Here is a 55301-nt window from a genome sequence, read left to right on the forward strand (position 1 = left end):
CGTGCCCTCGATCCACCCCTGGGCGCGCAGTTGCCCCCTGATCGACTCGCGGCTCGACACCCATTGCAACGTGAGCGGTTCCTTGTGATCGCCGCCCATATCCGAGCGGTAGCATGGCAGTTTCTTCCACAGCGACACCGTCCACTGCGCCTGCGTGACCAGCACGGGCGGCGGGCGCATTGCGTTGTCCGGTGGCGGCGCCGGTGGATTGACGCTCAGTTGCACGCCCACGCTTACGAGCATTACCAGCAGAATCACGACCGGCATGAAGCCGCGTGCGGGCGGCACTTCCGGATGCCGCAACATCGCCGTCAGCGCGACGATCGCCACCCAGATGTACGCGAGCGCGGCGCCACCGATCGCGTCCGAGACCCAGTACCGGCCGAAGTAAAGTCCCGCCAGCGCGACCACGATCACGACGACCGTACTCGCGGTCGCCACGAGCAAACCCCCCAGGGTGCCGACCCGTCGCGCGAGCAGAAACGCGAGGAAGCCGTAGACGATCACCGTCGCGGCGACGTGATCGCTCGGAAACACGTAGGCATCGGCCATGAGTTCATTGGGCGGCGCGCGGTGCATCGCGAACTGCAGGGCGAAGATCAGCAACTGGGAAAACACGACCGCGGCGAGCCAGTAGCCGATGGTGCGCCAACGCCGTTCCAGCAGCATCCACACGACCACCGTCATGACCAGCGCGGTCAGCGTGAAGACGCTGCCGAGCGTCGCCAGTCCTGCGAGGACCGTGTCGCTCCAGGGGGTGCGCACCGATTGCAGGAAGTGATAGACGGACAGGTCAACGCTGACCAGCGGATCGCCGCTGATCACGTCGCCGAGAACCCCGAAGAAGAGCGCGCCCGACACCAGCACAATCAGCGACGTCACCACGATGCTGGTGGCATCCGGCTGTTCGGGGTCCAGCAGCCGCCGCGCGAGGCGGCCGAACGGCCCTGGGTGGCGGCAAGCCCAGTTCCCCAGGTAGCGGCCCGCTGCGCTCGACCACGCACTGGCGTGCGAGAGCAGGAAACGCATCGCGCGAAAGCTGAGCCAGACGATGCCCGCCAGCAACGCGATGATGACAACGAGGCGAAACGACACCGCGCCCGCCAGCAGCACCGAGGCGCCGAATACCACACCTGGCAGGATATGCGCGGGCGCCCATAGCAGCGCCGACAGGACGTTCATCCCGTAGAAGCGCAACGGCGTCATGCCCAGCATGCCCGCCACCACCGGCACGATGGCCCGCAGTGGTCCGATGAAACGGGCGAACACGACGCTCTTCGCGCCTTGTTTCTGAAAGAAGCGGTGGCCGGCGTCGAGTACCTGCGGATGGGTGCTGAATGGCCAGAGCTGGACGATTTTGTCCTTGTAGCGCTTGCCGCTCCAGAAGCTTATGCCGTCCCCGGCGATGGCGCCTGCCACCGCCCACAGGAGCGCCCAGCCGAGGCTCAGTGAGCCCGTGCCGACCAGCGCACCGGCGAGAAACATGGCCGTGCTGCCTGGAATGAACGTGCCGATGACGGCGATGGATTCCAGGAACGCAGCAAGGAAGACGACCGTGAGCGTCCATGCCGAATGGCCGGCAAGGAGGTGCAAAAGGTGGATGTAGGCGTGCTCCATCGTGCTCGATCAGCCGTTCTGGCGTAACGGTTGATCATAACGCGCACGGCGGCGCCCCACATGCTTGCAAACCGGCATCCGGTGAAGGGCCGGCGCAGAACCTCACGAAGCCGTCAGCGAATCGCCTGATACGTGGACCCGCTCGCCAATCTGGACGTCGGGCTGGGTCGGGTAGCTGAAGTTCCGATAGCTGCCGTCCTGCATGCGCACCTGAACCTGATAGGTGGTCTGCTTGCGCACGGCGTGTTCGATCCCATTGCCGGCAAGCCCGCCGCCGACAACGCCCGCGATAGTGGTGAGAATTTTGCCGCGTCCGCCGCCAATCTGATTGCCGACGAGGCCACCGGCGACGGCGCCACCTAGCGCGCCGAGCCCGGTGGTCGGCTCAGACGCCTGCACCGTGTTGATCGCGACGACTTCGCCCGCATAAGGATCGGCGACCGGCCGTGCCGGCGCGGATTCATACGGTGCCTGGTAGACCTGATTGTTTGTGTACCTCGGCGCGTCCGCGGCGGGCGCACTGTGCGTGTGATGGACGCGCGGCCGTGCCGGTGCGGTTTGCTGGACCGTTTGCTGAACCGGGGCCGATTGGGGCGCGGCGACTGGCGCGCTCGCGATCTGCGCCGCGATTGGGGTGGCCGGCTGCGCGGGCTCCGTAATGGCGTGCGAGGTCGGCAGAAGCCCTGTCATCGCCGCGATGCCGGTGGCGCTCGCCAGGATGACGGCCACGGCCGCGCCGGCGACCAGAGGATGAATACGGCTGCGTTGCGGATTGCTGGAAGTGAGGTTCGTGTTCATTGCGGGCTCCGCGGGTAGATGCCTGCAATAACGCCGCAGCAGCGCGGGCCGTGTACGTCAGACGTATGCTGCTTTGTAAGCATTTGTACAACTTGCTGAAGGAGAGCGGCCCGCTCAGATTTCCAACGCTGAACAAACGTGGCCGGCGGCCAGTCTTACTCTGTGACCGGCTTCCTTCCCGAGCGTTGTTTGCTCGATGTCGAGACGATGTGCTGGGAGCATCGGGAGATGCAATTTGACGGCATGACGGAGTGGGCTATGGACATCCTGACAAAGGCTCTGTTGACTGCGGTGCTGGTGACAGGCCTGACGAGCGTGGCTTATGCGCAGTCGGCAAACCTGGGCGCCAATAGTATGGGCGGATTGCAGGCTGGTGGGGCAAATAAATGGAGCGGGCGCGGGGCAGGGAATGAGTGTGGGCACGGGAGCAGCAGGTTCAAGCCCATCGCCGGGCGTGGGTGCGGTGGGCCGCGCCACTGCGAGCGGTGGAACCGGCAGCATTGGATCGGGCCCGGTGCTCAATAACATGCGCGCGAACGGCACCAGCGTGAATATGAACCCGGACCCGCGCGCACCGAACGTCGCGGGAAAAGCGTTCGGACAGCAGTAGTCAGTCGCCCCGAACGAGTTGCAGAACGATGCGCTTCGCCGACGCGAGATGTTCCACCGTCATCGATCGCGCGAGGCGTGCGTTTCCGGCCTTGCAAGCTTCGAGAATCTTGAGGTGCTCGTCCTGGAAGGCCGGTGTGTCGGCGAGCAACGTGCTTTGCAATCGTTCGTAGCGCTCGACCTGAGCGCGCAGCTCGCGGATCGCCTTCAATTGCCGGCCGTTCGCACATGGGCGGTGTAGCAGCTCATGAAACTCGCGATTCAGCTCGCCCTGTTTTTGCGCGGTATCGGCGTCTCCCAGCAGCCGATGAACGAGTTCGGCGCGCGATAACGTCTCACTGTCCATGCGTTTGACCGCGTGGAAGATGGCGTCCCCTTCGAGCAACATGCGCAGGCTGTAAATCTCGTCCAGGTCGGACTCCGTGAGGGTGCGCACGACGGCGCCGCGATTACGCATGAGCTCGACCAGTCCTTCACCCTCCAGCTTCTGGATGGCCTCTCTCATCGGCACCCGGCTCACGCCGAATCGATCGGCGAGTTCGCGCTCGACCAGCCGCGCGCCGTCTTCCAGTTCGCCCGCTGCGATCAGCTCGCGTAGTGAGACGGCGATGGCGTCGGCCGTCGAATCCAGTTTATGGTCCATGTGCTTCTATCGGTTGTCGTTTGGAATAATGGTATACCAAATCCACTGCGTGCATATAGAATGCATGCGTTGCGAATTCTATTCCGGGTCAACAGCAAAGGAGATTGGCATGGCGTACGGCGAGCACAAATACGCGGTATCGGTGCAATGGACAGGAAACCGCGGCAGCGGCACCTCGGGGTACCGTGAATACGGTCGGGATCACATCATCACTGCGGGAAGCAAGCCGGATATCCCCGGGTCATCGGACCCGGCGTTTCTCGGCGATGCGAACCGGTGGAATCCGGAAGATCTGCTGGTCGCCTCGGCGAGCGCCTGCCACAAGCTCTGGTATCTGCATCTTTGTTCGGACGTGGGCATCGTTGTTCTGAGCTATCGCGACAACGCCGAAGGCACGATGCTCGATACCCCGGAGCAGGGCCGCTTTTCGCAGATCGTTCTACGTCCGCATGTTGTCATTCGGGCTGGCGGCGATCTCGATCTGGCCGAGCGTTTGCATCACGTGGCGCATGAGAAGTGCTATGTCGCGAACTCGGTCAACTTTCCGATTCTGTGCGAACCGGCGATCGAGACGGAAGGGGCGTGACAGATGCGTGGCCGTCACCGGCATTCGCTAGAGGGATAGCCACGTAACTGATCTGGTGAAGTAGTGTGGAGCGTGCAGAGCGGAGTTGGTCGTTTGGCCGCTGTTCACCGATCAATACGCAACTAACGGTCAAGTCCGGCTGGCCCCTCCAAATAACGCGGCGACCGCCTCAATGGAAACTGAAGACGGCCGCCGCTCGCGTACTACGCAGCGGCTATGCAGTGAAGAGACCGGCTATGCCACTCAACGATTGCCGTCAAGCAGATCGCCGAGTAATTCGTCGAATGCGGCCTGGGCGTCTTCGAGTTCCTGCAACGCAGCGTCGAAAGTCTGCAGCGCGAACTGCGAAGGCTGGCCGCTGCCGGCCGGCGGGAATTGCGATTGCAGCGACGCGAAGGCCGCCTGTACCCGCTTGGTCGCGGTCAGTACGCGCTCCATCGCGGCTGTTTCTTCGGCTCTTGCCTTTTCGTGATCCATGAAAACTCCGTGCTCGTCTGGTCGGCTCGCGCCGTTTCAAAGGCGTGACTATGCCACGTCCGCATTCAGAACAGCGGCAGCCCGCCGTTGGCCTTGACTTCCCGCAGCGACAACGCCGATTCCACCGACGTCACGCCCGGCAGGCTGCGCATCTCGTCGCGCATGAACGTGCCGTAGTCGTCGAGATCGCGCGCGACCACCTGCAGGATGTAGTCGGCGCTGCCCGACACGTTGTGGCACGCCAGAATTCGCGGGATGGCCTGCACCTCGCGCTCGAAACGGGTGGCCACCGCGCGGTCGTGCACGGCAAAACGTACGTAGACGAACGCGACCACGCCGAGGCCGAGAGCGGAACGCGACAGCATCGCGCGGTACTGGTCGATATAGCCGTCGTTCTCAAGACGCTTGAGGCGTCGTGCACACGGCGTCTCACTCAGGCCGACCATCTCGGCCAGCCGTGCGTTTGACATGCGCCCGTCGTTCTGCAGCGCGGCGAGGATCGCGCGGTCTGTTTTATCGAGGTCGGTTGTCATGGCTTTAGGGTGCTGACTGCGCGTTAGCGGAAAATATGGCTCGGGGGTGAAATATTAGCGCATTCCTCCAAAGCTAATGCGCCTGTGCCTGTAATTCGCCAGCAAACCCTCCGCCGACGATAGCAAGATAGAGCCCTTAAAAACAAGAGGCTTCTATGATTTCCGCACACCTTCTGGCCGTCTATATCGCTGCACTGTTTGTGGTCTATGCCGTGCCAGGGCCCGACATGGCGCTGGTCCTGCAGACTAGTATCGGACGCGGCGTGCGCAGTGGCTTCGCGGCGGCCGGCGGGCTGGGGGTGGCGCGTGCAACGCACGTCACGTTGTCCGCATGCGGCGTGGCGGCGCTGTTGCGCAGCGCGCCGTGGCTGTACGACGTGGTGCGCTACGGCGGCGCGGTTTATCTCGCGTGGGTCGGTATCCAGATTTTCCGCTCACCCGTGTTCGCGTTGCCTGAAGGCGGCGTGGTGGGTGTTGAGTCCCGGCCGTTGCGGACCGCTTTCGTCAAGGGTTTGCTGACCAATCTGTTGAACCCGAAAGCGCTGCTGTTCTGCTCGGTGCTCTTGCCGCAGTTTGTGCGTCCCGAAGCGGGACCGGTTGCATTGCAGATGGTCGAACTGGGTCTGGTGCTGCTCGCCATCGGCGCGTGTTTCGACGCCATGTATGCGATCGGCGCGGCGCGCATCGCCGGCTGGATGCGGGCCCATCCTCTTGCGCAGACACTGCAGCGTTGGACTTTCTCAGCGGCATTGATCGGCTTTGCGCTGCGGCTCTCGCTGGACTGACCCGCTATTGCCAACCGGCACGCCGTTCATTTGCTCAGCTTATGCTCACGGCGCGCGCGATTCTCGACGACGGGTAGCGAACAGCCATCGGATGCGACGACTGTCGCGTGTGCGATGCCCGGGCGCAGAGTGATTGTGTTAATAAAACAGATAGACTGCCGCGCACGGGCCTGCGGCAACACAACTACTCGCTTCTATCTGTCGATGAAAACTTTTCTGCTTTATGCCGTGACCGCCATTGCCGAAATCGTCGGGTGCTATTTGCCCTGGCGTTGGCTGAAGGAGGGCGGCTCCATCTGGCTGCTGGTGCCCGGGGCGCTCAGCCTCGCATTGTTTGCCTGGCTTCTGACGCTGCACGGCACCGCCGCAGGCCGCGTGTATGCGGCTTACGGCGGTGTGTACGTGGCGGTGGCGATCGCGTGGCTATGGTGCGTCGACAAAGTGCGCCCCACGCTGTGGGATGCGGCCGGCGTGGCATTCACACTGGCCGGCATGGCGATCATCGCGTTCCAGCCCCGCGTTTGATGCCACTCGCGCATTGTTCATGTGCGGTTCATGCCTGATTCGCTCACGATGCATGTGCGGCCTGCGTGCTGCTCAGGCCGCGATCGTATGACGCCACGTAACAGCACGCACGCCTTCTTACTTGATGCCACCGAGATAGTCGAGCTTGCCTAGGTCGACGCCGTTGTGACGCAGGATGTCATACGCCGTTGTGACGTGAAAATAGAAGTTCGGCAGCACGAAACCGAGCAGATATGACAGCCCCGTGAAGTCAATCGGGCCGCTGCGCATTTTCAGCTGGATCGGACGTTCTTCCGATCCGTCGATCTGCTGCGCATTGAATTCCTTCAGATAATCAATCGTCTTTTGAAGGCGGGCATCGAGTTCGTCGAAAGTCTGTTCGACATCGTCGTACTTCGGCGCTTCGACGCCGGCCAGACGCGCGGCGCAGCCCTTCGCCGTATCGCTCACGATATAGACCTGGCGCACCAGCGGCAGCATGTCCGGTGCGAGCCGGGCGCTCAGGAGCACGGATGGGTCGATCTGTTTCTCGGCAGCGTGCGCCTCGGCCTTGCCGAGGATGACCTGCAGGTTGGTCATGCCGCGCACCAGCACGGGCAATGAGGCTTGATACATCGAAATGGACATGGGGGTTCCTCTGATTCTTTGATCGTGCGCGCGGGCGGCGCGCGAGGCGCTGCAACGGCTGGATTGCCGCTTCAGCATGATAGCGCGGCTGCTGCGCGAAGCGCATTGATCCAACCCGGCGTTAGCCATTCGGACAACTGCCGCGCACGCCGGAACTGTGTTCGAATGCGTGGGTCGGACGGAATGGCTAAGTCCTTGAAACAGCAACTCGCCGCTGGTCGCGAGGCGGTGAGTTCGTGCAGACGCGTGGCGTGCCTGGGGGCCACCTTGTGGCCCGCGCCGTCACGCTAACAGGAGAATCGACACCATGGTCAACAGACAACCGCTGCCGGGAAGCGAGCGAACGGCAGAACAGGGTTCGACAGTCGTTGGACAATGCGATCCGGCAGAACGGATCGAGGTTTTCGTGATACTGCGCCGTCAGCGGCAGGCGCAGTTCGACGCACTGATGAGCAGGATTGAAGCGGGCGACCCAAGCGTCAAACCCCTATCGCGTGAGGCGTTTGCCAAGGAGTATGGCGCCGCGCCGGACGACATCGCCAAGGTCAAAGCTTTTGCCGCCGCACACGGCTTGACGGTGGTGCGGGAAGATCCGGCGGCGCGCCAGGTGTTGCTGAGTGGCACGATCGCGCAGTTCCAGACCGCGTTTGGCGTCAAACTGGAACATTACCAGCATCACGCGGCGGGCCAGTTCCGCGGCCGCACCGGCACGATCAGCGTGCCGGACGATCTGCACGGCATCGTGCAAGCCGTGCTCGGGCTCGATAACCGGCCTCAGGCGCGGCCGCACTTTCGCATCCGGCCGCCGTTCCAGCCGGCTAAGGCGCATCAGGCGTCCTTTACGCCGCTGCAGCTCGCGTCGCTGTATCAGTTTCCGCAAGGCGACGGCAGTGGCGAATGCGTCGGCATCATCGAACTCGGCGGCGGGTACAAAACGACCGACCTCAAGAGTTACTTTGCGAGTCTTGGCGTCGCTTCACCGAACGTGAAAGTGGTCGGCGTCGATGAGGGCAGCAATCAGCCGAGCGGCGACCCGAACGGGCCCGACGGCGAAGTGACGCTCGACATCGAAATCGTCGGTGCGATTGTGCCAGGCGCCACGATCGCGGTCTATTTCACGCAGAACAGCGACGCCGGTTTCATTGACGCGGTGAGCAGCGCGGTGCATGACACGACCAACAAGCCCACGGTCATCTCGATCAGTTGGGGTGGCCCGGAGTCGAGCTGGACCGCCCAGTCGCTGCAAGCTTTCAACGGCGTGCTGCAAACGGCGGCGGCCCTGGGTGTGACGGTTTGCGCGGCGTCGGGCGATAGCGGTTCGAGCGACGGGTCCGGCAGCGATCAGGTCGACTTTCCGGCGTCGAGCCCTTATGTACTGGCATGCGGCGGTACGAGCCTGACCGCGTCGGGCACCTCGATTGCGCAGGAGGTGGTGTGGAACGACGGCGCGCAGGGCGGCGCGACCGGCGGTGGCGTGAGCCGGGCCTTTCCGGTCCCGGTGTGGCAGCAAGGCCTGTCGGCCACTTCATCGAGCGGCGCGAAGAAGGCGCTCAGCGGGCGTGGCGTGCCGGACGTGGCCGGCGATGCGTCGCCTGTCACCGGCTATAGCGTATTGATCGACGGCACGCAGACGGTTGTGGGTGGAACCAGTGCGGTTGCACCGCTGTGGTCGGCGTTGATTGCGCGGATCAATGCGGTGAAGGGGCAACCGGCCGGTCTCATCAACCCGAAGTTGTACAAGGCGCCTGGCGCGTGTAACGACATCACCCAGGGCAACAACGGCAGCTTTGCCGCGTCGCCGGGCTGGGACGCATGTACGGGACTCGGCAGTCCCGATGGTCAGAAGGTGGTGGCGGCACTATAGTCTGATGAGTCGCGGACCGGTTCGGAAGGCGCCTGGCTGACCGGTAGCTCAGGCGCTCGCCAGCCGTCTGCGCTTGTCGCACGGTGCGCCGCTTTCAGGCCGCAAGCGGTATGGTGCATGGCTTCAAGAGACGCAGGCAACGCAGGACACACAGACATATCAAGAGACACCAAGACATATCAAGACGTTAACGAACCCAAGGAGCGATCATGACGAACACCGAGTCAGCTTCCGTTAGTCCGCAGTCTTCACACAACACGCATGCTTCACCCGCAACGGCTGCCGCCGGTGCGTCGCACAAAACCGGAGATCAACCGTTCTTCGATCCGGTTGCTTATGGCAACGGGCCGGACGATTCAGTGACCGATACCACGGAAACCGCCGCGGTGACGCATCATTCGATGGTGATCGGCGGCCAGAAAATCAACTACACGGCGACGGCGGGCCACCTCGTGATTGTCGATCCGAGCAGTTCGCAGCCTGAAGCCAAGATGTTCTACGTTGCGTTCACGCAGGACAATCAGAAGGAGGACACCCGCCCGGTGACGTTCTTCTACAACGGCGGCCCGGGTTCGTCCTCGGTGTTCGTGCTGCTGGGCTCGTTCGCGCCGCGCCGCATCAAGACGTCGATGCCGGGCTTTACGCCGCCCGCGCCGTATTCGATGGAAGACAACCCGGACAGTCTGCTCGACAAGAGCGACCTCGTCTTCATCAATCCGGTCGGCACCGGCTACTCCGCGGCCATTGCGCCGAAGACGAACCGCGCCTTCTGGGGTGTCGACCAGGACGCAGGCTCGCTCAAGCAGTTCATCAAACGCTTTCTCACCAAGAATAATCGCTGGAATTCGCCGAAGTACCTGTATGGCGAGTCTTACGGCACGGCGCGCAGTTGCGTGCTGGCGTACCAGTTGCATGAAGACGGCGTCGATCTGAACGGCATCACGCTGCAATCGTCCATTCTCGATTACACGCAATCCGGCAACCCGGTCGGCGCGCTGCCCACCGCCGCCGCGGACGCGTGGTATCACAAGAAACTCGGCATCGCGCCGCGGCCGACCGACCTCGGTACGTTTGCCGAAGAAGTGGCGCAATTCGCGCGCACCGACTATCTGGCGGTGCTGCGCAAGTTTCCGACTACCGATTCCGCCACGGTCGAAAAGCTGAGCGAATACACCGGTATCGACAAAACCACCTTGCTCGCCTGGAGCCTCGATATCGCGTCGTACGACAGCCGCGGCAATTCGCTGTTCCTGACCACGTTACTGAAATCGCAGGGCCTCGCGCTCGGCGAGTACGACGGCCGCGTGACGGCGATCAACACTGGTATCGCCGGCAAGATCGACCCGAATTCCGGCGGCAACGATCCGACCATGACGGCGGTGACCGGCGTCTACACGACGATGTGGAACGTGTATCTGAACGAGCAGTTGAAATACACATCGAATTCGGCGTTCACGGATCTTAACGATCAGGCATTCCAGTATTGGGACTTCAGCCACATCGATCCGACCGGCGCGCAGAAGGGGCTCGACGCGAAGGGCAACGTCATTCTGTACACCGCCGGCGATCTTGCCGCCGTGATGGCGCTCAATCCTGACCTGAAGGTGCTGTCGGCGAACGGTTTCTTCGACTATGTCACGCCGTTCTATCAGACCGTGCTCGATCTGCAGCAGATGCCGCTTGTCAGCCAGCAGGTCCGGCAGAATCTGTCGGCGCGTTTCTATCCGTCGGGGCACATGGTCTATCTCGACGGGGGCTCACGTACGGCGCTCAAGGCGGATCTCGCCAAGATGTACGACGCGACGGTGTCCAATACTCAGGCGCTCGGACGTATCCGCGCCTTGCAGGCTCGGGTTCGGGTGGCGAAACCCGGTTGACGTAGTGTGCTTTTGGCGCCGTGCGTGAGTGGCGTGCAAATAGTGGCGTTGTCCTTATCCAGGGGTTCGGCGCGGTCTTGTAACGTGTATGCGTGCACGGCAAGACCGCACCGGCTGACACCTGCGAGCGCATCTGGACGCATCTTTGCCAATTTGCGCCAGTGCGGCTTCCTCGCGCGGAAATATTGAATGTGTTTTAATTAGTCTGAGAATTGAACTATTGCGCGCCGCTGCCGGCGCGCCGACGAATGAACGCAGGCATTGCAGACAGGCGTCGCATCATCCATTACAGTGACGCAACCAGCCGTACCTATCAAACGATTCCGCCAACGCTCGCGCGCCGGTGCGGCGCCGCGCGTCCTGCGCGCAAGATGCGCGTCGCGTTCCTGCTCGGCTTTGCCGCGGTACTTGCATTGCGCGTCGGCGAAGCCCGCGCTCAGGATTCGGCGATGCTCGACGAGCGCGTCACGCAGGAGTCGGTCAGCGACACGATCTGCCGGCCCGGTTATGCGGACACGGTTGCCCCGCCGTTCGACGAACTGATGGCACACAAGGCGCGCATGCTTGCCGCGCGCGGCATCGATGCCGGCAACGGTCCCGCTTTCGCGCTGGACCGGCGCGTACCCGTTGTGCTCGGCGGTTCGCCGAATGCGCCCTCCAATCTCGATCTTCTGCCGTGGGCAGGCCAGCAGGGCGAGCGTCGCAAGGCGCGCGCCGCTGTCATGCTCAAACGCTGCGTTTGCGAAGGGAAGCTGAGCCTCGCGGAGGCGCAAGCCGCGATTGTCGGTAACTGGTCGGTGGTCTATTCGGGTTTCAGCCAGACGTCTTGCGACGTGAGCCGTCTCGATGTCGCGACCGGTGACAGCAATGGGCGAGGCGACGGTCGTGACAGCGCGCCATGAGGCTGGCCGTCATCGCCTGCGTTGCCCTCGTGCGCCGTTCGCGCGTATTCAGGCTCGCCGCTCGCAGCGCGCTGCTCCAACTTATTCCCGGAGAATCACCATGACCCTTTCACGCCTTGCCACATTGACGCTCACTTTCGGCTGCCTGTTCGGCAGCGCTGCGGCGCTTGCCGCCGAACCCGCGCGCTGTGGCAGCGCCGGCTCGTTGCAGATTCGCGGCGACGTGCCCGCGGCAATCAGCTTCGACGTGTATCGGCAACTGCAGCCGTCGAACGCGCAGCGCATCGCGCTGTTCCAGGCGGCCGGCGAGGTGAAACGCCTGCCGGACGGGTTGGCGGTGTGTGAAATAGCCGACGACGGCGTGGACGATCCGTCTGCGGTGCTGGTTCACGTGCCGCAAGGCAAGAATGCGTGGTGGGTGAGCGCGGCCAACGTGCAAGCGGCGGACTGATCCCGACGATCAGCCCGCCCTTTGCGCACGCCCCCTGCAGGATGCCTGTGGCGATACATGTCGCTGTCTGGTGCGGTCCGGTTTTTGCGTCCAGCATCCGCGTCTGGGGCATGTGCCGGGCCTGCACCACTGAATGAACATGTGTTTTGCTATTTTTACCGCTGCTTATTCAGGTACAGTGCATTAACGGAAGTTTTAAAGTCCGTTTTTACGACATCGTGTCGCATCGCTTTTGTTGTCGATTGTGGCTATCCTGAAAACAGGACGAATTTCGAAGGGGAGATTTAAATGGTTGCCTTCTATCTGACCTTGGCTGCTGTAGGTGCGGCCGGTGCTGCATTGATCCGCCAACTTGCGGCTGCTCAGGCGAAACAGCGTGCCGCGCTGCGCCCGGTGCGCGTGCATGCCGCGGATCGCAGTACGCGCCGAGGGTAGGCGGCATGAACCTGATCGTGCGCAATATCGCGGAATCGTGCAGCGAGCAGGAAGTGCGGGAATTTCTCAAGCGTGAGCTTGGGCATTACGCGAAAAGCGTCGAGGTGGTTGACGCAGGGAAACCCAGCGCCTACGCCACGGTCGCGTTAGACGCGGACGTGCCGTATGTGGGCGAAGTGATTGCGCGGCAGATTCACGGCAAGCAGTTGGGCGGCTTGACGCTCGAGGCGAGCGCCGATCTGTTTAGCGACGACGAGTCGCCGCCTGCTCACTGAACTGCCGCCGCCGCTTGCCGGAGGCGTCGAATGCGGCTATTGGGAAGAACGCGCGGCGTCTGGCGCATTCCTCGCGCGCATCCTCTCCGCGCGTTCTGGTTGTGACATTTCCTTTCTCATTCCCCGTTTGCCTTCACCGGCCAATCGAACGGCGTGTAGGGCAACGCCCGCTTGTGCCGCGTGACATCGTAGAAACGCAAGACCGTCTCACGCGCGGCGTCCCTCACAGGTTTGCCTTCCAGAAAGTCGTCGATCTCGTCGTAAGGGATGCCATACGCGTCTTCGTCCGGCCGTTGTGGACGCAACATTTCCAGGTCGGCGGTCGGTACCTTGTGGGCCAGCGCTTCGGGCGCGCCCAGGACTTTGGACAGCGCCCGCACACGACGCTTGTTCAGGCCCGTGAGCGGCAGCACATCGGCGCCGCCGTCGCCGAACTTCGTGAAAAATCCCATCACCGATTCGGCCGCGTGGTCCGTGCCGATCACCACACCGGCGCGGGCGCCGGCTACCGCGTATTGCGCGATCATTCGCTGCCGCGCCTTGATGTTGCCGTGAATGAAATCCTGCTGTGAGTCGTCGTTAAATCGCATGCCACTGTTATCCAGCGCGGCGAGCATCGCATCGGCGGCGGGTTTGATATCAATGGTGAGATTTTCGTCCGCGCGAATGAAACTCAAGGCCTGCTGCGCGTCGGCTTCATCTTTTTGTACGCCGTAGGGCAAACGGATCGCGACGAAATGCGCGTCGTAGTGCTGCGCGCGCAGCCGTTCGACCGCGAGTTGTGCAAGCCGCCCGGCGGTCGTCGAATCGACGCCGCCGCTGATGCCGAGCACATAGGTTTTCAGGCCGCTGCTGCGCAGATAGTTCGCCAGAAAAGCGACCCGGCGCTCGATTTCCTGTGCGGCGTCGAATTCGGCGGCAACGTGCATTTCCGCTGCGATGCTTGCCTGGCGTGCGACGGGGTCTTGTTGCGGCATGTTTCTCTTTCCTCTGTGTGCGATGGCGACGAGGGTCGACCGTTGACGCTCGCGCGAATTGTACGAGCGGCCGACCCACGAACAGGCCGGTTCTGCGGGCATGAAATGGTGAATCGATCCCGCAGTTTTATCGCGGTTATTGGCTTTAAATTCACTTCGCGCTGCTTTTAAACCGCTGCGCCTCGCGTTGAATATTACCGGTCTATGGCGATACGGGTGAATTAGCCGATTCTTCATCGACAGATGCTAATGTGCTTAGTAACATCCTCGTTCCGAGCGCCGCATGAGCCGGCGAGCAGTCAATAATAATCAGGTTTGCTCAAATACGCGATGAACTACCCTAATCGGCCTGGCCAGCCTGAACCGGACCGCAGCACTTCCGCATCGGTAGATCGTCGAAGCGAAGTGGTGTGTATGTCGGATTTACTCTCTACGCCCTGTTCCGCACGCGCAGTTCGTTCAGTCCGCAATCTGATGCGCGCGTTGGGCGCCGTCTTTTGCGCGGTGTCATGTGGCGTCGCGATTGCCGCATCGGGCACGGCGTCGGCTGCGGGCACCACGACCGCGCGGGCATCGGCATCTGTAGCGGCAACCCGCCCGGCGCCCGCTGTCAATGCGTTGGCCGTTGCCGAGCCCGATGCGGCCGGTGTCGTCGACCCCCGCCGCGCGTTCCTGTTGCGGGGCGTGTTCGCGCAAAACGTGACGCGTCGGCTGAAAGTGCCGGCTGCGGAGCAGCGCGTCTATGCTGACCGCCTGCAAACGGCGCTCGGCGAGAACATGCTCGGCAACCTGTCGGGCGAGTATGTCGTGATGGTGGACCGCAATGCCAACGTGCAGGCGCTGTTCATCTATTTCCGGGCGACCCCGTCCGGTAGCTGGCAGATGATCGGTGCGTCGCCGGTCTCGACGGGGCGGCCCGGCGAGTACGACCACTTCATCACGCCGCTTGGCGTGTTCGAACATACCCCGTCCAACATGGACTTTCGCTCCGAAGGCACACTGAACGAGAACCACATCCGCGGCTACGGCAGGCGCGACATGCGGATCTTCGACCTCGGCTGGGCGCAGGGCGAGCGGGGATGGGGCAAGGGCGGCATGTCGCAGATGCGTTTCCAGATGCACGCCACCGACCCGGACCGGCTCGAGCCGCTGCTCGGTATTCGCCATTCGAAGGGCTGCGTGCGGATTCCCGCGTCGCTCAATGCTTTCCTCGACCATTACGGCATTCTCGACGCCGCATATGCAGCGCTCGTCGAGTCCGGCAAATCGCTGTGGGTGCTGAAAAGCGATCGCCAGATGACCCCATGGGCTGGACGCTACATCGTCGTGGTGGATTCGGAGCGCAAGAGCCGCCCGGCCTGGGCACCGGCCCCGGGCAGCAAGGCGCGCGCGAAAGTGCCGGCGGGCGCCGATACGGCGGATTGACCCGCGGGTTGACGGGCGAGGGTGCCGAGCCAATATCGAGCTGACAACGTTCGCGCGACCATCCGGCCCGGAGCGCGTGACGAACGCGTATTGACCGACGCAGGCTGGCGCGCGCCGCTCAACCCATCAGGACCGCGCCAGCAGCACGCCTATCAGCGCCACCGCGAATCCCGCGATCTGCACCGGCAGCAGCGTTTCGCCGAAGCCGACATATCCTTCGAGCGCGGCGAGCGGCGGCGCGAGAAACATCAGCGCGGTGGCGCGCGCCGCATCGCCGCGTCTGACCATCCACACCAGTAAGGTGACACTGATCCCGGACAGCATCACGATGCCCCACGCAAGCGACCCCCACAACGTGGCCGATGCAATCCAGCGATGCTCGCCGAGCGTCAGCGCAAGAACCGCCGCAACCACCGCCGCGCCGAAATTCTGCACCGCACTGGCACTGCGGATATCGGCCTTCGCCAGCGATGTCTTCTGAAACAGGGTGCCCGCAGTGATCGCGCCGATCGCGACGATTGAAATGAACACGACTAGCCAGGGCGGCGCGTTGCCATGCGGGGTGGATGGCGCGACCGCGGCGAGTTTCGGTTCGAGAACCAGCACGACGCCGGCGAGGCCGAGCGCCATTCCGGTCCAGCCGCGCCGCGACAGCCGCTCGCCAAACAGTGGCGCCGCGACAGCAGCCGTGGCGAGCGGCTGCAGTGCACCGAGCAAGGCCATGACACCGGCGCTCAAACCCTGTGCGACGGCCCAGTAGCCCGCGCCGAGATAGACACCTTGGAGCAGCGCACCCGCGAGCAGATGCTTGCCGAGATCGCGGCCGGTTGGCCACACGGCGCGTGTGGCGAGCGCGGCAAGCGCGAATATCAGCGCAGTGCCGCCAAAGCGCGCAAGCAGGAACAGATTGGGATCGGCATAGGGGGTGATCGCCCGGGCGACCACGAAACCGGTCGACCACAACACGACGAATACGGCGGCGATTGAAGAAGGGAGCATCGGGGACGGGTGGCGTGAAAAGCCGTCATCTTGCCGGGACACGCGAAGCGCGTCTTGTTCGAAGCTGCAATCGTCGGGGCGGGCTCAATGGCGAATTGCCCGAACCGTGCCTCGGAGCGTCCACGGCCAAATTGGTCTCACCACATCAACAAGACCGTCCCCGCGCCGAGCACGCCACCGCACAGCGCGCATGCCCACAGCAGCCTACGCGTACGCCGATATTCACGGCTGATATCCACCAACAGCTGGGCATTCTGCTGTGGCGTGCGGGCGCGATCGTGCTCATGCTGCAGGTAGCGCACCGCCAGTTGCGGCACGCGCGGCAGCATATGCGCCAGATGCGGCAACTCGCGGGAGATGCGTTTGATCCAGCCGCGGTGATCCATATCGCGCCGCGCAATCCCCGCCAGCACGCCGCGTGCGACATTCCACGTATCGACGCCCGGATGCAGCGCGCGCGCCAGCATTTCTGCTTGCTGGAACGAGCGCTGCGCGGTGGCAAGGCGGCCGGACACGGCACCGTCGAATGGATGCACTGCGTGCAGCAGATGATGAAATAGCGAACCCGCCGAGCGGTCTTCCGGCTCGGCTGCGAAATGCGCTTCGGCGCGTGTTCGCAACTCGGCTTCGAGCATCTCCGCGCGCGTGTCGTGCGGTACATGCCCGGCATCGCGATGCAGTTCGGCAAGCCGGCCGTAGTCCTGGTTGAACAGCGCGGTCGCGCCGTGCACGAAGAATTCGCGCTCGTCGGTCGAGAGGCTCGACATGATCGAAAACTCCGCCAGTACGAGACGTCCCAGCGTGTCGGGTTCGATGCTCACGCGCACCCGTCGCGCATCGAGGCTCGCGTGAAAGAAGCCGTGCTCGAACGCCTGCTCGGTCACCACCTCGACGATATGCGCGGCCAGCGGTGCGAGCTTGATGTGATGCGCATGCAGACCGGGCAGGTCGCTGGCCGGCAGCGTACTGACGCGTTGCATCGTCAGCGTGTGGTTGGTGCAGAGATCCCAGATCACATCCGGCACGACGATGCGCGCGTCACCGTCGAAATGATGGCCGGTTTGGCTCAGATTGGCGGCTTCGGCGCGCAGATCGAAGCGCCGCAGAATGTCGTCGGTGAAGGTCTGCGCCAGCGTACGCAGTTGCAGGCGGCGGGCGGAGCCGGAAAGCTTCTCCAGCCAGCGCGCGACCCAGCGCAACAGCGCGAGTTCGTCGCCGATCTGTTGCATCTGATCGGCACGGACCAGCTTGATGGCCACTTCGCTATGGCCGTTGACCGGTACGAGGAGCCGCGCGAGGTGCGTTTGTTCGGCAAAGCCGCCGCGCACGGGCACCAGATCGACTGCGCTGAAGATCGTGGCGAGCGGCCGCCCGAATGCGCGTGCCAAGGCCTGTTCGGATTCCTGCGGTGGCAGCGGGGCTTCGAGATGATCGATCGCGTCGATGGCATCGTGCAGGGTGCCGGTCGCGAGTTCGGGCCGTTCAGCCAATGTCTGCGCGAAGCGGCTCGCGAGCGGCCCGAGCGCGGGCAGCACGCCGTGCAGGCTCTCGCTGCGCCCGGCCGCATGGACGCGGCCGACCAGATCGATCATCCAATGCAGTTTGTGGTCGGGCGGGGCGGCAAGCCAGATCAGGCGAGCGCCATAACGCAACGCGTGGGACAGCAGCAGTAAACGGCGAAACAGTGGCGGCATCGGCAGTTCGGTTGATGGACTACACGGCATCGACAGGCGTCGGCACGCAGCAAGGGCACTCAGGTTAGCAGGTAAGCGCGGCAAGAGGAGCATCTGTGCGCCGCGCGTATTACAATACGCCGGCCTTTCAACCGTGGCGAAACCCAAGCGTGCCGGCTTCTGGCCCTCATCAGATGCTCGCAGAACAACGTCAATTCCTTAATTGACGGCCTTCCGTTGCAAAACCTACGCGCTGGCTTTTTGGGCGAACTGGACGCCGCGGAAGACTCGCAGCGCAATTCGAACAGGACATCACGCTCGCCGCGGTACCGGAATTCATTGCACTGTCGATCGCGCGGGAGCGCCTCTGCATCGCGGGGTGGCGCGGCGAACCGGCGCGTATCGGAGCGCTGTTACCACACGCGTCGAGCGACGCAACGCCGCCAGACCCGGCATGGATTGCCGTTACGGAGATGCTCAGTGGGCCATGGCTGGGCCGAATCCGGCTTGCATTGCAGCAGCATCGCTTCGATCGGGCGACCGGTTTGCTGGAGTCGGCTTTGTCCATCGTGCTGGTCCGACTGCTGCTCTCAGTCAACTTCCACGTGCTGCAAGCGTTGGTTCAGCACCGGAAAGGGCATACGAGACTTGCGCTCCGAACGCTTCAGCGTGCTTGCGAAGCAGCACGCGTCGGCGGCTGCTCTCGAGCGCTACTCGAGGAAGGCACGATGCTGGATCAGGCGCCGGGTGTGGAAATGGACCGTGCCATGCTCCTTCCGGTGACCAGCGTTCATAAAGCGCTGGCGCTGACGCCTGACTCGGCGCCCATCCTGCGCATGCATCAGTGCGTGGCCGCGCTTCGGCGGTCTTTGCAGATCGCTCTGGCCTGCGAGCCATGGAGAAGTCTTCTCTGCATCAATCTTCCGCGAACTATGCCGGCCTTACGACAGCGGGTTCTGCATGTTCGCGGCTTAGTGGCAGGACAATGCGCGCTGCCAAATGGTGGCCCCGTCGATCCGGCGACCGGTGGTTACCAAAACTGTCGGTACGCCTGCTGTATATCCATGCTGATTCCGATATGGCAAATCCTGCCGTTTTTCGCAGTTGATATTTCGTCTGAAAAAACCGAAAAAAGACGCGTGGCTGAAGTCCGATGACTCCGCCGTGATTAACGGTCACGATTGACCAGTGGCGAAGATTCCAGGTGCTTTCCGCGCGCGTCTGACGGCGGGGAAGCGGCGCAGCCGGAACGATACAGGCATGCGCATTTGAGGCAGGGAACATCATGAAAGAACTCAATGCATGGACAGTCACTGGCATGGAGCGCGTCCCGCTGATGCTATCGGCAAACGCTGCTCCCGATCAGCGTTTGCAGCGGGCCGAAGCCGAAGTCCGTCGGCTAACCAGATGCATGGAGATGAAGGACCGGCAGCTCTGCCAGTTGCGCAAGGCGCTTGCGCATTCGGCGACCGTTCACTACTCATTTGAAGATCGTCTGCAGCGTGAACTCGATTCCCTGCGGATCATGATGCCGGTGAACGGGTTCCAGGAGCATTGTGGAAAGTTTGCTAGCGACCAGCAAGAGGAAGGCATCGTTGTGAAACTGCCCTACGTAACCTCGATACTGTCCGTTCTGTTCGATGCGATGTGTACGTTCTGGGCGGACGGCGATCACGATCATCCTCCGAAGTCTGCGACCGTCGCACACGCGATCGACGAGCGCCTGGGCTTGAGTTCACAGCAGAATGGAGAGGCTTCGCGCAGCGGGCAGGCCTACGCATCGGCGATCAGGCCGGACTGGATGAAGGAGGCCGACAACCGGCACCATTGCCGGCCTGCAGGCATGCGCTAATGTCAGGGGCCAGTGGTCTAGACTGTCGCTTGCGTGTGTACCGTACTGTTGTCGCAAACTGCGAGGGGCACGTCGCCACGAGCGCGCACAGAGGGCGCATTCGCTTCAGTCGGAGGCGAATGACCCGGCATGCCAGGTCCAAGGAGCTGGTGCTGTCCGAAGCGGGTGATCGAATGCAGCAACGTGACAGGATCGCACTGGAGTGTGTGGAACGTGGTAGGGGCTAGATCGATTGAGCACGCAACGATACTGGCGCAGCCCGGCGCTGTGCCAACGCCGATATCGCGCAGATCGAGCCCGAAGCGTCGGTACAGGCGTGCAACGGAGCGGGACACCACGCCGATCACGCGTGTCGCGCCCAACGAGAGGGCGAGCGCCATTGCGTAAGGGAACAACGACATGCCCGACATTGAGCCCGTTCGATGGTCCGGCAGTCCAGATCCTGCGAATCGCGACATCTCCCATATCGAAGGTGATGGCGACAAGGAGCCTGGGCTTGCAAGTTCCGGAAAGACGTCACGGAGCAGATAGGGTCCTGTGGTGGGCATGAGCCGTGCACATCCGCACACCTTGTCGTCTGCGGACAGTGCGACCAGGTGGACCGTAGCGTCTACGTCGAATTCATCCCACTCGCTCGTCGCATCGTGTGGCACGCCGGGTATTTCCCAGTGCAGGCGCTGGACAAAGACCCTGTGACGGAAGGTTCCGAGATGGTGACGGATATCTGATGGCAGGTCATCAAGCCGGCCGGCAACGATGTGTGACATGGGCTCCTCCTGGTGTTAGCCGTTGACGCGACGCTATCAGCGTGTCTGTGGCCCAGAAACTCGGAGCTTTGGGAGGGTGCCGGCGCTCACGCGCGAGCATGCACTGACCCGCGCCGCTTGCGGCGACGGGTAGGGCATGCGGTGGACTTGCGGGAAAAGCGGAGTCAGGGTTTGATGATGCCCTGTACGGTCGCGTGGACTGCAGCGGCCGTCCTGCTGCGGATGTTGAGCGCCTCCATTGCTTCTTCGATGTGGTAGTCAACGGTATAGCGCGAGCGCCCGAGGATCTCGCCAATCTCGGCCGAGGTTTTCCCGCGGGCGACCCAGGTCAGGCATTCGAGCTGACGTGGTGTTAGCAGGTGTGCTGCTTTTCTTGAATGTATCAACGCGAGGCGATGCAGTTCGAAGTGAAACTGCGCGCTGATCAAATATGCCATCCGTGAATTGATGGCGTCGTTGACTGACCGCAGAGGGCCAGACAGGTTGAACAGCAGGATACTGCCGTCGGACTGGTGCACCGGGACACTGAGTCCCGCGGGTAGTCCGGCCTCTCTTGCTTCGTCGAGCAGACGAAGCTCGGCTTTGCTCAAGCCGATGATGTCGTGCCACCGATAGGGCGCCGACTGAAGGAACGCAGCCCGATGAACGGGGTCGGTGGACGCGTAGTCCCGGTGCTGGTAGTGCCGCACCCACTCCTGCGGATAATGTGAGCCGATCATCTCGAGCGCCGTTCGCCGGGTGCAGGTCGAACGGCTGCGCGTAACGCGGCTGATCACGTAATGCGGGAAGCCGAGTTTCCCTGCCGCATGGCCGAAAGACTCGACGAGGGAAGGAATATCCGTGGCACATGCAAGACGCATGACCGGCGCGCCAGGTTGCAGGCGATCGGATATCGGTGACGGCCTGTGCTGGCCCTCGTTTGAACGGCGTCGGGAGACATGCTTCATGTTCGCTACCGCAGCGCTGCCTCACAGAGTCTGGAACGCCAGGTGCCACATGAGAACCAGGCCCCGCGCGCAACGACGGTGCGAGTTCATGCGACAACCGTTTCCGGGAGTGAGGGGCCAGTCAGAGGCCCGCATACGATTGCCATACGCGGCGGCACCGGTAATGGCCAACTGGACGCGGACTATGCACCCGCCCGAGTGCATTCAAGTCATTATAATCTGCGGAGTGCCGCTCGACGATGCATGTAACGGATTACAACCATACGCATCTTATAGCGGAGGGCAAGCGGACGGAGCGGGGCTGCGCTCGCAGTTTAACGGACCAGCAACGCTGCGGCTGAAAACCCTCCGACGCCTCGTGCAAAGAGCAGGAGCGGTCTGCCCGGCACCAGTCCATGACATTGGGCAAGATTGATGAACGCGTCGCTGACGGTGACGTGGCCAATACGGGCAAAATTCTCCGCGAACAGCCGGTCCTGCGGGACCTGAAGCGAATCGAGCAGCCGATGCCACGCAGGCAGATCCAGATGGTGAGGCAGGATACGCTGGATGTCGTCCAGTGTGAAATGTGCCTGCTGGACTGTCTGCCTGATCAGGCCGCGTGCCGCGAAGAAGTACTGTGCTGCCAGGCGTGATTCCTCATTTGCCAGTACCCCGCGCCAGCCCAGGCCGCTGGCATGCGTGGCGATCGCGAGCAGGCGGTTCACGGCTGCCCCACGTTCGATGAATGCGGCGAATGCACCATCGCCCAGAATTCCTTCGGCTTGCATTAACCTTTCTGATTCGAGCGGCATCACGTCGGCGCCGACAAGCAGTACCCGTTTCAGATGGGGCCGCGCGGCGAACATCGCGCGAATCACACGTAGCGCACCAAGGGCGGATGCACAATGCTGCTGCGCGAGCGAGAAAGCTTCCGCGTTGGTGAAACCGAACCGGTCACAGAGCAGGCCGGGTAGCGACTGCGGAGGCGGCGCGACGCTGCCCTGGAGCGTATGCACGTAGACGAGGCAGTCGACTTCACGCGGCGCGATACCGGAGGCAAGCAGAAGACGCTGGATTGCGCTGGCCGCGAGTCCGATTGCGGTCTGCCCATTCGCACTGTGGTAGTAACGCATCCCGGCCCGCTCCAACTTTAGCACGGTGGCGATGTTCTGCTCGGTTCGCTTTCCCCAGCCCCGGACGTCGTCGATGTGTTGGGGAAGATGGAAGGCGATGTGCGGTATACCGAGATCGGGGATCATGGGACGGACCGGACATCGTCCTGCCGGTAGAGGAAGGGTGTGCCGCGCATCTCCAGCAGCGCAGTGCCGACAAACCCGCCGAACCCGTAGCCCCACAGCAGCACGCGATGGCGCCGACGACAGGCGGCGCTGAGCGCCTGTGCAAGTCGTACGATGGATTCGGCTGCGCCAAGATGAACGCAAACCTGATGCTGTACCACGGCGTCTGGCCTGCCGAGGAATCTGCATACCGCACCGCTGAGCAACGGGATGCCAGAGTGCCCAACCACCACGTCAATGTCGTCCGGACGAAGGCCGTGCCCCGCGAGGAGAGAGTCGATCATTGATAGCAAGGTGAATGTCCGGGCGTTGGGGATTCCGGTTGCATTGCGACAGATGTCAACGACAACGTGCCGGGTTGCCACATCGAGCAGTTGCATGCCACCTGTTCCGTTGTCGGTTCTTTCAACGAGCAGCGCACCGGCGACATCGCCGTGCACGATGTCAGGTCCGCATATTCTGGAAAACGGCGGACACCACTTCTCCGCTGCGACAATCAGGATTGTGTGGACGTCCGGTTCAGCGATGAGCAGATCGGACGCCAGCCGCAATGCAGTGAATGGCGACGCACCATGCTGCTGGGAGAGCGAAAAAGGAAAGCATGGTGTGCCGACTTCTGCACAAAGCCGTCCGGCAATCGTGGTCGAAACGTGTTGATCGAGACTGCTGTGACAGAAGACGATGACATCGATCGGGCGCGCATCCGGCGGGCGTGTGGCGCAGATCGCGTGTGCCACTTTTGCGGCGAGTCCTGATAGATCTGTACCGGTTTCGACGGGTACCGCGCAGGCCAGGTCGGGTGGTGGGAGATCGGGATGCACAGGCAGCGAACCACCGGTTTCTTCGCCTGGCCCCGCCTCGAGCCAGTGTCCGTAGTCGGGATACCACGACCTCATCCACGCATCCCAGCCGGAATGCCCGGTCGCGCGCAGTGCGGACTCAATCGCCGTCCATTGGGACAGTGGTATGACGTCTGGCACCCAGGCCGTCACTGCGGTGATGACGGGCAGGTTCATGCGCGCTCCCCGGCTGACCCGGAGCCGTTGGAGAGATCGGCGGGCAGCAGATCGTAGAGGACGCGCCCAAACCTTGATCCATGCATGACGTGGCAATCGCGCTGCAGCCCGATGAGGCGAAAGCCGATCCGTTCGAGCAGACGTCGGGAGCGTACGTTGCTGTCCACAGCCCACGCAGTGATGCTGTGCAACCGGCTGGTTTCGAATGCCTCGCGGAGGATCTCCGTGGAGGCGAGAAGCGTCATGTCCGTGCATGCCGGGCGCCGGCTGTCGCGCAGTACCCAGAACGAGCCAGTGCCAAAAGCATGCGTCAGATCACTGACGGCCACAAGTCCGCTGGCGGGCTTGTGGCCCGTGGGTCCGAAAACGCGCAGGCGATGTCGACCGCTTTGCATCATGAGCTGCACGGCGAGCACGGGAAGTGTCTGGCGACCCTGCCCGAAGTCGAACCACCGGATGATGTCCGGCTCGGCGAGCCAGGCAGCGATATCATTGACATCGTTACAGTCGGGCTCACGAAGCCAGCATGCACCGGATTCTCCGCCCGTCTGACGTGATCCGTTAGTCTCGTGTGCGTGTTCCATCGCCGGGCCCCGGCTGCTCACAATAACTCTCCTGTCTGTGAACGCCTTACGCAGGCGCAGTGAGTGCGCATAGCCCGGCTTCGAGCTTCATCAACAGCATCGCAAACCAGTACACCGTCTGGAAGCGTGCGGCTGGCGGCAGCCCCTGCACGTAGCCATGGCCGCCGCAAAGCTGCACAAGCTTCCGCGCAACGTCCATCGCTTCAGTGGCAACGTGGTGGGCCATCAACCGTACGGGTTCGATCTTCGCCTGCGTATCCTGCGCTGCGACGGACCGGAGAAAAAGGTGGATGGTGTGGGCCGATATGAGCAGGTCGGCAAGCCGCACAGCGACGAGCTGATGGGCGACAATTGGCTTGCGAAACGTCCGCCGGGCGGCGCTGTAGGCAAGGGCGAAGTTCACACCCTCCAGGACGGCGCCCGAAAGCAGCGCACCGAGGTAGGTTGCTGCGTCGACGAGCCACTGCTGTACCGGATCGCCGTCAGGATTCGCATCCTCGGGCACAACCAGAAGCTGCTTATCGCCTGTCAGCCCGCTGGTGTATCGCTCGATGGAGAGGGCGCCCGGCAGGGCAACCGGGACGCAATCCGGAGTGTCCCGCCTTGCAGGCAACGTGGCGAGCACGAGCTGCGGACGATCACCGTCCATCCGGACCATCATGGCCTGCGAGCATGCGTGCTGGCGCAACACCCAGAAACCCGAAGCGTCGACGTCAGGGATACACGGTGCTACCGATGTTGTGCCGTCAAGGTAATGCTGAATATCCCGATCGGATAGCAGGTCGAGTGCATCGTATTCGCGCAGCGTCATCAGCGCGGCGCTGCTGAGTGTCAGCTCGGCGGCCCGCTCGAGCGGGCCTGCCGCGAACTGTTCAACGACAAGTGCAAGGTCGTGCCGGCTTATGCCCATGCCGCCCATCTGTTCCGGGAGGATCATTGTCGCGAGGTCGAGCGTCGCGGCGAGCCGGACTGTTTCGCCCCACTGGGCGGGATCTGGCTCGCCACCCAGTAGTGGTTCGAGGCGCTCACGCGCAAACTGTCCTGCGGCCGCGACCAGCCCCTGCTGATCGTCTTCGAGTGCCCAGGATACTGGCGCGAGGCCTGCTATGACGGATTCACGGAATGGCATGACGTTTCTCCGGATGTTTCGGTGTCACACGAGCATTTCGACGGGCTCGGGGTGGCTGAGGAAATGCACCGGACTCGCCGAACGGCCATAGGCACCCGACTGCTTCACCACCACGAAATCCCCGATGTGCGCTTCGGGAAGTTCCACGTCGTCCGCCAGACGGTCGAGTGGCGTGCAGAGGCACCCGACCACGTGACACTGCTCGCGTGGCTCGCTGTCGGAACGGTTGCCGATCACGACCGGAAAGTTGCGGCGCAGGACCTGGCCGAAGTTGCCGGAGGCCGCCAGGTGATGATGCAGTCCGCCGTCCGTGATGACGAATGTCCTGCCGCGCGACACTTTCCGGTCGATGACACGGCACAAATAGATACCGGCTTCGCCCACGAGGTAACGACCGAGTTCCAGGATCGGCGTCGTTCCGGGCAGACGTTCGCAAAGCGGCGGCAGCCAGTCTTGCATCGCCTCGCAGACCGCCTTTACATCGAGCGGTGTTTCGCCCGGAAAGTAGGGGATGCCAAAGCCGCCGCCGAGATTCACGAACCGCGGCGGTTGCGGCAGACCGCTGGCGAGTCGAAGGATGAGTTCAGCACTCTGGCGCTGGGCCTCGATGATGGTTGCCGCATGCAGGCATTGCGAGCCCCAGAAGACGTGGAAGCCGGCGAGCGCGACTTCCCGCGCTTCGAGTTCGCGCAGTAATGCCGGGACCTGGTCGACATCCACGCCAAACGGCGCCGCACCGCCGCCCATGCGCATGCCGCTGTGTCCGACCTGAAAATCCGGATTGACGCGGATCGCCACGTTGGGTTGCACGCCCAGCTCCCATCCGAGCGCGGTAACAAGCCGCAACTGGGTTTCCGACTCGACGTGAACATTGACACCGCTGGCGACTGCGCGGCGCAGGTCTTCGTGAGACTTGCCTGGCCCGGCAAAGCCGATTGCCGTTGGGGAGGTTCCGGCATCGAGCGCCAGCGCCATCTCCTGCGCGGAGGCAACGTCGAATCCGTCGACCCGTTCGGCCAGGTAGTGGATCACAGCGGGCATCGGATTCGCCTTGATCGAGTAGTGAAGGTGCATGGCGGAGGGCAGCAGGCTGCGCAGTTCCCGCACGCGGGTGTCCATCGCTGCGCGGTCGTAGGCGAAGAACGGCGTACGCCCGGCGCGGTCGGCCAGCTGGCGCACGTCGACGCCGCCGAACTGCAGCCCGGGGGGCTGCCTGATGAAGGTGAGGCTCATGATGGTTTCTCCCCTGAATCGCGCGCGAGCGAGGCAAGCCCGGACGACGCAACCTCTCTGCGCAGCGCTGCCCGGTCGAATTTTCCGTTTGGGCTACGAGGAATATCTGGATAACTAACGATATGTCGCGGAACCATGTAACGCGGCAGGTGCTGCGTGCACCAGTTGCGTAGCTCTTCGACGTCTGAATCACCGGTCAGGACGACGAGTAGCGCCACTGCTTCGCCAAGCGCGTCATCCGGGATGCCCAGCGCGACGGCTTCAACGACAAGTCCACTCGCGTGGACCGTTTCCTCGATCTCCTCCGGACTGATCCGGTAGCCGGAACTCTTGATCTGGGCGTCGTTGCGGGCGATGAAATAGAGAAAGCCTTCGGCGTCGCACCGTACGAGATCACCTGACCACACCGCCATATCACGCGCCGAGCCGCCCGGCTTTGCTTCAGGCGAGGGGCGGTAGCGTTGCGCGGAGCGCGCAGCGTCGTTCCAGTAGCCGAGCGTGACGCATGCGCCGACATGCACGAGCTCGCCTGCTTCGTCTGCGGCGCACGGTGTGCCGTCCTCGCGGACGACAAGCACCCGTGCATTGGGCACGGCCTTGCCGATCGAGTCGGGGCGCCTGTCAATCTCCGTAGGGTCGAGAAATGTGGAACGGAATGCCTCCGTCAGCCCGTACATCAGGAACGGCGTGGCGCGCGGAAACAGTGCCCTCAGCTTCTGCAGTACAGGCAGCGGAAGGCGCCCCCCGGTGTTGGCGAAGTAGCGCAGATTATTGCGCGCCGCGTCTGGCCAGGTTGCGCCCGTGAGTTGCATCCACAACGGAGGTACACCGGTGATCGCAGTGATGTGTTCGCGCTCGCACGCGAGGACAGCATCGTGCGCCGTGAGGTAGTTCAGCAGCACCGCTGTCGCCCCTGCCGACCAGGCCGAGGTCAGCTGGCTGAGGCCCGCATCGAAGCTAAGCGGCAGGACGGCAAGGATGCGGTCCGACGGATCGTGCCGCAGATACTCGGCGACGCTCCAGGCACCTTCGAGCAGGTTCCGGTGGCTGAGCATCACGCCCTTGGGCAATCCCGTCGAGCCGGATGTATAGAGAAGGGCTGCGAGGTCGGTGTCGATGCATGTTGCAGCCGCGGCCAGCGCCTGCGCGTCGTCGGCGTCGGTGATGAAGTCTGGCCAGCGGTGAACCCTGACCCCGGTCGCCTGATCAGAAGGAGCGAGGTCTGGTTCGTCTACGAGGATTACATCGGACATCGGCGCAACGCCCGCAGCGGCCAGCGAGCGGGCGCGCAGTGCGGTGGTCACGAGGCACCGGGCGCCGCTGTCACGAAGCACGTGGACCACCTGGTCCGGTTTCAGGAGCGGATTCACCGGAACGAAAACGCATCCTGTGGCACAGGCGCCGAGCATCGACACGACGGTCTCGATACGCTTGTCGAGAAAGGTGGCGACGCGTTCGCCTGGAGCCACGCCGAGGGAAGACAAGGCCTGCCCGAACACATGGCTGCGTTGTAGCAACTGGCGGTAGGTGAGGCGGACATCGCCGCAGACGAGTGATTCCGCATCGGGTGTGCGGCGCGTTGCCGACTGGACAAGATCAAGGAGATTTCTCATGGCCGGATAGCGATCAGGTTCAGGATCAATGGCGGATCACCATGGCGCCAAAGCAGCCGGCAAATCCGCTGGAGAACAGCAGGGAACAGGAGCCTGGTTGCCCACATGGCGCGGTGTGGAAGTTGATGAACGGGTCGGCACCGAACACGTGGCCGAGGGGTCCGAAATTTGCCGTGAAAAGACGCTCCCGTGGGACGGACAGCATGGCCATGAGGCGCTGCCAGCCAGGGAGGTTCACATGGTGAGGCAGAACATGGACGAGCTCATTTGCCGTGATGCCTGCCTCGCCCAATGCAGCGCGCATCGTCGCGAATGCCGACCAGTAGTAACGGTCGTCCGGAACGGGCCGCAGATCGTCGTCGGTGCCGCGGAAGTAGCGACCGTCTGTATAAAGGTGCAGCCCCACGATGCAGTTGCGGTCGGCGCCGCGCTCCAGCAGGATCGCGCACGCACCGTCGCTGTGTAGCGCGAGGTTCTCGATGGCGCGCAGATGATCGCAGCCCGAGCCCATCACGTCTGCACACACGACAATCGCCCGCTGGATGGGGCGACCTGCGACGGTGAGTACGCGCAGCACGCGGATGGCTGCCATAGGCGAGACGCAGTTCTGCTGCATCACCGAGAACGTGAGCGCATGTTCCAGGCCCATACGGGACTGGATGAACGCTGTTGCACTGGCAGGCGGCGCCATGACACTGCTCTGGATGGTATGCGTGTAGATGAGGGCATCGATGCTTGCCGGTGTCGTGCCAGTATCCTCAAGCAGGGCGGAAACCGCTTCGCATGCGAATGTGACGGGTGACGCCGCTGCGGCGTCGTGGAACTGCTGCACACCGTTCCTCAGCAGTGCGCTCGCGCGGGCCTCGGGAAACCCGCAACGACGTGCCCAGGAGTTCGCATCGACCGTCCGGGCCGGGAGGCTGAGTGCGATACCGGACAGCGAAAGCACGGAGTGGGTTAGGGGCGCAGGCATCGCTAGCTCCCGCAGTATTGGAGGATGGCGCAGGCGGCCTGCCCCTGGAAGCCGGTCGCCCACAGCAGGATGCGCTGGTCGTCCGTCGGAACAATCGACTGCAGCAACACGTGGAGCTGCGCCAGCGCGTCTGCGGTACACAGATAGCCGATGTCGCCCGGCTGCGGGTACCATATTCGCCATGCAGGCAGTCGGGCCTGCGCGGTGACGTCGCACGCCAGGGTGGTGTTGATGCGCGGAGGCACGATCCAGTCGATTGCCCCGGGTTCGAGCCCGGCCTGCGCACACGTCTGCGCGATGACTTCGACGACGACCGTTTCGTCGACACACACATCGGGGGACGCGAATGGGAGGCCAGGCGTGCGGACGTTGACATTGAGCACACGCCATCCGGGTCCTGCCTGCCGCCTCACCAGCGCGGCAGCTGCACCGTCACCCAATGCGGTGAGCGTCCCGACCTGCCGGGAGAACGGCGGCAGCCAGCGTTCAGCGCCGACGATCAGTGCACTGCGCATGTGGTCGTTGCTGGCCATCATGTCGGACACCACCTGCAGCGCAAGAAAGAAAGACGCGCCCTGCAGCTGTCCAATCGCGAACGGCACACCTGTCGATCCCAGCTCGCTGTGTAGCCGACCCGCGCACGAGAGCGCGAGGTCGTGCTCGAAACTTGTCGCACAGACGACCACCTGATCCGGCGTGAGGTTGCCCTCCCCGGGGCACCGCCGCATGGCTTCACTGGCGACCGTTGATGCCATTTCCGAGAGAAGGAGGCGTGGCTCGCAGGCGACATACTCCGGTATCGTGGCACTCACCGGGCTCGACGAATGATTGACGGGGCCAGGATTCACCTCACGGCGCCAGCGCAGCGTATCGGCGTAGACTGATCGCATGACGGCTTCCCGTGCGGATGATGGTGTGGCCGCCGGGTCCTGTAACGCAACGTCGGCCCGCACGCGCGCCTGCGGAACATACCGGGCCGTGGCCATAATGCATGACCGGTGGCGAACGGCGTTAGTTGCGGCAGACATGGGATTCTACGAAGGCGACGAGGTTGCCGAAACGCATGAACAGATCGGCCGAGAGATCCTCCGGCGCGAGCGTGAAGCCGAAACGCTGCTCCAGTTGAAGAAGCAGGTCTGTCATGTTCATGGAGTCGACGCCGACGTCGAACAGGTTCGTGTCGTCCGCGATCAGGTCCGCAGCCATGGTGCTGCCAATGGCCGACACCAGGCATGACCTGATGGTGGCTGCGATTTCCTCACGCGCGGGGCCGTGAATGTCAGGCGTCATGGGATGTCTCCTGCCCGGGTCTGTGGGCGTTGGCGATGTGAGGTGATGAGTCAGGCGGGGCGGGGCAGTCGCCGGGCGGTGCCGTGATGTCCCACGGACGTGACGTCGATCGCTGTGCTGCCCGCGCAATCATGAGGCGCTGCAGGTCGCCGGTACCTTCCATGATGTCGAATGCCCTGGCGTCCCGGTAAGCCTGCTCAAGTGACGGACAGGCGGCGATGCCGTCGATACCGGCCAGGTCCATCGCAGCGCGCGTCACCCGCGCGGCTACGCGCGAGGCAAACGCCTTGGTCATGGATGAATCCATTGACGTAGCGACGCCGCGATCCGTCTTCCAGGCCGTGCAATGACAGAGCAGCCATGCGGCCGCGATCTGGCGGTCGATGTCGAGCAGGGACGCTTTAACGCTCGCCACGCCTTGATGCCTGTCTGCGGGTGTGCCGCCTGCATCGAGCCAGGCCACCAGGTCCGCGCGCACCCGCCGGCAGGTACCGATCATGACGGCAGAAAGCAGTGGCCTGAAATAGTCCCAGGATCGCTGCGCACCCGAGAAAGCGTCATCGAGCGGCTTTTCGTCGCCGCGGGCAAGAAGCGCATCATCGGTGACCTCGCAGTCGGCGTAGGAGAGCACTGCGAGTTGGGTCGCGCGCAGGCCTGCCATCCGTTCGATGCGCGACACCGTGAATCTTGGTGTATTGCAATCCACCAGGAATGCGCGGATCCCGTAGCGACCCATCTGCCGGTTGATCGTTGCAAACGTGATCACGCAGTCGGCGCGCGCGCCGTTCGTGATAAAGCACTTGGTGCCATTCAGGACCCAGCCGCGACCGGTCTTTCGTGCACTGGTGCGCATGGCAGTCGCGTCGGAACCGCAGTCAGGCTCCGTGATGGCGAAAGCGCCCCAGCGCGGCGTGCCGGACTGGAACCGCTGAAAGAACAGGGCCTGCTGTTGCGTCGAAGCGAGCGCAACGACAGGCGGCATGGCGAGCCCCGGTCCCGGCAACGCCAGCGCGAGGCTTGCATCGGCCTCCCCGAGGTAGGCCATCAACGTCGCCTGCGCCACGAGGGACTGCAGCGCCGGACAGCCGCCGTACCGGGAGGGCACAAGATTCATGTTCAGGGCGCTGACGTCATCCGCACGCCAGGGCGGACCGGCGATCCCACCGGTTGCGTCCGATTGGAGGCTAAGGGTACGCATACGCCAGGCAAGCACGCCGAGATCGAGCCCGCGATCTGCGAGCGCCCCAGCGATGCCGTCGATGATGTGAACCTGCTGCGACGTCCGTTCGTGTCGCGCCATGACGCGTTCTCCCTGGCGGGCGCCTTTGCGCCCAGGAACGATATTCACGCGAACCCACGGAGGTTTGCGTGTATGGCAATGAGCGTAGGCAACCGGGCGCGGGGTCGTCACCTCCGAACATTAGGAGGGTGTTGTATCGGGGGCGTTCGTGGGGACGTCGTGGCGGTCACGCGGCAGCGGATGACCGATAATGACGTCCAGACCAAACGATGAAGGCCAACTACGGGTGTGAAGTATGGCAGCGCGAAAACAGACGACAGAGAAACAACCGTTGCTTCAGCCAGACAACAAGGGACCGCGCACGACCAAGCGGGGAGATCAGGTGGCCGAGCTCATCAAGAGCTGGATTACCGATGGTAAGCTGCGCCCCGGCATGCGATTAAACAAGGAGGCGGAGCTTCAGGAAATGTTCAACGTCAGTCGAGGTTCCATGCGGGAGGCTCTCAAGGCCCTCGAGGTACAGGGGCTTGTGCGTCTGAGTACGGGCCCGGATGGCGGAGCGACGATTACACGCGTACCGCTCGCCCGCGCGTTTCAGTCGCTGCAAAACTACCTGTTTTTTGAGAGCATCAGTCTCGAGGACATTTACGCCGTGCGGCGCGTGCTGGAGCCGCTACTTGCGGCGGGAGCGGTGGAGCATCTGATGGACGCGGATCTGGAGGCGCTCGAGCGCAGCGTGGAGGTGTGCGAGCCATTTGCCGCGAGTCACGAACGTGCCCTCGATCAGCGCCAGGAGGATATCCGTTTTCATGACGTGCTGGCTGGCGCCAATCCGAACGCGTTCCTTCGATTCGCGTGTCAGATCATCAACCAGATGCTGCATAGCTTGGTGATCGTGGCGGGCAATGTGACGCAAGACGACTACCAGGCGTTTGGTCGGCAGACCGTCGCTGCTCATCGCGCGATCCTAGATGCGGCAAGGCGCCGCGACGCAGGGGCGGTCGAGAAGCTCATGGCGGCTCACATGGAAGAAGCGGAAGCGCAGCTTCGCAAGGTGCATGCGGCCTTGCGGCAGAAGCTGGTACTGGATTCGGACCTTGGCCTGCGCACAGGAAGGAAGGGTGGTTCGTGATATGGGGTCCGGTTCCGCGTTCTGCAGGTCCAGACGTCTATCCTGACAGGTAGCGGCAATGCGTTTTGCGGCCAGCAATGGATGAGGAAAGCGCGCGCGCCAGCTCAGCCAATGGAGCGCGTCCTAACGTCAGTTCGAGGATGTGGCTCGCCCAGAGCACGAGCGCATCCGCATGACGTCCCCCAACTATTTGCACACCGACAGGGAGACCTTCCGGCGTGGTGCCCGCATAGATACTTGCTGCCGGAAGCCCCAGCTGGTTGCACCATGCGGTGAAGTGGGGAAACAGGTCCTTGCTGGCTGGGAGTTCCGCAAGCGGCATGGGCAGGCGGGGATACACAGGGCAGATGACAAGATCGTACCGCTCGAAGAATGCGTTGACGGTGGCGCCCAGTTCGCCCCGCTCGATCAGTGCACCAAGCAGTGCCTGGCGCGATACCCCGGCGCCAGCTTCAGAGAAGGCCTGCAATGACGGATCGAGTGCCGCGCCGCCGTCTGCCATGCCTTCGGTGAGCTGGCGACAGCACGCCGGCCAGAGGGTGGCGTGGATCGCGTTACAGCGAGCGATACCCGGTGGATCTTCCGGCTGGACCCTGGCGCCAAGATCACTGAAGGTGTCGACCGCACGCATGACGGCGTCGAGGACGGCGGTTTCGGGCGTAACAGCGAGGCCCAGGGACGGACTGTACGCTATGCGTACACCGCCCGGTGTCGGCTTGCACTTGAGACCAAGTTCATAGTCGCTGGCCTCAAACGGCAACGCGTACCAGTCGCGGCTGTCGGGGCGGCTGATGACGGTCAGGATTCGGGCGGCATCTGCGACGCAGCGGGTCATGGGGCCAACATGACTTAACAACCCGAATGGGCCGCGCGGTGCATGCGGCACACGCCCGAAGCTTGGCTTGAAGCCGAACGTGCCGGTGAAAGCGGCTGGAATCCGGATCGACCCTCCGCCGTCAGTTCCAATCGCGGCCGGTGCCATACCGAGGCAGACGGCCGCTGCTGCGCCGCCGCTGCTGCCGCCGGGCGTACGTTCCGTGTCCCAGGGGTTACGGGTGACGCCGGTCAATGGGCTGTCGGTGACGATCTTATGAGCGAAATCAGGCAGGGTGGTCTTGGCGAAGCAGATGACGCCCGACTCGCGAAGCCTCGCCACACACGGGCTGTCGTGGGGGGATGGAGTTTCATCCGTGACGCGTGAGCCGAATCGTGTAGCAAGTCCGGTGACACCAACGTTGTCCTTGACGCTGATGGGCACGCCATCCAGCGTCCCAAGCGGTCGCTTGTGGTGCCACCGTGTCTCGGAAGCACGCGCCATGTCGAGTGCATCCGCTGCAATCTGACAGAAGGCATTCACGGCGGGGTCGAGCTGTTCTATGCGCGCCAGCACCGCCTGCATCGCCTCGACGGGGGAGGCACTCCCCGTCTTATAAAGCGTATGAAGCTCCTGTGCCGTGAGATCGCAGATGTCATTGCTCATGTTGTCTCTGAATTAATCATCATAAATACAACATAGGTGCAACGTTCATCTATGTCAAGTGATCGATAAACGGAGAAAATCAGGGTAAACGAGCGATTCAGTGACATTGACATCCAAATTCTGTGGACGTAAATTTATGATCACAAATAGGAAAACGAGCTGCTGCCAATGAACCGGTAGTGTCGGCTCAAGACGTGACGCACGTTTGACGGGTGTCGTGGTTCGGCGGCACGAAGCAGTTCGCACGGGTTGTTGGTTAATTGAGGCTAATGCTGCGATCCGGCCAGGGTGTCAGTCATGGCATCGTCCGCGGCTGGTCCGGAGACTCAGGAAATCTTAGTTTATTCCTGGGCCAGTTTCTCGGCGCTGGCAAGGAGGGCTCTTTTCTTTTCCTTGCTGAGCCTGCCAGCGATTGCCAGCAGGTTCGCCAGCAGATCGTCGTCCTCGTAGAGGAAGCCCGTGGGGACAAGGAGTGCCCGCGCCAGACGCTGGCTGGTCTGTATGGCAGGGGTGTGTTTGCCCTTTTCGTACTGGTTGACGCGGGTGCTGGCTGAGAATTCGTCGATACCCGCGTGGATGCCAAGCTGCTCCTGGGTCAAGCCCGAGCGCAGTCGCGCCTGTTTCAGGCGTCGAGGGAAGACGGCATCAGAAGTGGGTGTATCGCGCGGCATCCGGTGAGTGTCCCGGATTCGCCCAAAGATTTTACTAAGTAATTCTTAGGCGAAAGACTAAACATTACTTGGTTTTGTAGCCTTGGAGGACGCTGTTTGTCTCAGCGTCTCGGCATTCGCGAGGAGGATCTTCTTCTTTCCCCGCGTGAGCCGGGCCGCAGTTACGAGAAGAGCTGCGAGCATATCGTCCTCCTCGTAGAGGAAAGACGTCGGGACATGCAACGCCCTGGCCAGACGTTGTCCCATGACGAGGTGGGGCAGGTGTTTGCCTCTTTCGTACTGGTTGATGCGGGCACTGGCGGAAAATTCGTCGATTCCTGCGTTAATGCCGAGCTGTTCCTGGGTTAGGCACGAGCGTACCCGTGCCTCTTTCAGGCGTTTGGCAAAAACGGAGGATGTCGCGTGCTTACCCGGCATCCTTGGAGTCTCGGGGAATTGCTTGGCATTTTTACTAAGAGTTACTTAGTATATTTCCTAAGGAAAACTTGGCCGTGAGGAGTGGCTGTGCCGAAATGCGGCTCGCTTTCCGATTGGTTTACGTGGGGCAAAAGCTCCGCAGACATGAAGACCGGGACTTACTTATATGACCACGATTCTTAACATATTGGGTTACGTGAGCATTCTGATGTTGGTGGTGCTTGGGCTCGCGATCGTCTTCGGCATGATGGACATCGTGAACCTTGCACACGCCGAGTGGGTCACGATCGGCGCATACGCGTTAGCCGTCGCGCAGGCGGTTGGCGGGAAGCAGGCTTTCTGGCTTGCCTTGCTCGTGGCACCCGCTGTCGGGGCTGCCCTCGGATGGTGCCTCGAACGTTTCATCATCCGGCTGCTCTATGACCGGCCGCTGGACACGCTCCTCGCGACCTATGCGATCAGCCTGATCCTGCAGAAGGCACTGGAGCTCGTCTTCGGCACCCAGCCGATGCTCGTGTACGCCCCGTTCAGCGGGGCGGTTCCGGTCCCGGGCGGAAGCTATCCGGCCTACCGGATCTTCGTGATCGGCGTCGCGCTGACCGTGACGGCAGGGTGCTGGCTGCTGTTCGCCCGTACGCGCTTTGGTACCCAGCTGCGTGCCGTGATCCAGCACCCGGCGATGGCCGCGGCCACTGGCATCGACACGCGACGCCTGAATCGCATTGCGTTCTGCGGCGGCGCGGCGCTTGCCTCGCTCGCCGGCGTACTCGTCGCGCCCATGGTTTCGGTGGAGTCGCATCTGGGCGTCTCCTATCTCGCCAAGGCGTTCTTCGTGATCGTGCTGGGCGGCATCGGATCGATCGAGGGCAGCATCCTGGGCAGCGCGGTCATCGGCACGGCTGAGACGTTACTGAGCTATCGCGTTGACCCCTCCCTCGCATCGGCGGTTGTGCTGGTTCTCTCGATCGTGGTGATCCGGTTTCGGCCGCAAGGGCTGATTCCAGGGTTCAGCGCGGCCCATCAGCTTCTTGGTAAAGGATAAAGCGTATGTCCGGAAAATATGCAGGCTGTCTGCGGCTCTGGCTCTCACAGCCCGCCCTCGGCCCCAGGGATGTTTCGCCGCTGTTGATGTGGAGCGTGGCAATGGCAGCCATGGCAATCGTGCCTTTCTTTGCCGGACCCTGGCTGCTGTCGACGGTGCGTGATGCGCTGGTCATGGGGATGCTCGCATTGAGCTATGACCTGCTCTGGGGGCGGGCCGGGGTGCTCACGCTAGGGCACACGACGTTCCTGGGTCTCGGTGCTTACGGATTTGCCATCGCGACCGTACAGTTCGGACAGGCGTCCGTGACCGGGTTGGCGGTGGGTGTGTTCTGCGCTGTGGCTGTCGCCGCGGTGATCGGGTATTTCCTGCTCTTTGCGGGGGTGAGGCTTCACTTCTTCGCCATCATCAGCCTCGCCGTGCTGATCGTCGCCCAGCAGCTCGCCGTCAGCTGGCAGTCGATTACCGGGGGCGACACGGGCATCCTGGGCATCCCGGGACTGTCATTCAGCGTGGGCAGCCACACGGTCGACATGAGCGGTCCTCGCGCCTCGTGGTACATGGTAGCCGTTGTACTGCTTGCCGCGACTGGCCTGATATGGCTCGTGTGCCGCAGCCGCTACGGCAAGGTGCTTGATGCGATCGCGAGCAACGAGTGGCGCGCAAAAGCGTGTGGCTATCACACGTCATTTCACCTGCTGTTCGTCTTCGTCGCCTCGGCGGCGCTTGCCGCAATCGCAGGCGCGCTAATGGCGGCCTGCTCCGGGGTGGTGGCCCCGGACGTGTTCTCGCCGCTTCTTGCGACCGAAGTGATCCTCTGGGTGGCCATCGGCGGCAGGGGAAGAATTGGCGGTCCTGTTGTCGCCGCGGTCGTTCTGACGCTGCTCAGGCAGACCGTCTCCAGCTACAGCACGGACGGCTGGCCCCTGATCCTCGGCGGTCTGTTTCTCGCCTGTGTGCTGTTCATGCCGAACGGACTGCGACTCCATGAACTGGTGGAGGCCGCGCGTCGGGCTGGTCGGGCGGTATGGGGCAGGCCGCCGGTTCACCGTGCCGGACACGCACAGGAGGAACGGTAATGGACGGCCAGTTTCTGCAGGGCACCAACCTGTCGCGCGCGTTCGGTGGAATTAACGCCGTGGCGGGCGTCGACATCACCATCGCGCCACGCGACCTGCTGTGCGTGATTGGTCCGAACGGGGCGGGCAAGAGCACGCTCGTTGGCCTGCTCTCAGGCGCGATCGCCCCCGGTTCCGGCGAGCTGACTCTCGATGGCGAACGGATGACCGGCCGCCCGATGCACGCGTTCTGCCGGCGCGGCGTGGTGCGCAAGTTCCAGGGGACCAACACCTTCCTCACGATGACAGTGCGCGACAATCTGGTGGTGGCCGGTCTTGGCGTCGCGGCTTACCGGGCTACGCCGATGCCGGATCCCGACGCAGTGCTGGAGGAGGTGGGTCTGGCGGGGCAGGCGAGCGAGCTCGCCTCGCATCTGCCGCATGGTGAGCGCCAGTGGCTTGAGATCGGCATGGCCGTCATGTGCCAGCCCGCATTGCTGCTCCTCGACGAACCCGCAGCCGGCCTGTCCGCGAAGGACGCACAGCGGCTGGTGCGGCTTATTCACAGGTTGCGTGAACAATGCGCAGTGCTCGCCATCGAACACGACCTCGGCTTCGTGCAGTCCCTCGCATGCGAGACGTGGGTGATGCACCGGGGAGAGGTGGTTCGACGGGGATCGTATGCGGAAATCGCGGACGACGAGGAGATCCGCCGCATCTATCTGGGGCGGGGGGCGACACATGCTGCACATTGAAAACCTGTGCGCCGGATACGGCGACGTGGATGTGGTTCACAACCTCACGCTGGACGTGCTGCCGAACGAGGTGGTCGGTGTGCTCGGCTGCAACGGTGCCGGCAAGACCACGCTGGTGAAGGCAGTCATGGGGCTGCTGCCGCGTGTGAGTGGAGAGATCGCTTTCCTGGGCCAGCCGGTGAAGGGCCTGCGCACGCACGAGATCGCCCGCCGGGGTATCGGGCTGGTGCCGCAGGGGCGCTGGATCTTTCCGAAACTGACCGTGCGCGAGAACCTGCTGATGGGCACGCAGGCTGCCGGAGGCGCCGACATCCTCGACGAGGTATTCGATTACTTTCCGGTGCTCAGGACGCGTCTGTCGCAGCAGGGCGGCACGCTCTCGGGTGGCGAGCAGCAGGTCCTCGCCATCGCACGCGCGCTGTGCGGCCGGCCAAAACTGCTGCTGCTCGACGAGCCGTCCGACGGCGTGCAGCCCAATCTGGTCGAGCGTATCGGCGAAGTCATCCCGGAACTGTGCCGCCGCTCGAAGCTGGCGGTGCTCCTGGTCGAACAGAACCTCGATCTTGTCCTTCAGAGCGCGCGCCGCTGCATCGTGCTCAGGAATGGTCGCCTCGTGCATGCCGGCGCCGTCGAACTGCAAGTGGGTGACAGGGGGGAACACCCGCTCGCGCGCTATCTCTCTCCGGGCGCCGACACCGCGCCGGACTTCCACCCCGAAAACATCCAGTGAAATCCAGTGATACCTAGTGAGAAAACGCATGAACCGACGTGAATTTTCCCGAACCCTGCTGCTTGGCGCGGCTGCCTCCCTCGCCACATCGGCTGTCGCTCCGTTCGCGCGTGGCGCCGAGCCGTTGAAGATCGGCCTGCTCGCGCCACTCAGCGGTCCCCTGACGCGCGTGGGACAGACCAACCGTAACTGTGCCGCGCTGGCGGTGGATGAGATCAATGCCGCGGGTGGGCTGCAGGGACGGCCACTGCAACTGAGCGTGGAGGACACGCAGATGTCGACGGCCGTTACGCTGGAGAAGGCGCGGCAGCTTTTCATGCGTGACGACGTAGCAATGATCACGGGCATGGTGCTGCCGTCTGAGCGCGAGGCGGCCCTTCAGGCGGCGAGGGCAGCGCGAAAGCTCATCGTCTATCCCAACTTCGATGAAGGGCGGTGCGACCCGCAACTGCTCACGACAGGCCTCGCCGCGAGCCAGCGGATCGAGCCGCTCATTGCGTGGCTCATGCGAGAGGGTGGACGCTCCGTCTGCGCAGTGGTGTCGGATATCGGCAGCAACCGGAAGGTGCTGGTCCCGCAACTGCAGGCGGCGGTGGCCCGCCACGGCGGCAAGTTCCTCGGCGTCTACTGGCTGCCCTTCGGCACGCGCGACTATGGGACCGTCCTGCAACAGGTCGCCAGCGCGAATCCGCAGATCGTGTGGCACAGCATTGGGGACGACCCGGTGACGTTCGTGAAGCAGTACCGCTCGTTCGCGATGAAACCGCAGCTGGTGACGGACATCGCGCACGAATCTCTCTCGATTGCAACTACAGGTGCATCGACGGGAACGATCGGCGTGTCGTCGTACTTCATGAGCATCGACAACCCGGAAAACCAGGCGTTCCTCACACGCTATACAGCCCGTTACGCCGACGCACGCGACCCCCGCCTCGGCCGCTATGCCGTGGTGCTCCCGCACGGCGAGAACACCTACGCGGGCATTCGTCTTTTCGCCGAAGCCGTCCGGTCGGCGGGAAGTGTCGACGCCGGGCGCGTGAGGGCTGCATTGCCCGCCGTGTCCGTTGCGCTGCCGCGTGGCAAAACCGGTGTGAGTCACGACGGGGGCCATGTGCTTTGCCAGACACGGATCGGCCAGGCGCTTGCCGATAACAGCTTTTCGATCCTCGAATCCGCTGGCCCGGTGACGCCGGTCTGTGAAGGATAGACGCGTCCTCGTCACGCGTTGGAATCATTTGCACCAAGAGATAAGGACTGCAAAATGAGTGAAATTGTCATGCTGAATGCAGCTCAGCTGGTTGCCGGCTTCCGGCAGCGCAGCCTCTCGCCTGTGGAGGTCATGTGCGCGGTACTGGACAGGGTCACGAAGCTCGATCCGGTAGTCAACGCCTTCTGCGCCCTCGACGAGGAAGGGGCGATTTTAGCGGCCGGCGAAGCCGAGCGCCGGTGGATGCGCGGCGAGCCGTGTGGTCCGCTCGATGGCGTACCGGTATCGGTCAAGGATCTCGTCGCCGTGGCCGGTCTTCCGACACGGCATGGATCATGGACCGCTTCGCCGGACCGTGAAAACGCCGATGCACCGGCCGTCGCACGGCTGCGGCGCGCGGGTGCCATACCGTTCGGCAAGACCACGACTTCCGAGTTCGGCAACAAGATCGTCACTGACTGCCCGTTGACAGGCGCGACGCGTAATCCGTGGGATACGCGGCTCTCGCCGGGAGGCAGCAGCGGCGGATCGGCGGTCGCGGTTGCGCTGGGCATGGGTCCGCTATCGCTTGCGACCGATGGGGGCGGGTCCATCCGGATTCCGGCCGGCTGGAGCGGTGTGGTTGGGTTCAAGCCTACGTTCGCGCTGGTTCCGGCGGGCAATGCGGCGTCGTGGACCGCACTGTCTACGCTCGGCCCGATCGCGCGAACCGTGCGCGATGCAGCTTTGATGCTTGATGCGATGACCTGCGCGAATGGCAACCGGCCTCCTGGAGCGGGGAGTCCATCCGGCTGTTCCGGCGCGCTGGACGACGGCGTCGCGGGTCTGCGGGTCGCCTGGTGTCCCGCCCCGGACAGTGTGTCGGTGGCGCCGGACATCGCGGAGTGTGTCGGGAGGGCAGTGGACACATTTGGCGCACTCGGCGCGACGGTCATCCAGACCGATGTCGCGCCGATTGCGGACCACTACGGCAATGGCCGCATGCATTCGGTCCAGTGGTCCGTGTTCTTCGCGCAGCGCGTGCGGCATATGGATGCAGCCGACAGGTCACTGCTTGATCCTGACCTGACGGCACTTTCGGATGCAGGGGTACGGATAGACACCGCGACATTCGTCGATGCACTGCTTGCCCGTCACGCACTCGGCGCATCGATGGAAACCTTCTTCGAGCGTTATGACCTGCTCCTCACGCCGACGTTTCATTGCGGACCGCCTCCGGTTCCCGGCCTGCCCGCCCATCTGCGTCAGGCGCCCGTTCTGACAGCGTGGTGCAACCAGGCTGGCGTGCCTGCGATATCCGTGCCGTGCGGATTCGCCGGGGATCTGCCTGTCGGCCTGCAGATTATCGGGCGTCGGGGCAGCGATGCCCTGGTCCTGCGGGCAGCGCGTGCGTACGAACTGGCGAGAGGGGAGTTTCCGGCACCAGGCCTGGAATTGCAGCTACCGGGCGACACGGAGATCGTGCCATGAACGTCCAGATCACGCGGATCGTGCTCCATCTCGTTGAACGGTGCGCGGAGCTCGGCACGCCAGTGACGCCACCGCACCGCCAGATAGTGGCCGCTGCGGTACTGAAGACGACCGACCAGGATGCCGCCTGCGAGCTTGAGGCGCTATATGCGGCGGGCGCCGAACTTGGCCAGATGCTCACCGGACGGGCGCTGCTTGCGCTCGGTTGTGCGGGGCAAGACATCCAGGGTTACGGGAAGGCCGCGCTTGCTGGCACAGGAGTACCGCTCGAATGGGGAGCGGCGGTGCTGCATCCACGACTCGGCAAGTCGGTGCGCGACTGCCTGCCTGGCGCCTCCTCGATCATGCCCTCCGTCACGAAGCGCGGGTCGGCGGGTGCGTGCGTCGATATTCCCCTGCACAGCGTCACGGACATGTGGAGCTTCGACCACTTCGACACGGTATCGCTCTGCGTCCCCGACTCACCGGCACCGGACGAACTGCTGATCGCCATTGCACTGGCCGAACGCGGAAGGCCGATCGCACGCGTCAGGCCGGGGTGACGCACGGCGACAGACCGTGCCGTCAGGCGGGCGAGAGCGTCAAGAGAACACTCACAAGCGATGAAGGAGAAAAACATGTGCAGGGATGTGCGGGGAACATGGAGCAAGGCGCTGGCAGCGCTGTCGTTGTGCGTCACTGTGGGCGTGGCACACGCCCAGTCGTCGGTTTCTCTCTACGGGCTGGCCGATGCATTTGCCGGGGTGGTGCGTACACCCGGCTCGGCGGGCAACGCGTGGGAGGTGGGTTCGGGAGGGCTCTCGACATCGTATTGGGGTATGTCGGGCGCCGAGGATCTGGGCAGTGGCATGAAGGCGATCTTCACGCTCGAGAGCTTCTACCGGATCAACGGTGGGCAGTCAGGAGCGTACGACGGGCAGTCATTCTTTGGCCGCAGGGCGTTCGTCGGCCTGAGCGGGGAATTTGGTCAACTGACGCTGGGACGTAATGATTCACTGCTGTTCGTCTCCACACTGCTTTTCAACCCGTTCGGCAACTCGTTCGTTTTCTCCCCCATGGTGGTCCACACGTTTCTGGGTTCCGCGATGGGCGCGGCGTCGGTGCAAAGCGACACGGCGATTGACGACTCGATCGTCTACCAGTCGCCGGAGGCGGGCGGCCTGACAGGAAGTGTGCTGTACAGCAATGCAGGCATCGCGGGTCAGGCCGGACAGGCGAACTACAGTGCGAACGTGCTCTACTTCGCGGGCCCGTTCTCTGCGACCGCCGCAGTCCAGAGCCTTCACACCGCGTCGCTTTTCCTGAACGGCGCCACGGAACAGACGGCGTGGCTGGCTGGAGCGGCATATCGCCTGCAGGCGGTCAAGCTTTATCTGCAGTACGAACGGGTGACCAACAACAACGAGCTCAGCGACGATACCGTTCAGGTGGGGGCGAGCGCCCGGGTCGGCACGGGCAGCATACTGGTGTCCTGGGCGGGGACGCTCCGGCGGCCTGCACAGGGCGCCGATATCCGCTGGTCGACCGTGGTGCTCGGATACGACTACCCGCTGTCGAAGCGCACAGACGTCTACGCCGCATGGCGGTACGACACGATGACCAGCGTGTCGTCCGGCAATAGCGTGGGTGCGGGCATCAGGATGAAGTTCTAGTCGACCCTGTCCAGCATGCCTGGATGCCCGGAAAACCGGTGACGAAACTGGCAGGTCGGCGCATCGGAATCCCTCCATAACGCGGCGGATGACGCCTCGGATCCCGGCGGCGTGTGTTGCAACGCGTCGCACTCAAGCCGCGAGGGCAGTCGGAGCGGGACGAAAAATCTCTGGAGCGCATGCCGCGCAGCCGCCCGGCGTCGCTGGTGATTTCCTCTCAGGCGCGGTTGAATCGCTTCGGACGGGCGCGCTCCAGCGGCTCTGCAGGACTGCAACGCCTGCATGCCTGTAACCGTATCCCGGGTTTCAGGCCGATGTACTCAGCTGCCTGCTGGCGGAACAATGCCTCGGGCATCGTCGTCCTGGTTGTTGCTTCCGGGCACGCACCCGATCAGGCCAAACATGGCCTGGAATTCGTACCCGCAGTCTTCGCACACGTACTCCTGGTAGACGGTGTACGCGCCTACAGCACAAGCCCCCATCGTCACATTCAGCGACTCGCATGCCGGGCAGCGCACGACGCCATCCTCAACCGTACGCTTTTGCCATTCATCGGAAGACAGCACGAACGTCTCTCCCGGTTGATGCGAGGGTACGACCTTTGCCGGACTACCCCGGTACGTCTGGTGCTGACCATTCTACGCTCCATATTCGTGAGATTGACCGCGATAATCATCGCCGGTGATCGCTGATACGTTACGCGTCACCCACACGTTGTTCGCCACGCCCGACGGGAGCTTCCCGTCGATAAGACGGGTTTGGAAGCCGGCCACGACTGCTGCTTGAATGCCCCCATGTACCGGCAACCCGAGGCCGGCATCTTTTCTGGGGGGAAGGCCATGTCAACTGCGAACAGCGAGGCGCACAGGATCCTGCGCCGCCGTCAGGTCGAAGAGATAACGGGGCTGTCACGTTCAACGATTTACCGGCGTATGCAGGCCCGAACCTTTCCACCGGCCGTGCCACTGGGTGGTCGCCTGGTGGGATGGCGCGCGGCGGACATTGGAAGGTTTCTGGAGAATCCTGCGCGTTACCGGGCGCCTGTGCCAGCGCGCGACGACGAAATGGGGCATGCGTCAGGAGGTGCGCCATGAGTCGCGATCTCGCTTCGGCACCCCTGCGCCGGCGGCTGGAGAACTGGGGTAATGCATCGCGGGGCGCCTACGATCCGGTCGATGCGGCACGAATCACGAAAGCATGGCGGACCCTGCATCCCCGGCATCGCGACCTGCTACGCATGGTCTATCTCTGGCATGCGCGTCGGGAAGTGGTCTGCCGTCGACTGCGTATACCGCGGCGCCCGGCCCAATGCCTTGATCTGGAACTTGCCGCTGCACGGGCGGCGCTCGCACGGGTCCTGGATGGCGGGATCCAGGATTACCCAGGATCGTGAAGGCGGCTGATCGACCGGGACGCAGACAGATAGTGGGCCCGTCGCCGAGCCAGCTCGTGCTGGTGCGCAGCTGGTATGTTGTGTCGGCGAGCGACGCCGCTGCAGCAGGGGACGTTAGGGTGAAGGTCTGGACGTGAAAATTTTTCTGGGACGTCGTGGGAACACCTGGGAACACGTGGGTAAAAGCAGGGATGGCAGGCCGACTGAGGGTTCTTGCATTGCGCCACGCACTCGCCTAGATTGAAGCTAACAATCTGATCCGGTCAACGTGCTACGCACGACCGAGTACGCGCTAGCGGCCCCGCAGTTTCGATGTCTGTGCGACGACGTGGTGTGCCGTGACGCATTCGAAAAAAGCCTGCATCTGCAGGCTTTCTGCATTCTGGTGCTGATGCAATGATCCCCCGTTGAGCCCGCGGTTAGCCTCCCTGGCGGCGCGGGTTCCTTTTTCTTCGCAGGTTCATCGACAGCGGGCGCGGCGGAGGACGATGAACCATGAAATCGCTTCTGATCATTTCGGCAAAGGGCAGTTCGGGCAGGACGACGCTGACCTGTCTGCTCGCCCGCCACCTGCAGTGCGCCTCCCACTGGCGGGTGCTGGTACTGGATCTGGCCGAGCCGCCGCGCTGCGCGTACCTGCTTGCCCGCTACCGGTACGACGCGATCGTGTCTGGTAACCGTGCGCCGGCGCCGCAGGAGAGCGCCCGGTCCGCATCGGGCGGTTGCGTGCACGTGCTCAATGCGAACGCCATCGACGGTCTGCTGTCGCGCGACGATCCAGCCCGCACGCGCTATTACGCGAACCTTCGTCATCTGCTGTCTGTGGTGGCACCGTGGTTCGATGTCTGCCTGGTCGATGCTCCCGCGTTGCCGGACCTGCGCGCCGTCTGTGCAGAGGCGCTCGTGGACGCGGTGCTAAGCCCCGTCGCGGTGTCACCCGAATGCGTCAACTGCGCCTCGGAGGTCATCCACGGCACGTACGGCATCCGCAACATCCGGGCCCGACTGAATCCGGCACTGCGCTTCACCGGAATTCTGCCGGTCGTGGCGGTCCCTACGGCAATGGAAGAGGCGTGGGCGAAGGTGATGGAGACGACGCTGCCTGAATGGTTGATCGCGGATCCGGCGTCTCCCCGGGGATACGTCTGGCTGCCCCACCTGACGTCCGTCTGCCGTATCGAACCTTTCACGCCGGCGGACAGCGAGCCTGCCGCACGGGATGCAGGCGTGCCTGAAGACCTCCGTGCGGGGGCCACCTGTCTCGATGTGATCACGCACCGCCTCGAAGCGATCCAGGACGGCGCCGTGCCCGCCCTCCGGCATGCGGAGGTTTGTGATGCATGACGCTGCCACTGTTACTACTACTTCCGTCGACATTGCCGTCGGCCGTGCTCCGCTGTGCCGCTGGTTGATCGTCCTCGCCGCCTTCCTCGGCACATCGATCGTGGCGCCCGGTATTGCCCGTGCTGACGACTGGGGCTGCCAGGTGATCCTGTGCCTCTCCAATCCCGGCGGGCCTGAACAGTATGGCGAGTGCGCTCCGCCGATCGAGAGACTGTGGGCTGCCCTGCGCCACGGCGATCCTTTCCCGACTTGCGACTTCCGGGCAGGCGGCTCGCAGGGGACATCGGTCGTGAACGTCTTTGCGAGCGCGGGATACTGCCGCGAGGATCTGCTGTACTGGGGCGGCCCCGAGCAGGGCGAACTGCTGTGCAATGCGCGCGGTGCAATCGACGTCGAGATCGACGGCTCGCTGTACACACGGGTATGGTGGGACGCGAGAGGTACAGACCGCACGATCACGGAGTTCTACGGGGCTGGCAGTACGACGATCCCGTACAACCCGACACAGTCGGCCCGCCTCTTTCTGGAGCGCGAGTACGAAAGCTCGGGCGGGCAGGGAGGTGGCGAATGATTCCGCTCGCCGCATTCCTGACCCTGGCACAGCAGTGCGCGCCTGCCGTGGCGCCTGCCACGACGGCAGCAGTCGTGCGGGTCGAGTCGGGTTTCAACCCGTACGCGATCGGGGTGGTGCATGGCCGCCTCCAGCGGCAACCAGTGAACCTTGGTGAAGCTGTCGCGACAGCACGTGCGCTGGATGCCGCTGGGTGGAATTACAGCGCGGGTCTCGCACAGGTGAACCGGTCAAACTGGAGCCATTTCGGCCTGACACCGGAGACGGTCTTCGAGCCGTGCCGGAATCTCGCCGCCGGCGCAGCGATCCTCCAGGGGTGTTTCGAGCGTGCGAAAGGGGCACAAACGCGGGCACGTGCAGGGACACACGCGCAGGTGCAGGACGCATTGCGCGCGGGGCTTTCGTGCTACGCGAGCGGCGACTTTTCCAGCGGGTTTCGTACGGGCTATGTGCAGCGGGTCGTCGCCCAGGCTGCACGGCCCGATCCGGTGGTTCCGGCCATTGCCAGCGACGTTTCGCCCATTTCCGTCATTCCCTCCCGACCGGAGGCCGCGCGGTCTGACCCATCCCGCGGTCACGCTGGCTTCGGGTCCCCCACGGACGGCAGCACGGACCGGAAGGCCGGTCAGGCAGACGACATGACGCAGGAAAGCGCTGTGGTGTTCTGAGAAAGCAGAGACAACGCGCGTGACAGGAGTAATCTATGAAATCAGGACTACATATCAAATGGCGTCAGGTTCCGAAGCAGTTGCGGACGCCCGGATCGGCGCGACATGCGTGGCGCGGCCTCGCGGTTGTGCCCATGGTGATGCTGGCGGTGACACCGGCATACGCGCAGCTCTCGCAGGTCAACACGCTGCTCACGACGATCCAGACCACGCTGCTCAGCGTGGGCGCGGTGGTGTGTTCGATCTCGATCATCTGGGCGGGTTTCAAGATGATGTTCCAGCACGCACGCTTTGGCGACATTGCCAACGTGTTCATCGGCGGCCTGTTCGTGGGCTGCGCCACGGTGATCGCGGCGATGCTGATCCCGACGAGCTGATGCGGAGGCGCACATGAATCCGCGCATGAATCCACTGAGGGATCCCGTCTTCAAGGGCTGCACGCGCCCGGCGATGCTCTGGGGTGTGCCGCTGGTTCCGTTCCTCATGGTGGGCGGCAGCATCCTGATCCCCGCGATCTGGGCGCTGCTCGCCAGTCCGCCGGTGGGCGTCGGCATCGTGCTGCTCCTCATCCCTATTTTTGTCACGATGCGCTCGGTCACGCGCCACGACGACCAGCGTCTGGCGCAGTTCGCATTGGGCATTCGCATGGTGCTTCGCCAGCGCAACCGCCGCTTCTGGGGTGCGCACGCCTACATGCCGCTCTGTCTCAAGAGGAGGGGCTGACATGGGTGCGCTGCCGCAACTCATCGACATTGCCGAACGCGAGGCTGTGCTCGCGGATTTCGTGCCGTTTTCGTCGCACGTGAATGACTACGTGATCCGCACGCGGGAAGGGGACTACCTGCGTGTCTGGAAGGTCGCCGGCATCGCCTTCGAAGTGGCCGATCCGGGTGACATCCTCGTGCGTCACGAAGGATTCAACCAGCTCGTGCGCAGCCTGCCGGGTGGTCACGTCGGCCTGTGGTCGCACCGGATCCGCCGGCGCGTGAGCGACCATTTCGCCACGCCGTACGGCAACCCGTTCTGCCAGGAGCTCGCGACGCGCTACTACGCAAGCTTTGCCGGCTACCGGATGATGGCCAACGAGCTGTACCTGACGCTCGTGTACCGGCCGCATCGCACGCGCCTGGGGCGTCTTTTCAGTCAGGCGGCACGCCGCACGCCGGATGATATCCGGCGGGACCAGCATGAAGCCCTGAAGGTGATGGCGGAGCTTGCCGCCCAGGTCGAATCCGGTCTGAAGCCCTGGGACCCGGTGCCGCTTGGTGTCTACAGGAAGCCGATCCGTTACATGCAGCGGCCCGTGCGCTTCTCATCGGCACTGGAGTTCCTGGGTTATCTCGTCAACGCCGTGTGGGAGCCGGTACCGGTGCCGGCCGGCAGGATAGCGGAGGCGCTGCCGACTTCGCGGCTGTTCTTCCGGACCGAGAAGGTCGAGATCCGCATGCCAGGGGCGACGCGCTATGCGGCGCTACTCGACCTGAAGGACTATCCCGAGGAGACCGAGCCGGGGATGCTCGACGGTCTGCTCTACGGTGACTTCGAATACATCGAGACCCAGAGCTTCACGATTCTCGACCGTCCCACGGCGAAGGAGGCGCTCGAGCGTCAGCGCAACCAGCTGATTGCGGGCGAGGACGTGGCGGTGTCGCAGGTTCAGGCAATGGACCAGGCGCTGGACGACCTGATCAACGGTGATTTCGTCCTCGGTGAATATCACTATTCGCTCGCGGTGCTCGGTGACCGGCCCGACGAGGTCGCGCGGCACGTGGCGAAGGCGCGCACGCAGCTCGCAGATGTCGGCTTCCAGACTGCGCTCGTAGATCTCGTGGCGGACGCCGCCTGGTTCGCCCAGTTGCCAGCCAACTGGCGTTACCGGCCACGCGAGGCGAAGCTCACCTCGCGTAACTTCTGCGGGCTGGCGAGCCTGCACAACTTCGCGACCGGCAAGCGCGACGGCAATCCGTGGGGCGAGGCGATCACGATCGTGAAGACGCCGAGTGGCCAGCCGCTGTACCTGAACTTCCATACGACGCCGGAGAAGAAGGAGTCCGCTGACGAGAAGGCGCTCGCCAACACGCAGATCATCGGGCAGGCGGGGGCCGGCAAGACGGTGCTGGAGCTGTTCCTGCTGGCGATGGCGATGAAGTATGGCCTCACCGGCGTCGTCTACGACAAGGACCGGGGCACCGAGATCGCGATCCGGGCAATGGGAGGGCGCTACACGGTGTTTCGACGGGGTGTTCCGACGGGACTCAATCCCTTCCAGCTCGATCCGGACGAGGCGGTGCTGGACTTCTGGGAGCGGCTGGTGCGCCGTCTGGTCGACACCGGCACGCTGCTGTCGGCGAAGGACGAACTCGACATTTCGCGTGCCGTGCGGGAGGTCGCACGCATGGAAAGGCAGCTCCGGCGCCTGTCGATGGTCCGGCAACTGCTGCCCGCCGTGGGCGACAACAGCCTGCATGCGCGCCTCACGAAGTGGTGTGCAGGCGGGCGGCTCGGCTGGGTGCTGGACAACCCGTCGGACCTTCTGGATTTTAGCCACAACCAGCTGTTCGGATTCGATGATACGGAGCTGCTCGACGATCCGGAGGTGTCGACGCCGGTCACGATGTACCTGCTGCAGCTGACCGAAAGCCTGATCGACGGGCGGCGCTTTGTCTATGTGATGACCGAATTCTGGAAGCGCCTGGGCGATCCGGTTTTCACGGATTTCGCAAAGGACAAGCAGAAGACGATCCGCAAGCAGAACGGTCTGGGCATCTTCGATACGCAGTCCCCGGCCGATGTGCTGCGTAGCGACATCGCGCGGGCGCTGGTCGAGCAGACCGCGACGTTCTTCTTCCTGCCGAACCCGCGCGCCGACTACGACGACTACGTGCATGGCTTCAAGCTGACCGAGGCGGAATTCAACATCGTCCGGTCTCTCGGCGAGACCAGCCGGCTGTTCCTTGTGAAGCAGGGCCATCGGTCGGCCATCGGCCGGCTGGACCTGGCCGGGCTCGGCGACGTGCTCGACGTCCTGTCGGGGACGACGGACAACGTCGAACTGCTCGACGGGATCCGCGCCGAGGTCGGCGACGATCCTGTCGCGTGGCTCCCCGTATTCCATGAGCGGCTGGCGAAACGTCGTGCGACCGGGACCGCCCTGAACGTGCCGACCCGGCGTATGTCGGGAAGAGGTGCACGATGAGCGGCCTTTTCACTTCAGTCGGCGGCACGCTCGAAAACGGCATGTCGACGTATGTCACGAGCGTGTCCTCAGCGCTCTCCAGCGCGCTGGTACCTGTTGTCACGACCGCACTTTCGATCTGGATCATCACGTACGGGTTCGCCGTGGTGCGTGGCGAGGCCCATGAGTCAGTACCTGCATTCGCATGGCGTGGCCTGAAGGTGGCCATCATGCTCGCCTTTGCACTCGGCGCGGGCATCTACCAGTCCCAGGTCGTCATGGCCGTCGAAGGGGCGACGACGGGCCTGGCCCAGGCGATCCAGACCGCGGCGGCCAATGCTGGTGCAGGCAACCCCGGCTGCGGAACGGTGAGTGGCAGCAGCGTGACAGGCACGAGCGCGTCCGCCATTTACCAGACGCTCGACTGCTATGACCGTCAGATTGATCTGGTGATGGATGCGTACTTCAACAAGGCGACGCACGAAGGATTCAGCATCGCGGGAATCGTCGCTGGCATTGGAGATTTTGCCTGTGGGCTGGTGGCGGCACTCGGCGCGTCGATTTTCCTGATCGTCCTCGCATTCGAGGCCGTGATGGCGAGGCTGCTGCTGGATCTGGTGCTCGGCCTTGGGCCACTGTTCATCGCGTGCGGGGCATTCGGCCCGACCGCCCGATTCTTCGAGGCATGGACCGCGAAGATTGCCAACTACGCGTTGCTGCAGGTGCTCATAGCAGCGTTTCTGGGCATGGCACTAACCGCGTTTTCAGCAGACCTTGCGCCGTTCCAGGTGACGACCTCGTCGCCTGATGCGAACGCGTCTGCGCTGACAGCGGCTGTCCAGGGCGCGCTCGATAACGCCGCATCCTGGGGGGCGGGGCTTGGGATGTTCGCAACTGGCGTGTTGCTGGCCACTGTCGGTTGGCAACTGCCTGCAGTCGCATCCGGTCTGGCTGGGGGCGCCACGCTGTCCGGGTTCGGTGCCTTCGTTGCGGGATACGCCGCACGGCAGGTACTTCGCGGCGTCGGCGCAGCCATGCGCTTCGGACACGGTCCGCGGCGGCCGGGCGGAAAGATTTCGGACGGCGGAGCGGGAAGCGGTTCGAGGCCAGCCTATCAGCGTGCTGCCCGCGAGCACCTGGGCGATCAGGGAAACGATGGAGGATCCGCATCATGATTACCCCAGCTGTACGCCGCGCTCTGGTAACGGCTGCGTTAGCAACGACCACCTGTCTGTCTTCCGGCGTCCATGCGCAGGGTATTCCTGTGTATGACGCGCAGAACGTCGTACAGGCCATCGCGACCGTGGGGCAACTGAAACAGGAGGTGCAGCAGGAACTCCAGCTATACCAGTCGCTCAGTGGTACGCGCGGCTTCGGCGAACTGATGAGCAATCCGGTGCTGTCGAATTCGCTGCCGTCGAACTGGCAGTTCGTCTACACGGCGATCCAGAACGGCGGCTATGCAGGTCTGACGGGCAGCGCGCAGACGCTTCGCTCGGCAAGCGAAATCTACAACTGCGAGGACCAGAGCGGGATCGACCAGCAGGTCTGCCAGCGCGCGCTGAACAAGCCGTTCCAGGACAAGACGTTTGGCACCCTGGCATACCAGACCGAACTCCAGGAGCTCGACCAGATCCAGGGCCTGATGCAGCAGATCGATGTGACACAGGACCAGAAAGGCATCGGGGAACTGCAGGCGCGCATCCAGATTGAGAGCACGGCGGTCGGCAATGAAATGACGAAGCTGCAGCTCTTCAGGATGCTGGCCGATTCCGAAGACCGGCTTATTGCTGAGCAGCAGCAGGAGCTTGTTCTCAAGCGCGCCGGCAATACCACACGGCTGCAGGACCAGATGGTACCTGCGAACTTTGGCAACTGAGTTCGGAAATCGAGGAGGCTGACATGATCCGGTCCGTCGTCGCAGTCTTTGCCATTCAATTAGTTATGTTGATTAATGGTTGCTCGGACAATCCACCCAAACCTGTCCTGCCAGATGGCTCGCACCGTGTTCCGGTGAACCGCGTGCCACCGGTTCCCCCGTCCGATGGAGGCGGCCATGAGCAGTGAGCGTGACTCCCGTGAAATACGTGATTATCGCCGGGCACTCGATTTCGAGGTGTCGGTCACGCACCTGCAGGAGCGCTCGGAGCGTCGGGCATGGCAGGTGGCCATGGGCTCCGTGGTGGTCGCGATCCTGTGTGCTGTCGCACTGGCCGTGATGGTCCCGTTCTACCGGGTGGTGCCGCTGCCGATCGAGGTCGACCGTCTGACCGGTGAGGCACAGGTGATCGACGTGCTCGACGCGAAGCAGATGCACATGCGCGATATCGAGGACAAGCACTGGGTGGAAGTGTACGTGCGCTCGCGTGAACGCTACGACTGGGGCTTGCTGCAGATGGACTACGACCGCGTGCTCGACATGAGCGGCGACCGTGTCGCGCGGGACTACCGGGCGATCTACAGCGGCCCCGACGCACTGGACCGGCAGCTCGGGGCGAACACACAGCGGCACATCCGCATCCTCTCGACGACGCTCGTGCCGGACGAACCCGGCCGTGCTGTCGTGCATATCGAGCGCACGACATGGAAGAACGGCATCGATAACGCGGAGCCGCCGCTGCGCTTCGTCATCACGCTCGCCTTCACTTACCGGCCGTCCATCTTCACGCGTGAGCGCACGGCCATCGAGAATCCCTTCGGCTTCAGGGTGACGGCGTACAGCCGCGATCCCGAATACACCCCTGCGGCGTCGTCGCCGACATTGTCACCTGCTCCGGGAGGTGCGCCATGAGACTGAGCACCCTCGTGAGAGCCGCCGCGCTGGTGACTGGGCTGGCAGGGGGTTGCGCCGCAGCCTTTGCCTACGACGTGCCTGGCTGGTCGGGTGACTCGCGTGTGCGGCAGATCGTGTACCGGCAGGACGAGGTGGTGCGGGTCATCGCGCAACGTGGGTTCGCCACGCACATCGCGCTCGATCCGGCCGAGCACATTCTCGTCGTGGCCCCGGGCGACCGGGACGGATGGCAGGTGGTTGCAAACCGTGGCGATCACGATGTCTACCTCAAACCGCAGCTTGCTGCGCACGACACGAACCTCGAAATCCGAACGGACCGGCACAGCTACAGCTTCGACCTGGTCGTGCTGCCGCTCAAGGCCCGTTTCGGCAACGACGAGGAGATGTACCGCATCACCTTCGTCTATCCGGATGCGCAGGCCGCGAAGACAAAGGCCGCAGACGATGCCGCCCTCGTGCGCGAGCGTCTCGACCAGCCGCCGGTGGTGCGCAACACCGCTTACTCGATGCAGGTAATGTCCCACTCGGAGGATATCGCGCCGACGGCGGCATGGGACGACGGACGCTTCACCTACATCCGCGTTCCGAATAACCGCCGCATCCCGGCGATCTTTCGCGTGGCAGACGATGACAGCGAAAGCGTCGTTGACCGGCACATGGAAGAAGACGTGATCGTCGTACATGAGGTAGCCCGGCGTTTCGTCCTGCGTCTGGGCGACGAGGTGGTCGGTCTGTGGAACGACGCGTTCGATGTGGACGGCGTGCCGCCGGCGGACGGCACGACAGTGAGCGGTGTGAAGCGTGTCCTGCGGAGCGACGGCCATGAATGAGCAAACGCCACGCAATGTGATTCCGCCCGGGGTTGTGCCCGGGAGTGACCCGGCAGAGGTCACCGATACCATAAACGGTGACCTCACAAACCGGCCGATCGATCGCGGCATGCCGGAGCTTGGACAGCAGAGCGGCCGTCCCCGTGCCTGGTGGCTTGCGCCGCTGATCATCGTGGCCCTCGTGATCGGTGGAGCGGTCTGGACGATCCACGGGTTTCTCGCGCGGCACGATGCGGCCGAGAAGGCGAGACGCGATGCCGTGCAGGATCAGCCGTCCCAGGGGCGCGTATTCGGCGATGGACCCACCGCGACATCATCGGCGACCGCTGTGGCAAGCGGAGCGGTGGCAGCAAGCGCGGTCGCGTCGGCACCCGTGGCGGTGGCGACACGCCCGACGCCGGTGCATACGGCAGCAGCGCGCAGCTACTACGATGCGCAGCTCCTCGCGACAGGCAGTAACGGCACTGCCAGTGGCGAGCCAGATACAGCTGCATCAATGTCCGCAGTTTCTCCCGGCACGCAGTCGAACGTGACGGTTGCATCCAGCAGCCAGTCCCAGGGCAGCAGTCCGCTTGGTCAGGCTCTGACGCCGACGGTGACGCCCAAAGTGCGCGCGGGCTTTCTCGGCAATCGCAGCCTGATCCTGGCGGAAGGCGCCAAGATCGACTGCGTCGGCGATACGGCTTTTGATTCGACCCAGGCGGGTATCTCGACCTGCACGGTGACGAAGAACGTCTATTCGGATGACGGCCATGTCGTGCTGATCGCGCGTGGCTCGCAGATCAACAGCGAATACCGCGCGAACCTGGCACCCGGACAGAAGCGGGTGTTCATCCTGTCGGCACGCATCAGGACCCCCGAGGGTGTGACGGTCGAGATCGATTCGCCCGCGGCGGACGCGCTGGGGCGC

59 protein-coding genes (2 of these 59 cut by a window edge) are annotated in these 55301 nt (G+C 63.5%); 34 read left to right on the top strand and 25 right to left on the bottom strand.

All coding sequences use genetic code 11. From position 1 onward, the window contains the following. The 3 genes from PQQ96_RS11510 to PQQ96_RS11520 form a co-directional block, all read right to left on the bottom strand. Positions 1-1617 carry the 5' portion of a bifunctional DedA family/phosphatase PAP2 family protein gene (locus PQQ96_RS11510; RefSeq protein ID WP_408291687.1) on the bottom strand. Its footprint begins 390 nt before the window's first position, so the window shows 1617 of its 2007 coding nt (coding positions 1-1617); the start codon lies at positions 1615-1617; the stop codon falls past the left edge of the window. A 102-nt stretch (positions 1618-1719) separates the two neighbouring features. Further along, positions 1720-2415 carry a glycine zipper 2TM domain-containing protein gene (locus tag PQQ96_RS11515; protein ID WP_408291688.1) on the bottom strand — a complete coding sequence of 232 codons (696 nt, stop codon included), beginning with the start codon at positions 2413-2415 and terminating at the stop codon, positions 1720-1722. A 610-nt stretch (positions 2416-3025) separates the two neighbouring features. Further along, positions 3026-3667 carry a GntR family transcriptional regulator gene (locus PQQ96_RS11520; protein ID WP_408291690.1) on the bottom strand — a complete coding sequence of 214 codons (642 nt, stop codon included), beginning with the start codon at positions 3665-3667 and terminating at the stop codon, positions 3026-3028. A gap of 109 nt (positions 3668-3776) precedes the next feature. Between PQQ96_RS11520 and PQQ96_RS11525 the strand changes: the two genes are divergently transcribed. Next, positions 3777-4253 carry an OsmC family protein gene (locus tag PQQ96_RS11525; RefSeq protein WP_408291691.1) on the top strand — a complete coding sequence of 159 codons (477 nt, stop codon included), beginning with the start codon at positions 3777-3779 and terminating at the stop codon, positions 4251-4253. Positions 4254-4496: 243 nt separating this feature from the next. Here PQQ96_RS11525 and PQQ96_RS11530 read toward each other — a convergent pair whose 3' ends face one another. Together PQQ96_RS11530 and PQQ96_RS11535 are read right to left on the bottom strand one after the other, a co-directional pair. Further along, the gene (locus tag PQQ96_RS11530; protein ID WP_074287882.1) at positions 4497-4730 is read right to left on the bottom strand and encodes a hypothetical protein; all 234 of its coding nucleotides are present in this window, start codon (positions 4728-4730) and stop codon (positions 4497-4499) included. A gap of 65 nt (positions 4731-4795) precedes the next feature. Next, positions 4796-5263, bottom strand: coding sequence for an Lrp/AsnC family transcriptional regulator (locus PQQ96_RS11535; RefSeq protein WP_408291693.1), 468 nt, complete (start codon positions 5261-5263; stop codon positions 4796-4798). 155 nt (positions 5264-5418) lie between these two features. Here PQQ96_RS11535 and PQQ96_RS11540 point away from each other — a divergent pair, with 155 nt between their 5' ends. Together PQQ96_RS11540 and PQQ96_RS11545 are read left to right on the top strand one after the other, a co-directional pair. Beyond that, the gene (locus tag PQQ96_RS11540) at positions 5419-6048 is read left to right on the top strand and encodes a LysE family translocator (protein ID WP_408291695.1); all 630 of its coding nucleotides are present in this window, start codon (positions 5419-5421) and stop codon (positions 6046-6048) included. A 204-nt stretch (positions 6049-6252) separates the two neighbouring features. After that, a complete protein-coding gene (locus PQQ96_RS11545) occupies positions 6253-6573 on the top strand; it encodes a YnfA family protein (RefSeq protein WP_116121219.1) in 321 nt (106 codons plus the stop codon). 117 nt (positions 6574-6690) lie between these two features. On the opposite strand, the gene PQQ96_RS11550 is transcribed toward PQQ96_RS11545, so the two are convergent. Then, positions 6691-7200, bottom strand: a complete 510-nt coding sequence (locus tag PQQ96_RS11550; protein WP_408291696.1) for a DUF1993 domain-containing protein — start codon at positions 7198-7200, stop codon at positions 6691-6693. Positions 7201-7507: 307 nt separating this feature from the next. On the opposite strand from PQQ96_RS11550, the gene PQQ96_RS11555 reads away from it, so the two are divergent. The 6 genes from PQQ96_RS11555 to PQQ96_RS11580 all read left to right on the top strand — a co-directional run bounded on the left by PQQ96_RS11555 (position 7508) and on the right by PQQ96_RS11580 (position 13004). Next, positions 7508-9064: a S53 family peptidase gene (locus tag PQQ96_RS11555; RefSeq protein ID WP_408291698.1), complete on the top strand. Its 1557-nt coding sequence runs from the start codon at positions 7508-7510 to the stop codon at positions 9062-9064. A 209-nt stretch (positions 9065-9273) separates the two neighbouring features. Continuing rightward, complete coding sequence (locus PQQ96_RS11560; protein WP_408291700.1) at positions 9274-10941, top strand: S10 family peptidase; 1668 nt, start codon at positions 9274-9276, stop codon at positions 10939-10941. Between the two features lie 248 nt (positions 10942-11189). After that, on the top strand, positions 11190-11843 hold the full coding sequence (locus PQQ96_RS11565) for a hypothetical protein (protein ID WP_408291701.1): 654 nt from the start codon (positions 11190-11192) through the stop codon (positions 11841-11843). A gap of 100 nt (positions 11844-11943) precedes the next feature. Next, on the top strand, positions 11944-12294 hold the full coding sequence (locus PQQ96_RS11570; protein ID WP_408291703.1) for a hypothetical protein: 351 nt from the start codon (positions 11944-11946) through the stop codon (positions 12292-12294). A gap of 288 nt (positions 12295-12582) precedes the next feature. Then, positions 12583-12729 carry a hypothetical protein gene (locus tag PQQ96_RS11575; RefSeq protein ID WP_408291705.1) on the top strand — a complete coding sequence of 49 codons (147 nt, stop codon included), beginning with the start codon at positions 12583-12585 and terminating at the stop codon, positions 12727-12729. Between the two features lie 5 nt (positions 12730-12734). Further along, positions 12735-13004: an RNA-binding protein gene (locus PQQ96_RS11580; RefSeq protein ID WP_408291706.1), complete on the top strand. Its 270-nt coding sequence runs from the start codon at positions 12735-12737 to the stop codon at positions 13002-13004. Between the two features lie 116 nt (positions 13005-13120). Here PQQ96_RS11580 and nadE read toward each other — a convergent pair whose 3' ends face one another. Further along, on the bottom strand, positions 13121-13981 hold the full coding sequence (gene nadE, locus PQQ96_RS11585; RefSeq protein ID WP_408291708.1) for an NAD(+) synthase: 861 nt from the start codon (positions 13979-13981) through the stop codon (positions 13121-13123). A gap of 414 nt (positions 13982-14395) precedes the next feature. On the opposite strand from nadE, the gene PQQ96_RS11590 reads away from it, so the two are divergent. After that, positions 14396-15406: a L,D-transpeptidase gene (locus tag PQQ96_RS11590; protein WP_408291710.1), complete on the top strand. Its 1011-nt coding sequence runs from the start codon at positions 14396-14398 to the stop codon at positions 15404-15406. 126 nt (positions 15407-15532) lie between these two features. Here PQQ96_RS11590 and PQQ96_RS11595 read toward each other — a convergent pair whose 3' ends face one another. Then, complete coding sequence (locus PQQ96_RS11595; RefSeq protein WP_408291711.1) at positions 15533-16405, bottom strand: DMT family transporter; 873 nt, start codon at positions 16403-16405, stop codon at positions 15533-15535. 137 nt (positions 16406-16542) lie between these two features. Beyond that, a complete protein-coding gene (locus PQQ96_RS11600; protein WP_408291712.1) occupies positions 16543-18099 on the bottom strand; it encodes an ABC1 kinase family protein in 1557 nt (518 codons plus the stop codon). A gap of 539 nt (positions 18100-18638) precedes the next feature. On the opposite strand from PQQ96_RS11600, the gene PQQ96_RS11605 reads away from it, so the two are divergent. Both PQQ96_RS11605 and PQQ96_RS11610 read left to right on the top strand, forming a co-directional pair. Beyond that, entirely contained in the window at positions 18639-19235 is a 597-nt protein-coding gene (locus PQQ96_RS11605) for a hypothetical protein (RefSeq protein ID WP_408291713.1), read from the top strand. 128 nt (positions 19236-19363) lie between these two features. Continuing rightward, on the top strand, positions 19364-19930 hold the full coding sequence (locus tag PQQ96_RS11610; protein WP_408291715.1) for a hypothetical protein: 567 nt from the start codon (positions 19364-19366) through the stop codon (positions 19928-19930). A 17-nt stretch (positions 19931-19947) separates the two neighbouring features. Here PQQ96_RS11610 and PQQ96_RS11615 read toward each other — a convergent pair whose 3' ends face one another. The 12 genes from PQQ96_RS11615 to PQQ96_RS11670 all read right to left on the bottom strand — a co-directional run bounded on the left by PQQ96_RS11615 (position 19948) and on the right by PQQ96_RS11670 (position 32062). Next, the gene (locus PQQ96_RS11615; RefSeq protein ID WP_408291717.1) at positions 19948-20697 is read right to left on the bottom strand and encodes an acyl-homoserine-lactone synthase; all 750 of its coding nucleotides are present in this window, start codon (positions 20695-20697) and stop codon (positions 19948-19950) included. 164 nt (positions 20698-20861) lie between these two features. Continuing rightward, complete coding sequence (locus PQQ96_RS11620; RefSeq protein WP_408291719.1) at positions 20862-21644, bottom strand: LuxR family transcriptional regulator; 783 nt, start codon at positions 21642-21644, stop codon at positions 20862-20864. Positions 21645-21958: 314 nt separating this feature from the next. Beyond that, complete coding sequence (locus PQQ96_RS11625) at positions 21959-22885, bottom strand: 3-oxoacyl-[acyl-carrier-protein] synthase III C-terminal domain-containing protein (RefSeq protein ID WP_408291720.1); 927 nt, start codon at positions 22883-22885, stop codon at positions 21959-21961. Continuing rightward, a complete protein-coding gene (locus tag PQQ96_RS11630) occupies positions 22882-23940 on the bottom strand; it encodes a 3-oxoacyl-ACP synthase (RefSeq protein ID WP_408291721.1) in 1059 nt (352 codons plus the stop codon). Before PQQ96_RS11630 ends, PQQ96_RS11625 begins: the two co-directional genes overlap by 4 nt. Continuing rightward, positions 23937-24524 carry a GNAT family N-acetyltransferase gene (locus PQQ96_RS11635; protein WP_408291722.1) on the bottom strand — a complete coding sequence of 196 codons (588 nt, stop codon included), beginning with the start codon at positions 24522-24524 and terminating at the stop codon, positions 23937-23939. The genes PQQ96_RS11630 and PQQ96_RS11635 overlap by 4 nt, the downstream gene beginning before the upstream one ends. A 46-nt stretch (positions 24525-24570) precedes the next feature. Further along, positions 24571-25653, bottom strand: a complete 1083-nt coding sequence (locus PQQ96_RS11640) for an acyl-CoA dehydrogenase family protein (protein WP_408291724.1) — start codon at positions 25651-25653, stop codon at positions 24571-24573. 24 nt (positions 25654-25677) lie between these two features. Beyond that, positions 25678-26886 carry a pyridoxal-dependent decarboxylase, exosortase A system-associated gene (locus PQQ96_RS11645; RefSeq protein WP_408291726.1) on the bottom strand — a complete coding sequence of 403 codons (1209 nt, stop codon included), beginning with the start codon at positions 26884-26886 and terminating at the stop codon, positions 25678-25680. After that, positions 26883-28499 carry an acyl-CoA ligase (AMP-forming), exosortase A system-associated gene (locus PQQ96_RS11650; RefSeq protein WP_408291728.1) on the bottom strand — a complete coding sequence of 539 codons (1617 nt, stop codon included), beginning with the start codon at positions 28497-28499 and terminating at the stop codon, positions 26883-26885. The genes PQQ96_RS11645 and PQQ96_RS11650 overlap by 4 nt, the downstream gene beginning before the upstream one ends. A gap of 25 nt (positions 28500-28524) precedes the next feature. Continuing rightward, entirely contained in the window at positions 28525-29472 is a 948-nt protein-coding gene (locus tag PQQ96_RS11655; protein WP_408291730.1) for a 3-oxoacyl-[acyl-carrier-protein] synthase III C-terminal domain-containing protein, read from the bottom strand. 2 nt (positions 29473-29474) lie between these two features. Beyond that, positions 29475-30362: a 3-oxoacyl-ACP synthase gene (locus PQQ96_RS11660; RefSeq protein ID WP_408291732.1), complete on the bottom strand. Its 888-nt coding sequence runs from the start codon at positions 30360-30362 to the stop codon at positions 29475-29477. A 121-nt stretch (positions 30363-30483) separates the two neighbouring features. Continuing rightward, positions 30484-30762 (bottom strand): acyl carrier protein, encoded by a 279-nt coding sequence (locus PQQ96_RS11665; protein WP_408291733.1) that lies wholly within the window; start codon positions 30760-30762, stop codon positions 30484-30486. Beyond that, on the bottom strand, positions 30752-32062 hold the full coding sequence (locus PQQ96_RS11670) for an acyl-CoA dehydrogenase family protein (protein WP_408291735.1): 1311 nt from the start codon (positions 32060-32062) through the stop codon (positions 30752-30754). The genes PQQ96_RS11665 and PQQ96_RS11670 overlap by 11 nt, the downstream gene beginning before the upstream one ends. A gap of 235 nt (positions 32063-32297) precedes the next feature. Between PQQ96_RS11670 and PQQ96_RS11675 the strand changes: the two genes are divergently transcribed. Next, on the top strand, positions 32298-33134 hold the full coding sequence (locus PQQ96_RS11675) for a FadR/GntR family transcriptional regulator (RefSeq protein ID WP_408291736.1): 837 nt from the start codon (positions 32298-32300) through the stop codon (positions 33132-33134). 37 nt (positions 33135-33171) lie between these two features. Here PQQ96_RS11675 and PQQ96_RS11680 read toward each other — a convergent pair whose 3' ends face one another. The 3 genes from PQQ96_RS11680 to PQQ96_RS11690 form a co-directional block, all read right to left on the bottom strand. Continuing rightward, complete coding sequence (locus PQQ96_RS11680) at positions 33172-34614, bottom strand: amidase family protein (RefSeq protein ID WP_408291738.1); 1443 nt, start codon at positions 34612-34614, stop codon at positions 33172-33174. A gap of 341 nt (positions 34615-34955) precedes the next feature. Beyond that, entirely contained in the window at positions 34956-35285 is a 330-nt protein-coding gene (locus tag PQQ96_RS11685) for a helix-turn-helix domain-containing protein (RefSeq protein ID WP_408291740.1), read from the bottom strand. Positions 35286-35342: 57 nt separating this feature from the next. After that, positions 35343-35702 carry a helix-turn-helix transcriptional regulator gene (locus PQQ96_RS11690; RefSeq protein WP_408291741.1) on the bottom strand — a complete coding sequence of 120 codons (360 nt, stop codon included), beginning with the start codon at positions 35700-35702 and terminating at the stop codon, positions 35343-35345. 166 nt (positions 35703-35868) lie between these two features. Between PQQ96_RS11690 and PQQ96_RS11695 the strand changes: the two genes are divergently transcribed. The 8 genes from PQQ96_RS11695 (at position 35869) to PQQ96_RS11730 (ending at position 43616) form a co-directional block, all read left to right on the top strand. Then, positions 35869-36744: a branched-chain amino acid ABC transporter permease gene (locus PQQ96_RS11695; RefSeq protein WP_408291743.1), complete on the top strand. Its 876-nt coding sequence runs from the start codon at positions 35869-35871 to the stop codon at positions 36742-36744. 5 nt (positions 36745-36749) lie between these two features. After that, the gene (locus tag PQQ96_RS11700; protein ID WP_408291745.1) at positions 36750-37823 is read left to right on the top strand and encodes a branched-chain amino acid ABC transporter permease; all 1074 of its coding nucleotides are present in this window, start codon (positions 36750-36752) and stop codon (positions 37821-37823) included. After that, a complete protein-coding gene (locus tag PQQ96_RS11705) occupies positions 37823-38557 on the top strand; it encodes an ABC transporter ATP-binding protein (protein WP_408291747.1) in 735 nt (244 codons plus the stop codon). Before PQQ96_RS11700 ends, PQQ96_RS11705 begins: the two co-directional genes overlap by 1 nt. Further along, a complete protein-coding gene (locus PQQ96_RS11710) occupies positions 38544-39287 on the top strand; it encodes an ABC transporter ATP-binding protein (protein WP_408291749.1) in 744 nt (247 codons plus the stop codon). The genes PQQ96_RS11705 and PQQ96_RS11710 overlap by 14 nt, the downstream gene beginning before the upstream one ends. Positions 39288-39315: 28 nt before the next feature. Continuing rightward, positions 39316-40494, top strand: a complete 1179-nt coding sequence (locus PQQ96_RS11715; RefSeq protein ID WP_408291751.1) for an ABC transporter substrate-binding protein — start codon at positions 39316-39318, stop codon at positions 40492-40494. A 54-nt stretch (positions 40495-40548) separates the two neighbouring features. Further along, positions 40549-41964 carry an amidase family protein gene (locus PQQ96_RS11720; RefSeq protein WP_408291752.1) on the top strand — a complete coding sequence of 472 codons (1416 nt, stop codon included), beginning with the start codon at positions 40549-40551 and terminating at the stop codon, positions 41962-41964. After that, a complete protein-coding gene (locus tag PQQ96_RS11725) occupies positions 41961-42506 on the top strand; it encodes an amino acid synthesis family protein (protein WP_408291754.1) in 546 nt (181 codons plus the stop codon). Before PQQ96_RS11720 ends, PQQ96_RS11725 begins: the two co-directional genes overlap by 4 nt. A 75-nt stretch (positions 42507-42581) precedes the next feature. After that, positions 42582-43616, top strand: a complete 1035-nt coding sequence (locus PQQ96_RS11730) for a porin (protein WP_408291755.1) — start codon at positions 42582-42584, stop codon at positions 43614-43616. A gap of 320 nt (positions 43617-43936) precedes the next feature. Here the strand turns inward: PQQ96_RS11730 and PQQ96_RS11735 are convergent, their stop codons facing one another. Beyond that, complete coding sequence (locus PQQ96_RS11735; protein ID WP_408291756.1) at positions 43937-44182, bottom strand: hypothetical protein; 246 nt, start codon at positions 44180-44182, stop codon at positions 43937-43939. Positions 44183-44455: 273 nt separating this feature from the next. On the opposite strand from PQQ96_RS11735, the gene PQQ96_RS11740 reads away from it, so the two are divergent. The 13 genes from PQQ96_RS11740 to virB10 form a co-directional block, all read left to right on the top strand. After that, positions 44456-44710 (top strand): AlpA family transcriptional regulator, encoded by a 255-nt coding sequence (locus PQQ96_RS11740; RefSeq protein WP_408291758.1) that lies wholly within the window; start codon positions 44456-44458, stop codon positions 44708-44710. Beyond that, complete coding sequence (locus tag PQQ96_RS11745) at positions 44707-45009, top strand: hypothetical protein (RefSeq protein ID WP_408291760.1); 303 nt, start codon at positions 44707-44709, stop codon at positions 45007-45009. Before PQQ96_RS11740 ends, PQQ96_RS11745 begins: the two co-directional genes overlap by 4 nt. A 495-nt stretch (positions 45010-45504) precedes the next feature. Next, the gene (locus PQQ96_RS11750) at positions 45505-46353 is read left to right on the top strand and encodes a ParA family protein (protein WP_408291762.1); all 849 of its coding nucleotides are present in this window, start codon (positions 45505-45507) and stop codon (positions 46351-46353) included. Then, positions 46346-46924 carry a hypothetical protein gene (locus PQQ96_RS11755; protein WP_408291764.1) on the top strand — a complete coding sequence of 193 codons (579 nt, stop codon included), beginning with the start codon at positions 46346-46348 and terminating at the stop codon, positions 46922-46924. The genes PQQ96_RS11750 and PQQ96_RS11755 overlap by 8 nt, the downstream gene beginning before the upstream one ends. After that, complete coding sequence (locus PQQ96_RS11760) at positions 46921-47592, top strand: lytic transglycosylase domain-containing protein (protein ID WP_408291766.1); 672 nt, start codon at positions 46921-46923, stop codon at positions 47590-47592. The genes PQQ96_RS11755 and PQQ96_RS11760 overlap by 4 nt, the downstream gene beginning before the upstream one ends. Before the next feature lie 35 nt (positions 47593-47627). Next, complete coding sequence (locus PQQ96_RS11765) at positions 47628-47969, top strand: TrbC/VirB2 family protein (protein WP_408291768.1); 342 nt, start codon at positions 47628-47630, stop codon at positions 47967-47969. A gap of 13 nt (positions 47970-47982) precedes the next feature. Then, positions 47983-48315 carry a VirB3 family type IV secretion system protein gene (locus PQQ96_RS11770; protein ID WP_408291769.1) on the top strand — a complete coding sequence of 111 codons (333 nt, stop codon included), beginning with the start codon at positions 47983-47985 and terminating at the stop codon, positions 48313-48315. A gap of 1 nt (position 48316) precedes the next feature. Continuing rightward, entirely contained in the window at positions 48317-50788 is a 2472-nt protein-coding gene (locus PQQ96_RS11775; protein ID WP_408291771.1) for a VirB4 family type IV secretion/conjugal transfer ATPase, read from the top strand. Beyond that, positions 50785-51942, top strand: a complete 1158-nt coding sequence (locus PQQ96_RS11780) for a TrbL/VirB6 family protein (RefSeq protein ID WP_408291772.1) — start codon at positions 50785-50787, stop codon at positions 51940-51942. Before PQQ96_RS11775 ends, PQQ96_RS11780 begins: the two co-directional genes overlap by 4 nt. After that, positions 51939-52646, top strand: coding sequence for a TrbJ/VirB5 family protein (locus tag PQQ96_RS11785; RefSeq protein ID WP_408291774.1), 708 nt, complete (start codon positions 51939-51941; stop codon positions 52644-52646). Before PQQ96_RS11780 ends, PQQ96_RS11785 begins: the two co-directional genes overlap by 4 nt. 177 nt (positions 52647-52823) lie before the next feature. Continuing rightward, positions 52824-53558, top strand: coding sequence for a VirB8 family type IV secretion system protein (locus PQQ96_RS11790; RefSeq protein ID WP_408291776.1), 735 nt, complete (start codon positions 52824-52826; stop codon positions 53556-53558). Next, positions 53555-54391 carry a TrbG/VirB9 family P-type conjugative transfer protein gene (locus PQQ96_RS11795; protein WP_408291777.1) on the top strand — a complete coding sequence of 279 codons (837 nt, stop codon included), beginning with the start codon at positions 53555-53557 and terminating at the stop codon, positions 54389-54391. The genes PQQ96_RS11790 and PQQ96_RS11795 overlap by 4 nt, the downstream gene beginning before the upstream one ends. Next, positions 54384-55301: the 5' portion of a type IV secretion system protein VirB10 gene (gene virB10 / locus PQQ96_RS11800; protein WP_408291779.1), read on the top strand. The gene runs 300 nt beyond the window's last position; the window shows 918 of its 1218 coding nt (coding positions 1-918); it begins with the start codon at positions 54384-54386; its stop codon lies off the right edge, out of view. Before PQQ96_RS11795 ends, virB10 begins: the two co-directional genes overlap by 8 nt.

The organism is Paraburkholderia sediminicola (assembly GCF_046027825.1).
In the GTDB taxonomy this organism is placed as follows: domain Bacteria; phylum Pseudomonadota; class Gammaproteobacteria; order Burkholderiales; family Burkholderiaceae; genus Paraburkholderia; species Paraburkholderia sediminicola_D.

Bases quoted from the DNA above. Each gene is read 5' to 3' on its own strand.
- PQQ96_RS11515 (WP_408291688.1), bottom strand. From the start codon at position 2,415: ATGAACACGAACCTCACTTCCAGCAATCCGCAACGCAGCCGTATTCAT.
- PQQ96_RS11520 (WP_408291690.1), bottom strand. From the start codon at position 3,667: ATGGACCATAAACTGGATTCGACGGCCGACGCCATCGCCGTCTCACTA.
- PQQ96_RS11525 (WP_408291691.1), top strand. From the start codon at position 3,777: ATGGCGTACGGCGAGCACAAATACGCGGTATCGGTGCAATGGACAGGA.
- PQQ96_RS11530 (WP_074287882.1), bottom strand. From the start codon at position 4,730: ATGGATCACGAAAAGGCAAGAGCCGAAGAAACAGCCGCGATGGAGCGC.
- PQQ96_RS11535 (WP_408291693.1), bottom strand. From the start codon at position 5,263: ATGACAACCGACCTCGATAAAACAGACCGCGCGATCCTCGCCGCGCTG.
- PQQ96_RS11540 (WP_408291695.1), top strand. From the start codon at position 5,419: ATGATTTCCGCACACCTTCTGGCCGTCTATATCGCTGCACTGTTTGTG.
- PQQ96_RS11545 (WP_116121219.1), top strand. From the start codon at position 6,253: ATGAAAACTTTTCTGCTTTATGCCGTGACCGCCATTGCCGAAATCGTC.
- PQQ96_RS11550 (WP_408291696.1), bottom strand. From the start codon at position 7,200: ATGTCCATTTCGATGTATCAAGCCTCATTGCCCGTGCTGGTGCGCGGC.
- PQQ96_RS11555 (WP_408291698.1), top strand. From the start codon at position 7,508: ATGGTCAACAGACAACCGCTGCCGGGAAGCGAGCGAACGGCAGAACAG.
- PQQ96_RS11560 (WP_408291700.1), top strand. From the start codon at position 9,274: ATGACGAACACCGAGTCAGCTTCCGTTAGTCCGCAGTCTTCACACAAC.
- PQQ96_RS11565 (WP_408291701.1), top strand. From the start codon at position 11,190: ATGAACGCAGGCATTGCAGACAGGCGTCGCATCATCCATTACAGTGAC.
- PQQ96_RS11570 (WP_408291703.1), top strand. From the start codon at position 11,944: ATGACCCTTTCACGCCTTGCCACATTGACGCTCACTTTCGGCTGCCTG.
- PQQ96_RS11575 (WP_408291705.1), top strand. From the start codon at position 12,583: ATGGTTGCCTTCTATCTGACCTTGGCTGCTGTAGGTGCGGCCGGTGCT.
- PQQ96_RS11580 (WP_408291706.1), top strand. From the start codon at position 12,735: ATGAACCTGATCGTGCGCAATATCGCGGAATCGTGCAGCGAGCAGGAA.
- nadE (WP_408291708.1), bottom strand. From the start codon at position 13,981: ATGCCGCAACAAGACCCCGTCGCACGCCAGGCAAGCATCGCAGCGGAA.
- PQQ96_RS11590 (WP_408291710.1), top strand. From the start codon at position 14,396: ATGTCGGATTTACTCTCTACGCCCTGTTCCGCACGCGCAGTTCGTTCA.
- PQQ96_RS11595 (WP_408291711.1), bottom strand. From the start codon at position 16,405: ATGCTCCCTTCTTCAATCGCCGCCGTATTCGTCGTGTTGTGGTCGACC.
- PQQ96_RS11600 (WP_408291712.1), bottom strand. From the start codon at position 18,099: ATGCCGCCACTGTTTCGCCGTTTACTGCTGCTGTCCCACGCGTTGCGT.
- PQQ96_RS11610 (WP_408291715.1), top strand. From the start codon at position 19,364: ATGAAAGAACTCAATGCATGGACAGTCACTGGCATGGAGCGCGTCCCG.
- PQQ96_RS11615 (WP_408291717.1), bottom strand. From the start codon at position 20,697: ATGTCACACATCGTTGCCGGCCGGCTTGATGACCTGCCATCAGATATC.
- PQQ96_RS11620 (WP_408291719.1), bottom strand. From the start codon at position 21,644: ATGAAGCATGTCTCCCGACGCCGTTCAAACGAGGGCCAGCACAGGCCG.
- PQQ96_RS11625 (WP_408291720.1), bottom strand. From the start codon at position 22,885: ATGATCCCCGATCTCGGTATACCGCACATCGCCTTCCATCTTCCCCAA.
- PQQ96_RS11630 (WP_408291721.1), bottom strand. From the start codon at position 23,940: ATGAACCTGCCCGTCATCACCGCAGTGACGGCCTGGGTGCCAGACGTC.
- PQQ96_RS11635 (WP_408291722.1), bottom strand. From the start codon at position 24,524: ATGGAACACGCACACGAGACTAACGGATCACGTCAGACGGGCGGAGAA.
- PQQ96_RS11640 (WP_408291724.1), bottom strand. From the start codon at position 25,653: ATGCCATTCCGTGAATCCGTCATAGCAGGCCTCGCGCCAGTATCCTGG.
- PQQ96_RS11645 (WP_408291726.1), bottom strand. From the start codon at position 26,886: ATGAGCCTCACCTTCATCAGGCAGCCCCCCGGGCTGCAGTTCGGCGGC.
- PQQ96_RS11650 (WP_408291728.1), bottom strand. From the start codon at position 28,499: ATGAGAAATCTCCTTGATCTTGTCCAGTCGGCAACGCGCCGCACACCC.
- PQQ96_RS11655 (WP_408291730.1), bottom strand. From the start codon at position 29,472: ATGCCTGCGCCCCTAACCCACTCCGTGCTTTCGCTGTCCGGTATCGCA.
- PQQ96_RS11660 (WP_408291732.1), bottom strand. From the start codon at position 30,362: ATGCGATCAGTCTACGCCGATACGCTGCGCTGGCGCCGTGAGGTGAAT.
- PQQ96_RS11665 (WP_408291733.1), bottom strand. From the start codon at position 30,762: ATGACGCCTGACATTCACGGCCCCGCGCGTGAGGAAATCGCAGCCACC.
- PQQ96_RS11670 (WP_408291735.1), bottom strand. From the start codon at position 32,062: ATGGCGCGACACGAACGGACGTCGCAGCAGGTTCACATCATCGACGGC.
- PQQ96_RS11675 (WP_408291736.1), top strand. From the start codon at position 32,298: ATGGCAGCGCGAAAACAGACGACAGAGAAACAACCGTTGCTTCAGCCA.
- PQQ96_RS11680 (WP_408291738.1), bottom strand. From the start codon at position 34,614: ATGAGCAATGACATCTGCGATCTCACGGCACAGGAGCTTCATACGCTT.
- PQQ96_RS11685 (WP_408291740.1), bottom strand. From the start codon at position 35,285: ATGCCGCGCGATACACCCACTTCTGATGCCGTCTTCCCTCGACGCCTG.
- PQQ96_RS11690 (WP_408291741.1), bottom strand. From the start codon at position 35,702: ATGCCGGGTAAGCACGCGACATCCTCCGTTTTTGCCAAACGCCTGAAA.
- PQQ96_RS11695 (WP_408291743.1), top strand. From the start codon at position 35,869: ATGACCACGATTCTTAACATATTGGGTTACGTGAGCATTCTGATGTTG.
- PQQ96_RS11700 (WP_408291745.1), top strand. From the start codon at position 36,750: ATGTCCGGAAAATATGCAGGCTGTCTGCGGCTCTGGCTCTCACAGCCC.
- PQQ96_RS11705 (WP_408291747.1), top strand. From the start codon at position 37,823: ATGGACGGCCAGTTTCTGCAGGGCACCAACCTGTCGCGCGCGTTCGGT.
- PQQ96_RS11710 (WP_408291749.1), top strand. From the start codon at position 38,544: ATGCTGCACATTGAAAACCTGTGCGCCGGATACGGCGACGTGGATGTG.
- PQQ96_RS11715 (WP_408291751.1), top strand. From the start codon at position 39,316: ATGAACCGACGTGAATTTTCCCGAACCCTGCTGCTTGGCGCGGCTGCC.
- PQQ96_RS11720 (WP_408291752.1), top strand. From the start codon at position 40,549: ATGAGTGAAATTGTCATGCTGAATGCAGCTCAGCTGGTTGCCGGCTTC.
- PQQ96_RS11725 (WP_408291754.1), top strand. From the start codon at position 41,961: ATGAACGTCCAGATCACGCGGATCGTGCTCCATCTCGTTGAACGGTGC.
- PQQ96_RS11730 (WP_408291755.1), top strand. From the start codon at position 42,582: ATGTGCAGGGATGTGCGGGGAACATGGAGCAAGGCGCTGGCAGCGCTG.
- PQQ96_RS11740 (WP_408291758.1), top strand. From the start codon at position 44,456: ATGTCAACTGCGAACAGCGAGGCGCACAGGATCCTGCGCCGCCGTCAG.
- PQQ96_RS11745 (WP_408291760.1), top strand. From the start codon at position 44,707: ATGAGTCGCGATCTCGCTTCGGCACCCCTGCGCCGGCGGCTGGAGAAC.
- PQQ96_RS11750 (WP_408291762.1), top strand. From the start codon at position 45,505: ATGAAATCGCTTCTGATCATTTCGGCAAAGGGCAGTTCGGGCAGGACG.
- PQQ96_RS11755 (WP_408291764.1), top strand. From the start codon at position 46,346: ATGCATGACGCTGCCACTGTTACTACTACTTCCGTCGACATTGCCGTC.
- PQQ96_RS11760 (WP_408291766.1), top strand. From the start codon at position 46,921: ATGATTCCGCTCGCCGCATTCCTGACCCTGGCACAGCAGTGCGCGCCT.
- PQQ96_RS11765 (WP_408291768.1), top strand. From the start codon at position 47,628: ATGAAATCAGGACTACATATCAAATGGCGTCAGGTTCCGAAGCAGTTG.
- PQQ96_RS11770 (WP_408291769.1), top strand. From the start codon at position 47,983: ATGAATCCGCGCATGAATCCACTGAGGGATCCCGTCTTCAAGGGCTGC.
- PQQ96_RS11775 (WP_408291771.1), top strand. From the start codon at position 48,317: ATGGGTGCGCTGCCGCAACTCATCGACATTGCCGAACGCGAGGCTGTG.
- PQQ96_RS11780 (WP_408291772.1), top strand. From the start codon at position 50,785: ATGAGCGGCCTTTTCACTTCAGTCGGCGGCACGCTCGAAAACGGCATG.
- PQQ96_RS11785 (WP_408291774.1), top strand. From the start codon at position 51,939: ATGATTACCCCAGCTGTACGCCGCGCTCTGGTAACGGCTGCGTTAGCA.
- PQQ96_RS11790 (WP_408291776.1), top strand. From the start codon at position 52,824: ATGAGCAGTGAGCGTGACTCCCGTGAAATACGTGATTATCGCCGGGCA.
- PQQ96_RS11795 (WP_408291777.1), top strand. From the start codon at position 53,555: ATGAGACTGAGCACCCTCGTGAGAGCCGCCGCGCTGGTGACTGGGCTG.